This window comes from Cellulophaga baltica, assembly GCF_900102165.1.
Lineage (GTDB): Bacteria > Bacteroidota > Bacteroidia > Flavobacteriales > Flavobacteriaceae > Cellulophaga > Cellulophaga baltica.
Genome location: NZ_FNBD01000001.1, coordinates 352,057 through 398,420, shown reverse-complemented (window position 1 = coordinate 398,420; position 46,364 = coordinate 352,057). Strand labels below are relative to the sequence as shown.

Genomic DNA, 46,364 nt, shown 5'->3' with positions numbered 1-46,364 from the left:
TAGTGTTGTGGTTTGATTAAAGATTAGAAGACACGATATTAGTTGGTCTGTTACCTTCTGATATTTAAGAGTTTAAAGAAAAATATCATGATAAAAAATGCCCCTTTTAAGTAGTGATAAGGCTTAATTGGGGCGTTTTTTTGTTTTAAAACAATTCTAATTGCATTGGTGGTGGGGGCTTGGGTACTTCAGCTCTTCCCCAGAAATTTAAAATATTGCCAAACTGCTTATCTGTAATACGTAAAACACTCACTTTTCCAAATGGTGGTAATAGTGAGTTTATTCGTTTTTCATGAACATCTGCACTTTCGCTACTTGCGCAATGTCTTGTGTAAACTGAATATTGCATCATGTCAAATCCGTCTTTTAGAAGATTTTTTCTAAAACCAGCCGCATTTTTTCTATCCTTTGCTGTTTCAGTAGGTAGGTCAAAAAAAACAAATAGCCACATAATTCGGTAACCGTTTAGTTCCACAATTTGGCATACTTAATTTTTTTACGCACTCCAGTATAACATTGTTGTAAAGAACTGGCCGTTTTTTGTAATGCAACCATTAATGGGCTTTTTTCTTCTTTGAAATAAACAGTGCGAGTAAGAATATTTAAAAGATCAGCTTTTATAAGTGTATTTAGTTCTTGCTCATCATATTTTTGAATCAGATTATATACACATTCATCGACTATTGGTCTATAGGGCTCCATAATATCATCAGCAAGTGCAAAAGCATTGTATTTGTTTTTATGGTGTATTCCTAAAGTGTTTAATAAGCCGCTGCCAGATAATGCTCTGGCAGTGGCTGCACGTAATATGGCATAACCGTAATTTAGAAAATTGTTGGGGTAATCACCAAAACGTTCTCTTTTAAATCCAGATTCAAAAAATGATTTCCAATAAAAGCTTGCAGCAACACCTTCCATATTAGAAGTATCACCACTTAAAACTTTTGACGATAGAAATTCGAACTTATTTTTGTTCTTAGTTATTTGTTCTAGTAAAATCCCTTGATTTTTTATTTTTTCTTGTACAGTTTGTTGCCAGAGTTTTTTCTTTAATGGGGCACTTGCTTCAATTTGAAAGGCAAAAAGTTGTTGTTGAATATGATGACTATTTAAGTTTAAAAACATGCCATTTGGTAAGTGTACTTTATTGCATAAAATAACCCCTGAATTATTTTCAATTAAATAATTTAATGCAGGTATAGTAATGTATGTTTCCGGATGATCTATAACTAGGAAACCAATATCTTCTATTGGTATTGAGGCCTTTCGATCTGCTGTATCTATGCAAAGCTGTAAATTTTTACAGGTAATTACAGCTTTCTTCTCAATTAAAATAGATCGTTTAATCATTTTTAAAATTTTAAAAAGAAGAAGTTTTCATTATATTTTTTTTAGAAATAATAATCGTTTTCTTTTTTAATTGCCCCTTTTCGTTAAGTCTTCTATAAAATTAACGGTAATCATTTTTCAATAATGTTTTCTATGAATAGTATAATAATAGTCAAGGTAATTAACATGGTAACCATACACCCACTATTTTTGGCCTTGGAAAATGTTTTGAGGTATGTTAAGCCAGGAATTCCAGTTCTAATTGAATATCCTTTTGAACTTACACTTCCTCTTTTGGTTCTAACGCTAGGAGTAATACCGGATTTGCTGATATTAATTCCTAATCCTTTACTTAGTTTGACTCTTTTATTAAATCTGAATGCCATAGTTTATTCCTTTAAAATAAAATCTCGTATCACTTTTTCCATATTAGAAGGTAAATCAGCTTGTTTAATGTCAAAGTTCTTAACGTTCATTTCTTTAAGCCATTTATTCCAATATGCTCTAATTACATCTTCTTCATAGGGATTTTTATCATCTGGATTAATACCTAAAACCAATACCTCTATATTGGACAGATTTTCATTTGCTGTTATAAAACCAAAATCTTGTTGTTCATATTTCTCTTTCCAACCGGATTTATTAAAACCAAAACCCTTAATGTCTTTTGGCGTTAAATATGTGGTTCTATTTCTCTCTTTCATTTTAGTGCCTTTATGGTAGATATATCCATCGGTTAAAACTATTAGAATATTTCTGTAACCATCAATTATGCAATAATCGTTAACCTTATTCTTAAAAAAACGCCAAGTATCAGAACCAACATAGTGGTCATCTTTAATGGCAGCTTCATAAATAAGTGTTGAAATACTATCGTATTTTTTGCAGGTTTCTAAAATTTCTTTTTTAGTCGCTACATCTTTGTTGAAGACAATTTTAAGTGCACTAAGCTTCTCGTTCAAATTTTTATCGGATGGTTCAGGATCAATAAATACTTGAATCTTATCATCTATCTTAATCATTCTTTTATTCATGATGTGGGCTTCAAAATTCTCTGCAATGGATTTTAAATACCCAACATCTCTCATATAGAATTCCATTGCTGGCGCAGGATATTTCTCTGGATTTATCCTGTCAGACAAATCCAAGAGTACACTAATATTTAGATTATCATTTGCAGAAACCTTTGGGAATTCATGGTTATGAATAATTTTATCAGACTTAGGATAATCTTTACAAGAGACCATAACAAAAGACAAGAGCATTAATAGTATTAGGGACTGGAAATACTTTTTCATTTTATTAGTTTACTAGTTTATATAAACGCCCTTCATAACTTTCACCCGCTATATCATGGTCTTCTAGGTGTTTTTTTTCTTCTGAAGCGCACTGTGACAATAACTGATCTCTCCTTTTTAAGGCATCAAAATTATCTGCAATGGCAAGAAACCAACCTTTTACATATTCCGCATGATAAGTGAGATAGTGTTTATTGGAAAATACAAAACCATCTATAGTTCGTTGTAGATCGTTTATTTTACCTTCAATTCCTGAAATTTCCTCTTTTATTGGGTTCAGCTTTTCTGTTTGAACTATTATTTCTTTTTCACTGTTTTTTATTTTCTCTCTTTTAGATCTAATAAATGATTTAATTTTATCGAAGTTGTCATATTCCTTCATAATAAAATCAAATACCAACCCCCAAATAATATAGACCACGAACCCTGCAAAAATAATACCCCAAAATTCAGCTTTCGTAAAAGCTATTTGTACATTAAAATCAGGTGAATTCAGTGTTTTCTCAATATCATAAATCTTCTTTTCAATTTGATAAGCAAGTATGGCGTCAAAAATAAAGGTAACTATAAACAAGGTTGCTATCTTGGCATAAGAAAGCCAGTTTTTATGTTTTTGAAACATATGTATTAAATACCCCAATCCCATAAAGGCAAAAGGGATGGTGCCAACAAACACACCTTCTAACCAACCATCATTTATTGCTTTTGTTAAGGCATTGGCATCAAAAATTGCATTGGTAAGTTGCTCAGTATTAAATGTTTTAAAAAAGGCAGAATAGGAGGCTGAGATATAGAAAACTAACAAGTAAAATGTAATAGGAATCAAAACAATCAAACCAAGGTAAAATTGCGCCTTTGGCTTCTTATCAACATCCTCTACATATTTTTCTGGATTATGTTTTACATCCGCTATTTCGCTTTTGAAAATTGAAATCTTACTTTCTAAAGCAGCAATACCTTCCTCGATAATGCCCTTTACTGTTTTTCTTTTCTTCAATTCAATTTCGTACTTACTTCTTTCCTGTACATAAGGTTCTTTTAATTCCTTCTGTAGCTTTTCATCTTCTCTGCATTTACCCTTATAATCCATATATACATCTTGCAAACAAGCTTTGAAAATCATATGATTACCCTCAGCCTGTTTTGAAGAGCCATAGCCGCTTTCAAAAAATGAAAGTTTTATATTTTTAACGTCTTCCTCTATCGATTTTTCTATTTCCTGAGGATTACTTTTTTTTATGGAGAATATATTTTTTAAAGTACTCATATCATTCTTGCATTTTGGTAATTAATTCTTTTAAGGAGATTTTTTCTTTTGCATTTTCCAAAAGAAACTCACAGATATCATCAATGTTCTCTTCTAAAAACTCAAATTTCCTGCAGTATTTTTTTAAGGCATTTGTTTCATCTTCCGTGACTATACCATCTGCCCAGATCATCAGAGCTAAATCATATAGATATTCAATTTTCTCATCTAAGGATTCAGGAACTACAGACTCCTGTGAAGGGTTTAATAAAATCTCATTTAATTGATCTTTACTAAGCCCTCTTTCTTCCGCAAAATTGTAAAGCATCTTTAATTCGAGAACATCGAAATTGTCATCTGCAAAAGCCATTAGATATAACCTCAAAAAGTGACTTTTTAATTCGGTTGATATATTCATTTTAACATCTATTTAATTTTCACAAGCGATATTATCGTTGTCTCTATCTAAATTGGAATAACAATCTTTATCAGTTTCATATGTTGATTGGGCTTCTGCTTGCGTAGCGAAGTCTGAACATTTTTTAGATTCACAAGTAGATTCCGAAGAACAGGAGAGACCTATCAATGCAGCCAGTAAAATGAGAAAAATACCTAAACAACCTTTTTTGTTATTTCCTTTAAAAATTTTATTTGATCGGCCTTTGTTTACAAAATGACCTTGAACATAGGTTCCGTCTTTCTTATAATATCCTTTTCGGTAACTCATTTTAATCGGAATTAAAATTTCTTTATGATAAGTCTATTACTTCTGCATTAGAGGCATCTCTTTTTACAGCATCAATACCATCTTTGCAACTCTGTTTTGCATTATACATCTCGCTCGTCGCTATAACCTCTCCATTACCTTTGGATCTTAGATTGGAGTAAAATTTACCGTTTGAACTTTTTTTGATTTCAAATTTTGGATTAGCCATGATTTATATATTTTATTGATTAATTATTCAAACCTAAACTCTTTGAAAGACAAAACCTTACAGATTTCCGTAATGCAAAAAAAAAAGAACTGTTGTTAACAGTTCTTTTTGAGTGACAATTTTAAGGGGTATTTTCTAATCTTCCCAACCACATAAGGTTCTACCCAATTCTTTTGCTTTGGTTAGTGTTACTTCATAGGTTTTTGTAGAACAATTAGATAGTCCTCTACATGCTTTTTTGTAATGGTACTTTTTACTACTTTTTCCTTTACAGATGTAGACGTTACTTCCAATAATATTTATAGAAAAAAGTGTCAAGAATGTTGCTGTGATTGCAAAAAACGGGCATAGTATACCACCCACAGCGGATTAAAGTGAGCATAGTGCGGCGGGTGAAAGTGAACCACCTGCAGCGGATGAAAGTGAACCACTAAAAATCGATTCTATTTGTAAAGCTTTAAATATCTTTTTTATAAAAAGATATTATGGCCAACAAACAAATAAATATGCGAAAAATAAAACAGATTTTCAAACTTTACAGTGAAGGAGTCAGCAAGCGTCAAATAAGCCTACAATTGGGGTTATCTCGAAATACCATCACTAAATATATAGATTTTTTTAAGCGGTACCAACTGACCAGCTACGAAGTGTCCGCTATGACACTTGAGGAGCTGAACAGGCTTTTTAAAACGGATCAAAAAGGCAAGAGTGGGCAACTATTAACCCTAGAAAAGTATTTCCCCTATTTTGACAAAGAACTGCGCAAAACAGGGGTAACCAAAGAGCTACTCTGGCAAGAGTACCTCACCAAACATCCAGATGGCTACAAACTTTCCCAGTTTAGGTATTGGTACAGGGAATGGGTCAAAGAAGTCTCTCCGGTTATGCATTTTACACATAAAGCTGGCGATAAACTTTTCATCGATTTTACGGGCAAGAAGCTTTCCATAGTAGATCGCTACACAGGCGAGATACAAGATTTAGAGGTCTTTGTATGTGTATTGGGAAGTAGTCAATACACATATGTTGAGGCGTGTGAGAGTCAAAAAAAAGAAGACTTTATCGCTTGTATAGAAAACGCGCTTTGGTTTTATGGCGGTGTTCCACAGGCTTTAGTGCCCGATAATTTGAGGGCAGCAGTAACCAAAAGCAGTCGTTATGAACCTAAAGTAAATGAAACTTTTGTAGATTTTGCTGAGCATTATGAAACGGCAGTACTTCCAACCAGAGCCTACAGACCCAGGGACAAGGCCATTGTTGAAAACGCTGTACGCATCATATATACACGTGTATTTGCGCTATTACGCAACCAAACCTTCCATACCAAGTCTGAACTTAACAAAGCTATATTGGAACTGCTACACTCACATAATAACATGTCTTTTAGAGGACGTGAATATTCCCGCTATTCGTTATTTGAAGAGATTGAAAAACATCAGCTTAAACCATTGCCAGCTAAACGCTATGAGATTAAACGCTACGCTAATGCAACGGTCCATAAAAACAGCCATATTTATTTTAGCAAGGACAAACACTATTATAGTCTGCCCTATCAGCATATAGGCAAGCGTGTCAAAGTGGTTTATTCAGATAGCGCAGTAGAGATTTACCATCAGCAGGAACTGCTTACTGTACATCCAAGAACCAAGAAAAAATATGGATATAGCACCATAAAGGAGCACATGCCTTCACACCACCGCTTTATCAGCGAGTGGAGCAGCGAAAAATTTATTACCTGGGCTAATCAAATAGGTGGTCATTGCAAGACACTGATCATTAATATACTAGAAAAGAAACAACACCCAGAGCGATCCTATAAATCGTGCCTGGGCATATTGCACCTCACAAAAAAGGTAGGCAATACACGGCTGGACAATGCTTGCAAACGCGCCTTGGATTATGGTGCACATAACTACAATATTATAGAGCGTATCCTTAAAAACGGCTGGGACACTTTAGATGAAGACATTGAAGACCAACCTGAGGTCCCAAATCACAATAACATTAGAGGAAGCCATTATTACAAATAAATTAAAACCAAAAAACAATGAATAAACAGACATTGGAACACATGAAACAACTAAGGCTATACGATATGTACAGAGCCTTTAACAGCAGTTTATCGCCACAAAGTACAAACTATACCAGTGATGAACTTGTAGCATATCTCATCCAAAGCGAATGGGATGACCGCCAAGATCGAAAAATAGAGCGGTTACCAAAAGCGGCACGTTTTAGATATAGTGCTGTTATGGAAGCTATCGATTTTGATGCTTCAAGACAGCTAGATAAAAATCAAATACAACGCTTTGCCAGCTGTGATTTTATAAAGCACAAACAGAATATACTTGTTACGGGAAGTACAGGTGCTGGAAAAAGTTATATGGCATCAGCTATTGGTCATCAAGCATGTTCATTGGGATATAAAGTAATGTATTTTAACACGAACAAACTTTTTACTATGCTTAAAACCTCAAAAGCAGATGGGTCTTATCTAAAACAAATCAATAAACTAGAAAAGCAGGATCTGCTTATTATAGATGACTTTGGACTTAAAGCTTTAGATGCCATAAATAGGCATTCTTTTATGGAAATTATCGAAGACAGACATGGCGAGCACAGTATAATTATAGCCTCCCAATTACCAGTGGAAGCATGGCATGAAATTATAGGGGAACAAACCATTGCAGATGCCATTTTGGACCGTCTTGTTCATAATGCACACAGAATAGATATTAAAGGAGAGTCTATGCGTAAAAAAATGAAAAATAAATACTAAATTTAACCACAAATGAATCGATTTTGAGCACTTACTTTGCTATGCTCACTTTCATCCGCCGCAAGTGGTTCACTTTGCCCGCCCTATCCACTGTGATAAGTAGTTTATTCACTCTTTAATTTTTAAGGGTTTCTAGTATGATTTGTTTTCTAAATATATGTCATGTTATTACCCAGATAAACATATTATTCTAATGTTTTGTGTCTTTTGATGATGTAGGGTCATTACCTGGTTTAACCGTGTCAGAGTCTCTTATTCTACCATCTAAACCGTGTATTCTAACTTCTCCGCCGCCAGAATTAGAAGATAATTCTTTTGCCCTTTTTTCGGCTTCTTTTTGTGTGTTAGTATATCCACTAACTTTTTCTCCTCCCTCTTTTTGAATTCTCCATTTATCTTTGTTTTTATCTTTTGAAACATGATAATTTGCCATAATATTTAATTTTGTTGATTATTTAATATAGATTCAATTTTTACATCCATTTTTAGCACATGTAATACTTTCTGATGTAGTTACCCAATGACTTGGATTTTCTGTTGTATTGAACCCACAACCTGTTTTCCCTCCTTTTGTTCCTATATGAACTTCATCTGTTGGTGTATGCTTAACTGCCATAATATTTAGTTTTTAATTAATACTTACTCAAACCTAAACCTATTAAAACACAATCCCTTACAGATATCTGTAAGGGATTGAAAATATTTTCAATTTAAATCAGTCCATCTCGGGTGAGTATGGCAATAAGTTGGGTTGTATTTTTTGCTCCAAAATCATCAAACAGTTTGCTGACTCTTTTATCTATGGTACTTTCGCTACTGGGTGTAATGTTATTTATTTTAAATTTAATTGCGATTTCCTTTTTACTTAAACCATCTGCGAGTTCTTTCAAAATAGAGAGGTCGAATTCATCTAGAACAAATACATTATTATTAGAAACCATGTTTATTATGGGTGATACATATGTGTTATTTTGGTATACCAGGTATATGGCTTCTGCAAGTTCATCTAGACTATGACGCCCCTTGCAGACATACCCATCGATTTTTTGTTTTTCAAATAGGGTTTTTATTTTTGAGGGATTATCTTCCATAGAATTTACAATTATCTTTATGGATGGCTGAATAGTTTTTATAGCATTAATAAGCTCTATGCCTGACCTGAGTTTACGATCTACATGATTTTCTTTAAATAAAATGTCTGTAATTAATAGTTCAAAAGGATCATTATTAGTTTGTGCTACTTTAATCCTATTATATGCTTTGTCACAATAAAGTTCTTCTTGTATTTCAGAAATATGAAGTTTGTTAGAAAGGGCATTTACTATACCATTATTGGTGTCTTGAAAATCTTCTGCAATAAGTATTTTTTTAAACATAAGATGAAACTTTTTAATTTGGAGTTTTGATTTCGACTTTGAAGCCTTTTCCTTTTTCAGTTTCAAATATAATTGTTCCGCCAATCGCTCGAATACGCTTTTCTGTATTTCGAAGTCCATTTTTAGTATTCATTTCCATTTCTGAAGCTCCTATACCATTATCAGAATAATTGATTTTGAATCTGTTAAACGCTTCCTTGAATGAAAGAGTAACAACAGTGGCTTGACTATGTTTTGACATGTTTATCATTAATTCTCGAAGTACTTTGTGCAAGGTTGTCTTGGTTAGTTCATTCATTTTAGACCATTCCATTTCTTTGCTTCCTAAAATAAATAATTTAGTATTTTTAGGGGTGTGTGAATGAAGCATTTCTAAAAGATTATTCTTAAAATTAACTCCAGTTTCTACTTCATTAATTTCTCTCGAAAAATCTCTACTCTGATTATAAAGTCCTTCTAGTGAATCAAGTAATACAGATTTTTTTGCATCATTTTGAACTAATATCATTGCGTGATTGAGCCTTCCGCCAAAATCATCATGAAGCTTTCTGGAAAGCTCCGCTTCGGTTTCATAAGTAGCTTCTAATTTTGCAGTTCTATTTTGTTGTTTTAAACGTTTTGAACGTTGCACAAAAAAGAGGGTTACTAATCCTGATAGTAATAAGAGCATTCCCCCAATAGCGTAAGATCTTATTTTTTGATTTCGTTGTTGAACTGCTTCCAATTTTTGCACTGTATTCTCTTTCTCCAAACGCAAATTAGTTTCTTGTGTTACCTTATCGTCATATTTGTATTTGGCAAATTGTGTTTTAACTTTTAGTTCTTGATTATATAAACTGTCTTGTAAAAGAACATAGCGATCTTTCAGTTTTATATTGTTCGGTTCTATGGTCATTATATGCTTGATAGCATCTTTTTCAGCCCGAGGATTTTTTAAAACTTTAGATAGTTGGATTACTGAATCAAGATAGGAAATTGCTTTTCTTGGATTGTTTTTGGAGTAAAACTCTCCTAAATGGGTGTAACTAGCAATTTGACCTCGTGTATCATTATTTTTAACTCTAATATATAAGGCATCTAAAAGCTTTACATTGTTTTTATTTTCACCTGATAACCATTCCGCATACGCCAAATTATCTAATACCCTAGAATACTCTGTAGGCGTATTTAAAAGTAATGAATCGGTGATTATATTAGAAAAAAGATCTATAGCTTTTTTATATTGTCTATCGTCAATATATGTGGCTCCTAGGTTATTCTTATATGTTAGTACATTTTTTTTATACTTGGCAATTTCGATTGCCATTAAGTAATATGTTATAGCATCTTTATTATTTAGTAATTTTCTATGGTTTAAAGCTAATGCGTTATATGCAGATGAAATTAGTGAGCTATCTTTTTTTTTATTTAAAAAATGAAAAGCTTCAGTTATAGTTTCTTTGCTTCCAAAAAAATCTCCTTGATTCTTTTGTATCAATCCCATGTTTAAAATGGTTTCCGCTACCCAGTTGCTATCATTAATTTGCTGAAATTGATTTTTAGAGTAGTTATAATTAACAAAAGCACTATCTGAATTTTGCTCTATATGATTGAAATAATAGGCTTTTAAATAATACAGTTTTCCTAAATTATATTCGAAATTTTGATGTTTGGATTTTTTAATAATAGAATTACTAAAGTATATTAGACTGTCATATTCTTGTAAAGAATAATGAAGAAAGACTTTTTGATAAATATTTTTTTTTAATATCGTGTCATTATAATTTTTATCAGCAAGTTTAAATACTTTATTTATCGCTTGCCTTTTCTCTTTTAAAGAAATACCCTTCTTTATAGATTTTTCATAATATAATAAAATACTGTCTTTCTCTTTTGATACTTGAAAAGATTTGTCTTTTGCATTATTTGTACAAGAACAACTTAAAATAATTATAAATATGATGAGAAGTTTGTTCAAAATATATTTTTAATCTAAATATATTTAAAAAAAAGAGTCATACAGCATTGTATGACTCTAATTAGATATTTTTAATGTTAATTTCCATCTTCTTCTTCTGGCGGTGGTGGAGGTGTTATAACATCTCCATCATCACCCTCAGTAGCCATAGTTTCATAAAGAGAATCATTCTGAGATGCAAAATCATTGGTGCATGAAAATAAAAAGGTATTTAAAACGATTGCCAGGACGGCTATAAAAACTTTTTTCATAATTTAAAATTTTTGAGATTAAACAAAGAGGTTGCTGTCCGTGCTTTCGCTCGAAAGATTTTTAGGCACAACAACCCGTTGAAATTTTAGGATTACTCTTTTGTTTTTGAGAAGTAGAAATTGTAATGCAGTAGCTTTTAACTACTTCTCAACCGGCTAATTGCCAACCACATTACAGATTTCCGTACGAATGATTTTTGTACATTAACTATGTTAGCTTTACACAGCGGTAAATCATTCTTGGGACAAATTTATAGCAGTGTAATGCTTATATTTATTTAGAATTCCAATAATTCCAATAGTTCTAAGGAATTCTTAACCAATTCCAATAATTATAATCAAGTGGTTGAAATGAAGACATCAGAAACTTATAAAGAGGAAATACTTGAAAAGTATAAAAGAGAAAAAGGGGGATTGATGAAAGGATTTCTTACTAAGCCAACTAGAAGACAAATCAGAGAAGCGTGTTTATGGTTATTAGATAGAAGAAAATCTCAAAATGATGGATACATTTTGAACAGGTACTTCCAATTTGAAGAAGGCGCAAGTAAATTTCAGAGAATCCAAAAAATTGATGCAGATAAATTCCTACCAGTAGTAAACTTTTTAAAGGAGAATACTCAGAATACAAGTATTGAAAATTTAGAACTTATAAGTTGGCTGATTGATTTTCAACCTAGGCCTTTACAGGAATATTTAAGAAAGGAAAAGCCATTGCCTAATTCGGAAATTGGAATTAAAAAAGGTGCATATAATGTTGAAGATGGAGATGAGGACTTAACACCTGAGACTTCTGGTTTAATTGATGAAGGAGATAAAGGAAAAAGTAAATGGGGGACAAGACAAATAACAATTACTATAAGCATGGTTTTTGGAGTTATTCTATTCTTTATTATTATTAATAAAAAGCATGTTGCTAGTAATGAAACTCGTTGTATGACATGGGCTAAAACCCATTATGAAGAAGTATCCTGTGCGACAAAACCTTATTCCAAATATGGAACTGATGTTGTACCTTATGAAGAAGTGAAAATTAAAAATTTTAAGAAAATCGAGGTAAACATGGCGACTGATTTTTTTGCTCCAGTGACTAAGAAACCTTTAATATGGTATACTAAGAATAAGAATGGAGAAACAGAATATTTTACAAGCCCAGGTCTTCATCCAATAACAGGTAAAACTTTAGATGAGATTACCCCTTATATCATTCAAAAATATGTGCCTTTGCATTCGAATAAAAAAGAGTCATTTGTAAATTAAAAACAGGAGGAACCGATAAGTTTGAGTCAAATCATACCAAAACACAGCAATCAAAATGTTAAAAATGTTAAAGTTTTTAGGCGGTGAGTAAAGTGGTGAGTAGCGAAAATTAACTTCTTGAAAGGTCAATAAAATGGGCGATTTTTAGCCAAAGTTCGAAACCCGTCCGGACCGCCAACAGATCCTCAACATATAGTTGAGGATTTTTTTTGTTTTATAGTTAAGGAAAACAAGGGTCTTTCTTGGGTTTTAAGACCTAAGTATTTGGTAACCGCAACATGTTTATCTTTTAAATTTCCCTGATGGTTAATGATGCAATTTTTACAAAAGGACATCTTAACTTGCTTTTGGTAGTGTAAAATAAAAACTAGTTCCTACATTAATGGTGCTTTCTGCCCAAATGCTACCATTATTTTTTTCTATCATTTCCTTACACAATACAAGGCCTAAGCCTGTTCCTTTTTCATTATTGGTTCCGTAGGTCGTAAATGTCTCTTTGGTGCTGAAAATCTTGTCTAAAGCCTCCTTAGTTAGTCCTACTCCGGTATCTTTTATATAGAACTCCCAATGGTTTAGTTTATCTATAGCTCCAAAGGTGATTTTCCCATGCTCAGGGGTGAACTTTAAGGCATTACTTGTTAAGTTTCGGATGACGATACTGATTTGGTTTTTGCCAGACCAAGTCAATGCACTTTCCGTTACCTTGTTTTCAAAAGAGATCGATTTTTTTTCTGCCATTTTTGATAATAGCGCATTATTTTGATTTATTAAATCGCTTATATTGGTATGTTCCGGTTCCGTAATAATGTCATTCATTTGGGTTTGACCCCAGGAGAGCAAATTATTTAAGGTAAAAGCAATACTATCTATACTCTCTCCCATGGTAGGAGCGAGTTCAATAAATTCAGCATCACTAATTTGCTTGTTGGTGAACAAATCAAACATCGATTTGAAAGAATTTATAGGGCCGCGTAAATCATGTGCAATTATGGCAAACAATTTGGTCTTTGTATGATTGGAGTTTACCAAATGCCTTTCCTTGTTTTGTAGTTGCTTTGTTTTTATGGTTAACTTTCTATTTAAAATATTTTGAGTCCTGTTGTTTCTTTTAAGAATATAGATAATAATAGAAAAAGCGATGATGACTAAAAGTGCTCCATAAAAATACAATCGTTGTTTTGCGGCTACTTTCTCATTCTCTAAGATATAGCGTTCTTTTTCTTGATCGAACTCAAGATTGGATTTTAATATTTTTAATTCTTTCTGGTTGTTCTTCTCGTTAATGGTGTCAGAAATAGCTTTATATGCTTCTAAATATTCCAATGCAGCTAATGCCTGATTTGTTTCTTTTTTTAATTCATAAAGTGTTTTTAAAATTTCATCACGCTCATCTAGTACATTTAAATCGGTACTCAAGGTCAATGCCTTTAAGGCGTAAGCTTCCGTTTTTTTGTAATCTCTAAGTTGTAGGTAGGTTTTAGACATGCCGTTGTATAAAGATATTTTATATCTAGTTTGGGCAATGTCTTGATGAATAACTTCACTTTTTTGAAACCACTTTAAAGCTTTAGAGGCTTTATCTTGTTTAAGAAAAATGTTAGCTTTTAATTCATAGGCATAGGTTAGCCAATCTTGTAATTCTAATTTTTCTAAAAGGGGTAGTCCTTCATCAATTTTCTCAGAAGCCTTTTCTAGCTCATTATTGTCAATGTACGTTGCTGCTAAGTTTATTAAGGTTACCGCTGTTAATCTTTCATTGCCCGTCCGTTTATTTAACTCCATAGCCTTGGTTAAAAAATGAATACATTGCTTATATTCGTTTTGTAAGCTATAAATCACCGTAATGTTGATGTATAAGATGGCTAAAGTGGCTTCGTCATTATGTTGTTTGGCTATTTCAATTCCGCCAAGATATTCTTTGAGCCCTTTTGCGTATTCGTCATTATAGGTGTAAGCTGTTGCTAAGCTACTTTTTGAGAGTAGGGTTACATCAATGTACCTATTTGCCTCTGCAATAGCTTTTGCTTTACTATAATTTTCTATTGCAAGTTCTTTTTTGCCTGTTTCAGAATAATAATTTCCTAAGATAATATATCCTTTCGCCTCGCCTTTCGCAAAGTTAATGGTCTTACTAAGTTCAATAGTTTCGTTGGCTAAACTATTCAAACTGTCTAAATTGTAAAAACCATATGCTTTGCCATAGGTGTACAACGAATTGATGTAAAGCGTATCTTTTTGGTAGTTCGGTTTTAATTTAAAAGAGGCTATTTTTTGATATAAACTGTCTTTTATGGTTTTTTGGCTATATGCGGTATATAGATTAAAAAACATAACACAGCATAGTACAATAACACTATCCCGTATTTTTATGGGTCTTATTTTTAGCATAAAAGTAGGTTTTTAGGCGAGTTGGGCTCACATTAAAGGTCAAAGGTATTCTAGGGTTTGCTAGCGTCTTTGCGTTTGTAGCCGAAACGTAAGTATCAGGCGTTGAATACACAATTATTGTCGATTGGCAAACTGATTTTTTGCTACTTTCATCGATTGCAACATTTTTAATTGTCTTTTTAATGCTGATTATTAAGTACTTATGTGCTTTGATGTGGCTGCAATAAGAAGTAAGAGATTTTTGGTTTTACTCATGAGTTGTACGTTCTAGAGGATTAAAACGTCAATTATAGGGTGTGATGGTGTAGGTCTGTAGTGAGGGTTTTAATTCTTAATTCTTTTCATTTTTTTGCTAACTGTATTAACTGCCATTTTATAAGTTATAGGGATAATACATTAAATTTATACAACACGAATAATTAACTAATGAATAACAAAAGCAATGAAGGAGTATAGGTTAGGCTATGTATTGGCTAGAATAGTAATAGGAGTAAGTATGTTTGGTCATGGTTTGGTAAGACTCCCAAAATTGGAAGGGTTCAAAAATTTCATGGTTAAAAATTTTGAGAGCTCCATGGTTCCAGAATTTTTGGTCACACCTTTTGCGTATGCGCTGCCCATCTTAGAGTTTGCGGTAGGTATTTTACTTATTATAGGATTGTTTACAAGGCAAGCATTGGTATTGGGAGCAATTCTAATGATTATGTTAGTTTTTGGAAGTACTATGATTGAAAATTGGGGGATTATAGATTCCCAATTGATACACTCGCTTATATTTATTGGGCTATTGCTCGGTATTAATTATAATTACTGGTCTTTAGATTCTAAACTATACAAATAAAGGCCATACTTAAGAATATAGAAAGTTCCCCCCGGATTCATGTATTCAAAAGCAGGCCTAAATCAATTATTAGGTAATTTCTTATTGGTTTATTCTTTCGAGAACAAAAGTATTTGACTTAAAACTTATTTCCTTGCGGAAAACCGCAGTGGAGTAAGTTTTTTTTAGTTTAGGTGCTTATCGTTAACAATTTTGCAGATAGAGAATTCATATTTAAAGCATTTTTACCAGCTTTTTGGGGCTATTTAATTCTTCTACAACTAATTTGTAGGGTTTTACAACATAAATGGCGGTTGCCACCATAGCAATATTAGATTTGTCTGATAATAATCAACCATACATTTATTAAGATGAAAAAATTACTAGTACTAGCAGCCTTTATATGTTTTGGCACAAGCTACGGGCAAGAAGGTTTAAAATTTGGAATTCAAGGTGGTTTACCTCTTGAGAATTTTAATGATCAAGTGGGGGTCGTTTTGGGGGCAGATTTCGGTCATATGTGGGCTATGAGTGAAACTGTTGATTTAGGAGTAATGACCGGGTATATACATGGCTTTCCAGAAAAATTTGGAACAGAGGATGTTAGCATTACCTTACCGAGTATCCAATTTTTACCAGTGGCAGCATCATTGCGCATCTGGGGGTCTAATTCTTTTTCTTTCGGCGGAGATATAGGTACAGCCATAGGTTTAAATGATGGTAATGACGGAGGTTTTTATTACAGACCTCAAATAGGTTTTTTAATGGGGCCTAGTACGGAATTAAACTTTTCGTATACCGGAATACAATTAGATGAAGCCGCATGGAATACGGTAACTCTTGGTATTTTATATACAATACAATTAAAAAGGCCTTACTAAGTTATAGGCTTTTAAGGTTAGAAACTTGTAATCAAAAGAAGTAAATACGCTAAAGGGTAATTGTTAAAAGCGTCAATTTTGATTCCAAATTCTTACAGGTTTAGAAATATAATATTGTTATTGTAGTTTCTAAGTCTTAAATTTACCTTAATAAGAGTACCATTTAACATGCTTTGTGCAGGCTCCTATTTACATGATACAGAAATAAGAGCTTCATTTTTAAAAGTGTAACACGGTTAAAGATACTTCCTATTTTCTATTTTTTAAATTAAATTCAGTAACCGTGAGCTTTAATTTTCAGAATCCTGATCCAGAATTGTTTGATTTTGCACTAATGGCAACCTCACTTTTAAACTGTTCTGCTGCGGCAATAAGTCTTACGGATGGTAAAATTATTCAGGTAAAATCTAGCCACGGGAAAAGAGGATTTGAAAGTTCTTTCTATCAAAATATTCTATTAAATACAACCGACGATATCCTCATAGAATCTAATTTAAGAGCAGCTGATGCCGCAAATGTTTTTGACTTCTATTTAGGAATTCCCCTTAAAACAAAAGACCAAAATTCTTTTGGAGTCTTAAGTTTGTGGCATGAGTCGAATATAGAACTTAAAGAGTCGCAATTAAATGCGCTAAAGGCTTTAGTTCGGCAAATTGAAAATAAGCTCATTCCAGAAAATCAATTTCAATCGTTACTTGTATCAGAAGATGCATTTTATGAAAGCTGTTTAAAAAAGAATAAGGTAGGACTTTGGGAGCTTAATGTAAATACATCTGAGTTTAAGCTCAATGATGTGTCCATGAATATCTTGGGGTACGGTAAGAACGATTTTAAAGATTTTAGTTTTAAGACGTTCCTGAAAATTATTTACAAAGATTACGTTCAAGAGTCAATTTCCTTTTTAAATCAAATTAAAAATAAAGAAATTGAAGACTACACTCATGAAATTAGGGTACGCCATAAAAAAGGGTATTGGAGTTGGACGACAATTATTGGGAAGGTAACCAAGTGGAGTACTAACGGAAGCCCTGAGATTGTTGCGGGTACCATGTTAGATATCCATGATTTTAAAACCGTAGAGTTTCAACTTAATTCTATTATTGACAATATAGATTGTGTTGCATTCCGACATATTTTTTTCTCCGATGGGACCCAAGAAATTGTTCATTTAACGAAAGGGACTGAAAAATTGTGGGGCTTAACTGTCCAGGAAGTTTATGCTAATTTTGATCCAGTTTGGAACTTACTACTTGAGGAAGAAAAACCACGTCTTAAAGCTATTTTAGATACTTCTATTATAACTCTTGAGAAATGGGAAGCCGAATGGAGAATTCAGCATCCTGATGGCAGCATCCGTTGGCATAAAGGCCAAGGTGTTCCTATTAAAAATAAAAATGGCAGTGTTAGCATTGATACCGTAATTATAGATATTACAGATCAAAAAAGTAAAAAAGAGGAACTTAGTAATTTAAATAAAAAATTAAATCAAGCCCAAGAAATTGCGGGACTCGGGTATTGGGAATTTGATCTAATTAAGGGAACTTCCTACTGGTCAGACAAGGTATATAATATTTTGGGTTTAGGTAAAGATTCTATATTGTCATCTTTTGAGTCTTTGAAAACTTTATTGTTTGAGGAAGATATTTCTTTATTAGAAGAAAAAAGAAAAAAGTCTATTGCTACAGGTGAAGAATATATACTGGAAAATAGGGTAAAACGACCAGATGGTTCTATTATTTGGATACGACAAAAAGGGACTTATGTGAAAAATGAAGATGGAGTACCCGTTTTTTACGAAGGCACTATTCAAGATATTACCGAAAGTAAATTAGTTTCTCTAAGCCTAGAGGATACTATTCAACGCTATAATTTAGTAACGAAGGCAACTTCTGATGCTATTTGGGATTTGGACTTTAAAACAGGAGAAATTTTTAGAGGTGAGAATTATGTAAAGCTTTTTGGCTATTCTAAAGAAAACATGTCAAGCAAGGATACTAATATTTGGGAACGGCATATACATCCGGAAGATCATGATAGGGTGGTTAATTCTTTTAATTCATCTATTGAAAAAGGAGATTACTTTTGGGAAGAACAGTATCGTTTTCTTAATGAGGATAAGGACTATTCCAATGTAGTAGATAGAGCCTTCATTGTTCGGAACGAATATGGAGAAGCTTTAAGAATGGTGGGTTCCATGCAAGATGTCACGGAAAAACTTCAAGCTATTGAAGATATTAAAAGATCTAATGAACGTTTTGTAAAAGTATCTGAAGCTACTAATGATGGGATTTGGGATTGGGACCTAGTTAATGACGTTGTATTTCATGGCCCTGGATATGCAGAATTATTTGGTTATCCTAAAAATGAAGGAAGGGCAGATCCAGCAATTTGGATAAGTAGGATTCATCCGGAAGATAAACCTAAAGTTCTTGAGCTTGTAAATAATTTAGTAGAATTTAAAACGCAAGAATATTTTAATTGTGAATATCGATACTTAAAAAGTAATGGGGAGTATGCCCATGTAAGTGATAGGGGTAGTGTCATGAAAAATGATCAGGGAGATGTGATCCGTATTGTTGGCGCCGCACAAGATATCACAGATAGGGTACAATATACTGCCCAAATTAAGAATGCTAATGAGCGTTTTGAAAAAATTGCTGAAGCAACACAAGATGCTATTTGGGATTGGGATTTGGTAAATAATTCCCTGTATCAAGGTAAAGGCTATCAAACCTTATTTGGCTATGACCCGTCTGAAGGTGATGTAACCTTCGAATTTTGGAGAACTAAAGTGCACCCAGAAGATTTAAAACATGCTCTAGCCAGTACAGAAAATCTCTTAAAAGAAAATACAGGTACCTACTTTAAATCTGAATACCGATATTTAAAATCTGATGGTACATATGCCTATGTAATAGATCGGGGTAGTGTGATGCGAAATGATGATGGAGAAGTAGTCCGTATGGTAGGTGCTATGCAAGATGTAACGGATAATAGAAATTATCAAGAGTCATTACGAAAACTAAATCTAAATTTAGAAAAGCAAGCAGATGAATTGCTGCGGTATAATGAAGAATTAGAGCAGTTTGCTTATGTGGTTTCTCATGATCTTCAGGAACCGCTACGTATGATTTCTAGTTTTTTAATGTTACTAGAAAAAAAATACAATCATGTTATTGAGGATGAAGGAAAGAAATACATCCATTTTGCGGTAGATGGCGCTAAAAGAATGCGACAAATAATTCTAGATTTACTGGACTTTTCTAGGGTAGGCAAATCAGAAGAGGAATTAGTAGCTTTAGATTTAAATGAAATTTTAGCAGAAGTAACTTCAATTTTTCAGCAAGAAATTATAGCTAAGGAGGCTACTTTGATTATACCAGAACTACCAACGATTAAAAGTTATAGTTTATTAATACTACAGCTTTTTCAGAATCTTATAGGGAATGCTATAAAATATCAAAAGGAGGGAGTTAAACCTGTCATTGAGGTTACCTATGAAGAGTTACCTAATCATCATAAATTTTCTGTATCGGATAATGGAATAGGGATAGATTCTGAGTATTTTGATAAAATATTCGTTATATTTCAACGCTTGCACGGCAGAAACCAATACAACGGTACCGGGATTGGTTTGGCGCTAGTGAAAAAAATTATTGAAAATTTAAAAGGTAAGATTTGGGTAACAAGTAAAAAGGGTGAAGGCTCTACCTTTTATTTCACTATTAAAAAAGAAAATTAATTAATCCTCCTATGAAAAGTATTACCATATTATTAGTAGAAGATAATGAGGGCGACGTTTTATTAACAACGGAAGCGCTAGAGAGTTGTAAAATCACTAACACCCTAAAAGTTGTTAATGATGGCAAGGAAGCATTAGATTTTGTATTCAAAAAAGGGCCATTTGCTACGGAGAAAACACCAGATTTAATTTTACTGGATGTGAACCTTCCGAAGAAAAACGGACACGAAGTTTTGCAAATTTTAAAAGCAGACAGTACCTATAAACATATCCCAGTTGTGATGCTAACCACATCTTCATCAACCTTAGATATTAAAAAAGCCTATTCACATTACGTGAATTGCTATATAACCAAACCTGTTGAGCCTACAGATTTTTTATCTGCAGTAGCGCAAATAGAAAATTTCTGGATCAACATTGTGAAATTGCCATAATAATTATTTATGATTAAAGATAAATCAAACTATTCTATTCTAATTATTGAGGATAATCCTGGAGATCTTTTTATTTTTCAGGAGTATTTAAGAGATCAAATTTTGAATCCTACTATTGTTTCTGCGCATAGTTTTGAGGAGGCTTCAAAGATTTTGAAGGACGATACTCAAAAATTTGATATTGTATTTTTAGATTTGTCCTTGCCCGATAAAAAAGGCGCAACCTTAATACATGAAATACTTAAAATAGGTAAAAAGGTTCCAATTGTAGTGTTAACGGGCTATTCAGATATTCAATTTAGTATTGAGTCTTTACATTTAGGAGTTTCAGATTATTTAATTAAAGATGAACTTACGGCCTTAGCACTTTATAAAAGTTTACGTTATAATATTGAGCGTGGTAAGTACCTAGTGCAGTTAGAACAGTCAGAGAAAAGATATATAGATTTATTTCATTTAAGTCCACAACCTATGTGGATTTATGATATAGACACCTTAAAATTCTTAGACGTCAATGATGCAGCAACGAAGCATTATGGCTATTCCTATGAAGAATTTTTAGACATGACCATTTTGGAGATACGACCAAAAGAGGAAATACCGACTTTGAATAAAGTGTTGCAGTCTATGCCACTAAATCATAGTGGGAAAATCAAGGGTTTTTATAAGCATCAAAAGAAAGACGGTACGGTTATAGAAGTAGAAATTACCAGTAATCTTGTCTCACGTGTAGGAAAAACAGTTCGGATAATTTTAGCCAATGATGTTACCGATCGGGTACAGTATATAAAAGCGATTATAGATCAGAACGAAAAATTAAAAGAAATTGCATGGGTGCAATCTCATGTGGTAAGGGCGCCTTTAGCTAGGCTAATGGGGCTTGTTAAGATTTTGGATGGTGGTAATGATGTTCCTGAAAAAGATAAGAACTTCATTTACAAAGAGCTGCTAAATTCTGCAGATGAGTTAGATGATATTATAAGAGATATTTCTGATAAAGCTTCTAAAATAGAAATTAATAATACGGATTATGACTTTGGAGATATTACTGGTAGATGATGATCCTGTAGGACAGTATCTACATAACAACATCCTTACGAAATGCGATTTTCCAAAACAACTACTGTTTGAAAATGGGGCACTAGCATTGGATTATATTCTTGAAAAGAAAGACGAAGACATTTTGTTTTTAATCTTTTTAGATATAAATATGCCCGTAATGAATGGTTGGGAGTTGCTAGATGCATTGCATAAAATGTCTATTACCGCCATCTATAAAGTGGTTATATTGACCTCTTCCATTGATTCTTCTGATCGAGGTAAAGCAGATGATTATCCGCAAGTGTTCAAGTTTGTAGAGAAGCCATTATCCGTAACGTGTATAGATGCCATCAAAGAGAATACAGATTTGGCATCCTACTTTTAAATTTATTACAATAGTAAATGACAGCAGCGATAAAGAATAAAATAATAGCCGTGTGTACGGATAAAATTGAAAAAAAAGGCAGCAATGTAGGACTCTCTTTTTATGCGTTTTTTGCCAATAAAAATGACCAACCAGAACTCTTGCTAGAAGTAGCCCAATGGTGGATTATGGAACATAAATTAGATCATTTTGAAAAAGCGGTAAAAATTAAAGCTCTGGTTGAGGCCATACAACCCTCTAATTAATTGTAATTTTATTTTACGTCTTTATTGTTGACTAAGCCTTTGGTAAATTCATTTAAGGTTTCTACTTTTTCTTCAAAATCGCCCTTAATTGTTTTTCTGAATTCATTTAAGTTTTTAACTAAATCATCAATATTATCAGGAATAACATCCTCAAAAAATTGACGTAATCTTTTGGCTGTCGTCGGCGATTTTCCATTCGTAGAGATCGCAACTTTTACATTTCCTTTTGTAACAATACCGCCCATGTAAAAATCACAAAAAGGAGGATTATCTGCTACATTCACTAAAATGTTTTGTGCTCTACAATCATGATAGACTTGTTCATTCACTGGTATATTATCTGTAGTAGCAACCACCATATGTTTGTGTGCTAAGTATTTGGTATCATAATGATCAAGATGCATTTTTATATTGAACTTCTCCGCAAGCGCAATAGTCTCTTCTCTAAACATAGGAGAAACCATTTCTACATTGGCATCAGGACTAGATTTTAATAAGAAACTAAGCTTTTCTAACGCTACATTTCCCCCACCTACAATAAGAATATTCAGATTAGAGACTTTTAAAAAAATAGGGTATAGGTTGTTGCGTTCCATGATGGTAAATTTAATAGCTTTGAATTAGTTATTTGTTTTACTATTGAATAACTAATTCAAAGATACTATTTTCAACGGCTTCTATTGCCTCTAATACTTGGTTTCCTGGCTTAGTCTTTATTTTCATTGTTCTGTGCTTCTAAGTTTAAAGACATCGCATCTATATGATTGTCAGAGTGAGACTTCACTTTTTTTAATACCTTTAAAAGAGTAGGAGTGTAAGAAATAGCAAGCAAAGAAACGCCAGAAATTAGAATAGTGAAAGGATTGACAAATAATTCGCTAAAAGAAAATACACCAATAATTAATAGTGTAGAAAAAGGTAGAGAACATGCAAGCACATTTACGGCAAAATCGATATCAAATGTTGGTTTTGTTTGTTTGTCTTTATCTTCTAAACTGGCTATGGCACTCATATGGGCAAAGGGCCAAAAACTACAAGAACTTTGAGGGAAGACTATTATAAAAAGAATCATACTTGAGGCTAGTACAGGAAATGCTAAGACAACCACGGCTGAAATTAGAAATGTTACTCCGGCTCTTCTGGCTAATAAGGTAAGGATTAATGAAAATTCGCTTGCGTTTATTCTAACAGCCATTCCTATGAATAATAATACCAGAGGGGCCATGATAGTACTTAAACTGGTTATAGTGTTTCCAAGAAAATCTGGAAGACTAGAAAGGTTTAAACCAAATGCTAATAATAGTAGCGCTATAATCATGACAAGATTAATAGGCTCGTTTAATAGCGATAAAACCAAGCCTTTTAGCTTATTTTTCATGGAGGTTTTGGCATCCTTAATGCTTCTTATGTTGTACCAATGCATCGCTAGCATGTATAACATGATTAACACAAATATTTTATTACCAACGTCGGCTAGGGCAGATAAAGCCAAATAATCATCCCCTAAATAAACAACAATGAAAGGAAAACAGGATAGTCCAGGAGCTAATGATGGTAATAATAACATCATAGTTCTTTTCCTAGCATTGTCTTTAGTAGGTAGCGTTTTACTAATGTAATATTTAGAAGCAAGTAGCATAAGTAGGTTAAAGCTAAGTGCTAAAATAGGAAATATTAAAAGCGAGCTTTCTAATTTAATTTTTAGTAAAGCGACAAAAATTACCGCAGGTAGAGCAACGCTTAAGATTAACACCTTTATTCCTTTCAAATCACTCTTTGCGACTTTTTTTTGTAAAAAAACGCCGATGCCAATTATGAGCAAGAGTTCCAGTGTTTTTTGAAATGCAATATTCATATACAAGGATTTTAAAAAATTGATAGTTTGTTTTTTGAATACTAAAAGAGAATAGGCCCTAAAGAGCACGTGTTACTTGAATCAAGGCAATGCAAGTAACAACAGGCTCCCGGGCCAATTTACTAACTTAGATAAGCACTTTTTCTAAGGCTGCAGTAAATAATTTCATTTCGTCCATCGTGCCCATACTAACACGACACCAATTCTTATCAAAGAACTCAAATGCACGAACGCCAACTTTCTGTGCCGTCATTTTTTCTAAAAACTCTTTACCATCCATTTCGATGGGGAATATGATAAAACTTGTAGAAGAAGGAACATATTTGAAACCCATTCTGTCTAAGTTTTTATAGACATATTCTCTACATTCTTTATTTAATTTTCTTGATTTGTTTTGAAAGGCCAGATCATCCATGCTGGCAGTAGCTGCATAGATAGAAGGAAAAGAAATCCCCATTCCGCCTCTCGTAATTTTTTGAATGATACCCAATGTTTCCGGCAAAGCAACGGCATATCCTACACGTAAACCTGCCATGCCATGAATCTTTGAGAATGTTCTGGCTATAATTACATTTTTTCCTTCATTAATTAGGGAAATCATGCTTTTTTGTGCACTATCTTCTAAAAAGCCTAAGTAGGCTTCATCTACAAAAATAGGAACCTTATCTGCCACTCTTTTACAGAAATCTACCAATTCGGTATGGTCTGTCATACTTCCTGTAGGGTTGTTGGGATTACAGATATATACCAATTTTGTTTCAGCATCTATTGCAGCCTCCATTGCCGCTAAATCATGCGACCAATCAGATTTTAAAGGAATAGCTTTCCAAGTTGCTCCAGTGGCCTCAGCCACTTTAATAAGTGACATGTAAGATGGGTCTGCCGATACAATATTTCCTCCATTTTGGAAGAATACCATCGCTGTTTTTTCTAACAGATCAGAGGATCCAGGACCCATCATTATATTTTCTTGCTTTACCCCTTCTTGTAGGGCAATTTTATCCATTAAATCAAACAATTCTGTCCAAGCATATCTGTTTCCTCTGAACGCATTTTCTCCTACGGCTGCAATAGCTTTAGAGGAAGGGCCGTAAGGGTTTTCATTTGCATTTAGTTTTGCAGCAAGCTCCAGGGGTAGTGTTGCGTTAAGGGGTAGAAACTCTTTGAAAAAAGGAGTGTACGGTAAATTGCCTTGAGAATCTAATTTTAAAGGTTCTGATGAAAATGCTCCATAGGATAAATAGGGAGCTGCTACAACTCCTGCCGCTGTGAGAACACCTCTTTTGAGCCAATCTCTTCTGTTTACTGTTGTTTTCATATTACGTGCTTATTAAGTTAAAAAATTAATTCTGTTCTACGGGCTCAGCATTAGATCCTAAGCCCCCTTCTGCTATAAGAGTACCATCTATGGTGTTTAGGTAAATACTTATGTGAGCATCTAAGGTTAAAATGGAATCATAAAATGTAGTATCGCTGATAACATAAAATTTGCTATCACTTAATTCTCCCGTATCACCGGAAACGGTTCCAAGATCTTCTAAAGTTGTTATTTCGCTGCCTATAGCTCCTTCTAAAATTAGGGCAGGGTAGATTTCTGCTGTTTCGGTATTGTAAACAGAAATTTGTACTAAAGTTTGTTCTAGACTGTTTTTCCAGAAAACAACTCGTCCGTATACATTGGTGCCAGAAGGATCTGTAGCATCTATGGTATATGCGATATAGGAAGTGAGTGTCCCGCCTCCATCTGCAGCGGTTGTAATTGCTTCGAGTTTATCAGATTCGCAAGAAGTGATGATTAGTAAGAAAAATAGGATACTTATTTGTTTTATATAGGTCTTCATCGTGATATCTTTTTTAATTGATTAGAAAGAAAAGCTTAGTCTGCCAAAATAATAGGAGCCATTAGAGCCTTGTTGGTAGTTAGAATACAAATAGAACCCTCTATTTGCGGCGATAAGAATATCTGGATAATTATTAAAAATATTATTTCCACCAACTGTTAAACTTATATGTTCAGTTGCTTTATAAGTTATTCCTATATCTGTAATAAATTCGCTAGAAAAAGTTTGATCGTCATAAAGGCCAGCGTCATTCAGTGTATTGTCTAAGGTGGTAACCTCGCCAAAGAAACTACCTCTTAACATGCTAGACCATTTTCCTAGGCTGTAGGTTGCAGAACCAATTAAAGTAGTGTTTGGTGTGCCCGTTTCAAATTGACCAATACTGGATCTATTTACATATTTTCCTTCTACATCTGCATCAGAAAGTACGGTGTTTAAATCAGGAACATTAGAATTTTCAAAAGTGTTTTCTCTGAAAACTCCTGATACCATTAGCCCTAACATGCCATCTCCGATACGGTCATTGTAATTAGCTACAATTTCGATTCCTTTTGTTTTAACGTCACCACCGTTAATTCTAAACGCAGCAAGTCCTGACCCTATAATTGGTTCTAAAACAGGAGCGTCACTAGCATCAAACTCACTGGTTTCAAAAATTCGATCTTTAATATCAATAGCATAGGCATCAACGGTAAGTTCTAGTTTATTGAATAATTTTGTAGTAAAACCAATGCTTAGGTTGGTAGACTTTTCTTCGGTAAGCTTAGGAATACCTAAAGCTTTAGCTGCAGTACTTGTATTTGGATATAAAGTGCCATCAAATGGGTCTAGACCAACGAAAAAGGTATAGGTATGGGAGTAATTTAATTCCTGCAATGAAGGCGCTCTAAAACCAGAACTAAAAGAACCTCTAATAGCAAAATTATCAAAGATGGAATATCTAGTAGCAAATTTCCCTGTAAATACGCCTCCAAAATCGGAATAATTTTCTGTTCTAAATGCAGTACTTACAAACCATTTTTTGGTAACATCTAATTCCATATCTAGATAAGCAGCAGTTACAGAACGGTATGCATCACTTTCATTACCTGGTGCAAAACCTCTAAAACATTGGCAGTTTGGACTGTATACTTTATTAAAAGATTGGCTTACCCCAGCATATTCTAGTATTACGGGGTCTCCATTAACATCAACAATTGGTTCAGAATTAAGATCCTCTAACGGAAATCCATCAGGACCAATTAACGCCTCGTTATCTTCTGTAGCAGTATATATTCCTGCATCACCAGCTTCATAACTTTCTGCTTGCCCTGCCAGAATTTTATAATTTTCTACCCTTAATTCTGTACCAATAGCGATATTGAATCCAGAAAGAATATCATCGTAATATCTTGAAATATCAAAGTTCATTGTATTTTGATAAAAACTGTGTGTACCAAGGTTCATGGCGGTAGGAGATGCAGATTGTAAACTCGCGTTAAAAGTGTTGAACATATCATAGGTCATTTTATTACGCCCATAGGTATTACTAAAATCAAAATCAAAATCACCTAGTTTTCCTTCAATACCACTTGTAAAACCTATGTTTGTTTGGGTGGTTTCTATTTGTGGTCTAAATCCGTTAGGGTATAAATCAAAATTTGCCCTATCTGCTTGAGCAGGTCTTCTAAAAAAGCAACTAAATGCATCTGTGTATTTGTATCCAAAATCTCCGAAAGAGTAGAATTCTGTTTCTCCAGAAATAGGGAGCGCCATGTTGTATGAAATAACACCTAGTTTAGACCCTGCTGATCCTGCATAGGTAGAAAAATCTTTTGAGGTTAATCCACGAGCAGCCATTAAACCTGCATCCGTAGTAAGATCAGAAGCTAATGCTGTATTGCCTGAAGCCTGTGCCGCTATCAATTCAGGATTGGTGATAATTATATTTCCTTGAGTATCGGTTCTTTGGTTGTTTAAGTAAGCTTCACCGTATGGTGTAGCATCACTAATATTAGGTCTAATTGTTTTTTCTGCTTGTCTATAGGTTCCTGTTAAATTTAGATATCCGCCATTTTCAAAGCCTATACCGTAGTTGGTAGATAGTTGGTAATTTAAACCGTCTGCTTCAGTATCAGAAAGTAAAGCCTGACTTTCTTCACTCACATCAGTGTCGCTCAAATCTGGAGCTTTGTTTGGATACCCACCCATAGTTAAGCTACCACTAAATTTATTGGTTCCTTTTTTTAATACGACATTCATTACTCCAGCAATGGCATCAGATCCGTATTGAGCAGAGGCCCCATCTCTTAGAATTTCTACACGATCAATGGACTCAGGAGCAATAAAACTCATGTCTACAGCATTTGCCGGACTGCCGGTTTGCGATGCCGCTAACAGTGCAGAGGTATGTCTCCTTTTTCCATTAATTAATACCAACATTTGGTTTGGTGCCAAACCTCTTAATGTAGGAGGGTCAACAGAAGAAGATAAATCTCCCCCTTGAGATTTAAAAGCACTGAAAGAGGGTGCCGATGCTACTAACATTTCGGCCAAACCTAATTGTGGCATATTAATACTTTGTGTAGCAATACTAATGACGTCTACAGGAGAAGCGGTTTCTAGTTTTGTTCTGGCCTGTCCTCTAGAACCAACTACCACCATGCCTGCTAATTGTTGTGCAGATGCATCAAGTTGTACAGATATATAGGTTCTGTTATTTATTTTAATTTCTTTGGAGGCAAAGCCTAGTGAGGAAAATAATAGAATTCCGGTGGGTGGTGCTATGATGCTAAATTCTCCATCGAAATTTGAAATAGCTCCTTTTGAGGTGCCTTTGATAATAACATTAGCTCCGGATAGGGGTTCGCCTAAATCATCAATGATTTTGCCTTTGATGTCAATATCTTGGGCGTTTACTACTAGTAGCGTATTACATAGGAGTAGTGATAGAAAGAATTTCTTCATTTTCAGAGGGTTTTTGGTTATTAACATAATACCCTGAATACGCTCCTTTTTATTCTCGTGATTAAAAGGGGTATAGGAAATAGGTATTATTAAATTCTAAAAAAGAAAAGTTCCGGAAACTTTACTGTGTAATAAAAAGTGTATTTTTTATTAGCTCAATATTAATTATTGTTATTGATAAATAAAAATCAGTAAAAGAGCTAAAACAGTGAATTTAATTTATTGTTTTTGCTAAAAACCAACAAATAATTAATTTTTATGCTTAAATCTATTGATTTTTTAGATTTTCTATTTTTTCTCCCTATAAAATTGATTCATTGATATTTTGGGGTTCATATTCATTTTTAGGATATTAAAAATTTTAAGGTGTCTTGCTTATTGATATGATAATGGATAGTGGTGTTATTTGAATTATAATTATTGTTTTTATATAATCTTTAATTTATTTTCATGTATATATTGATATGTTTGATTTTACTTCAATAATTTTAACACATTTCCTGTAAGTTCGTTTATAGATATAATTATTTTTTAACCCCAAACACACTATTAAAATGAAGGATAAATTAGATACCGTAGATTATACATTATTGAAAATTTTATCTGAATGTGCTCAAATGCCTTTTACAGAGGTGGCCAAGAAAGCAAAAATTTCACCGGGAACTGTTCATATGAGGATTAAGAAAATGAAGGATTTAGAAATTATAAAGGGGGCAACATTGAGTATTGATTATGCTAAAATGGATTGGAATTTAACGATGTTTCTTGGTGTTTTTTTAAAAGAAATAGGACTTTACAAATTGGTGATCGAACAATTGAAGAGAATTCCGGAAGTGGTTCAAGTAAATCATACCACAGGGAAGTATGACATTTTTGTGAAGATGCATGCTAGAGATTCTGAGCACTATAGAAATGTGTACCAAAATGCAATACTTACTATTAGTGGAATTAGTGCTATAGAAACTTTTATATCTATTGAGGAAAATGTGAATCGGCATATTAGCTTCTGCACAGAATAGAGCGTTGCTTTACTAATAGATTTGAACTGACAATTATCATATTTTTTCATTTCTAACAATAGTAGGTTTGTAGAAAATACAATACCCATGTGCACTTTAGTTCAGAAATATAACGTTCCCGGTCCTAGATATACAAGTTACCCCACAGTTCCTTATTGGGATATAACTAATTTCTCAGGTAAAAAATGGGAGTCTACCTTAATTCAGAGTTTTGATGAGAGCAACAGCACCGAAGGCATTAGTTTGTATATACATTTACCTTTTTGTGAAAGTATGTGTACTTTTTGTGGCTGTCATAAACGCATTACTAAACGTCATGAAGTAGAAGTACCATATTTAAAAACAGTTCTTAAGGAGTGGCAATTGTATTGTAATTTATTTTCTGAAAAGCCAAAAGTAAAGGAACTTCATTTGGGAGGAGGTACACCCACCTTTTTCGCTCCAGAAAATCTGGAATACCTGATTAAAGGTATTTTTAAAATAGCAGATAAGGCAGATGGGTATGAATTTAGTTTTGAAGGACACCCTAATAATACAACCAAGGAACATTTACAGGCTTTATATAATGTTGGTTTTAGAAGAGTAAGTTTTGGTGTACAGGATTATAATGAAAAAGTGCAGAAAGCTATACATAGAGTACAACCTTTTGAAAATGTAAAAAAAGTTACGGAAGCTGCTCGAGAAATTGGCTATACCTCTATTGGGCATGACATTATTTTTGGTTTGCCGCATCAAACTATAGTAGATGTAGAAGAAACCATTTTGAAAACAAAATCATTAATGCCAGACCGTTTGGCTTTCTATAGCTATGCACATGTGCCATGGTTAAAAGGAAATGGTCAGCGCGGGTATAGTGATGCTGATTTGCCTACGGCAGAAGAAAAACGCATGCAATACGAAACGGGTAAAAAACGCTTAGCGGAGGTAGGCTATGAAGAAATTGGTATGGATCATTTTGCTTTGAAAACAGATAGTCTATATAAAGCAATGATTAGTGGTGAGCTCCATAGAAATTTTATGGGCTATACCGCATCAAAAACGCAACTAATGGTAGGTTTAGGAGCCTCTAGTATTAGTGACAGTTGGTATAGTTTTGCTCAAAATGTTAAAAGCTTGGAAGAATATGAACACTTAGTAGCGAATGCAATTATTCCTATTTATAGAGGTCATATTTTAACGGATGAAGACACCATAATTAGAAAACATATTCTAAATTTAATGTGCAAATTCGAAACCGTTTTTACAGCAAAAGAGATTCAGGATTTAGAGCTTCGTATCTCCTTTGATAAATTAGCTGAAATGCAAGCAGATGATTTATTACAAATGGATGCCGGTAAAATTACTGTGCTTGAAAAAGGAAGGCCATTTATTAGAAATATCTGTATGGCTTTTGATATGCATTTACAACGAAAAGCGCCTGAGACTAGGCTCTTTTCTATGACCATATAAATTTAACCTCTTAAGTATAAACTATGAAAAATATTATTGTACCAGTAGACTTTTCGATACAATCGGAAAACGCTTTAAAGGCAGCTGTTTCATTAGCTAAGAAACACAATTCTAAAATTTTTGCACTGCATATGTTAGAGTTGAACCAGGCCTATATCACGGGAGCAGAAGGTGCTCATCCTGAGCAAACCGTATTCTTATTAAAATTAGCTGAAAAACGTTTCTCAGATTTTTTAAATAAGCCTTATTTAAAAGATGTTGAGGTAAAGCCAATTATAAAGCATTTTAAAGTATTTAGTGAAGTAAATGAAGTAGCGGAAGCAAATGACGCAGATATGATCATTATGGGTTCTCATGGTACTGATGGTATCATGGAAATCTTTGTAGGATCTAATACCGAAAAGGTTGTTCGTAATTCAGAAGTTCCTGTGCTAGTTGTAAAACATAGATTGGATGATTTTACACCTAAAACGATGGTATTTGCTTGCGATCTAAAAGAAGAAAATATTAATGCTTACCAACGTGCAAAATATATAGCAGATCAGTTTTCTGTAACGCTTCATATTGTATATATCAATACGCCTGGAGATAACTTCTTGAGTACGGAAGATATCACTGCTAAAATAGATAAGTTCTCCAGTCTTGTGGGGCCAGACTTTATTGATGTGAAAATATATAATGATTACACTGTAGAGATGGGTGTGATTAATTATGCAGAATCTCAAGGCATAGATATTATAGGGATACCTACCCATGGTAGAAAAGGGATATCTCACTTCTTCATGGGAAGCATAGGAGAAGATGTTGCAAACCACTCAACTATACCAGTGGTAACATTTAAAATTTAATTAAGTTGATTTGTTTGTCAAACCTAAAAAGGAGCACTTTGCATAGTGCTCCTTTTTTATTTAGGTCTATTTTCAAACATTTTCATATACAGCATACTATTCATTTGGCGTGCTCTATTTTTGGTAATAAAAGCAGTGTCTCCTGTAAATAATTCATCAATAGTTTCAAACCAAAGGTTAAGCCATAACCCAAAATGCTCTGGCGTAACGCCATGGTTCATTTTTTTATCCACCTCATTATGTGCCTTTATTGGGTTACCATGATATTTTCGTTTTAAAAAGAACTGTGTCTCCCAGAAATCTGTTAAAAGCTCTAAATGGGCTTCCCAATCTGTAATCATGCCATTAAATATGGGTCCAAGTATTTTGTCTATTCTCACTTTTGTGTAAAAACTGCGTACCAATATACTTACATCAGCCCTATTTTCTATTTCTTTCTGTTGCATTTTTTGGTAGATTTTTAAAGTGCGTATTTAGTTGTGGCATTCCATTGTGGAAGATACTACTTCTGTTACTGGCTTTGGTGATACGTAAGGAATGCCTAGGCCCAATCCTCTTAAGATGAATAAAGCACCAATGAGGACTACAAAAACAGGAATTAATTTTTGGATGCGTTGTTTTGCGGTACCTTTTAGTAGCGCACTAAAATAAATGGCTGTGGTCATCAAAGGGATAGTGCCAGCGCCAAATAAAACCATATATAGGGCGCCTTCTAAAGGGCTACCCATGGCAATTGCCCCAAACAGTCCCATATAAACTAATCCGCAAGGAAGAAACCCGTTTAAAAATCCAATAGTAATAAAAGTATCTGCTGTTTTTTTCTTTAGTTCTTTACCCAGACGATTCTTTACTTTTCCAATAATACGATATACGGGTTTAGAAACGTTGTATTTGCTAATGAATTTATGCGGTAACAGCACTATAGTAATCATGAGAATACCGATGGCTATAGATAGTTTTTGTTGCATGCCAAAGACAAACAAACCTTTGCCAAGTAAACCAAAAATTAATCCTAATGTTCCATAAGCTAATAATCGTCCTATATGGTAAATGAATATTTGCGAGAATTTTTTAAAAGTATTTGTTCTATCAACAGGAAGCATAAAAGCAATGGGTCCGCACATGCCTACGCAGTGAAAACTACCCATAAGGCCTAATATGATTGCTGATATAAACATTTAGTAGGTTATTTTTTCTTTGTGAAGATATTCTTCGTTTTGATATTTCCAAGAAATTTTAATGTCCCAGCGACCTTCCAATAAACGTTTGTCAGGTACGAGCAAATGTGAGTCGGATAGACTTATTGGAAAGTCAAAATCCAGGTGTTTATTAGAAGGTCTGTAAAGGGACACTGTACCTTTAATTTCTTTGTTGTTTAAATTTTCAGGAAAGCTTATTTCTAGGCCTTCAGCAGTTTTCTGTAGGCTTATTTTTTTTGAATTATGGTTTGCATTTTTAACCGCATCTATTTCTTTCTGATAGCCAATTTCTTCTTGGTAGTATTCTTCAGTAACCAAATCATGATTTGCTTTATCATCCATGTTCATACGAATGACAAAAAATAAGATAAAGCTTATGAAGCAAACAAAAGCAATAACAACACCTGTTCCCCAATTAATTTTCATGATATTTTTTATTTGCGTTAAGTACTACTTAGTTTTTAGTTAGAATTCTTTTTTTTACTAGCGGTTCTTGATGCTATTTATGTTTGGTTACCGGCATTAAAAACACTCGAACTAATATTTTATTTTTTAAATGGATGCCTTTCTAAAAGTTGGTTTTTAGAATACCACTAATTGCTTTTCCGTCTCAAATTTTTGAAATTACCCTCAACCATTTTACTTATAGCTCCTTGGAGCTAAAAACGCTGTTGTTGTAGTTTCAATCAAATCATCACCACTGTATACGGCAATTTTTATTCTTTCTTTATCACTTTTAATGGCGCTATTATTAATCTCGATAAACAGTGTTCCTTCGGCTAAATTTTGTGCAGGAACGATAAAATCTTCATGACGCACTAACTTAATAGTACCCTTGTGAGAAATAAGCTCAAAATGAACATCATCAATATCTTTATTGGTTTTGTTTAGTAACTTATAAGTATACACATTGCTAATGATATTTCCTTCCTTGTGTTCATATAGTTGCCCTGGTAACCTTAGAATATTAGCTTCTATGTCGTTTCTTAAAAATAGCATCCCAATTAGAACTCCAGTAAGGATCACTAAAATGGCCGTATATCCTTTTAGTCTAGGAGTAAACTTGAACTTTTCTTTTTTAACAATCTCATCTTCACTAGCATAACGTATTAACCCTTTTGGAAGATTTACCTTTTCCATAATGGTATCACATTCATCAATACAAGCCGTACAGTTTACGCATTCTAATTGCGTACCATTACGAATATCGATCCCGGTAGGGCAAACATTTACACATTGAAAACAATCAATACAATCCCCATTTCCTAAGGCTTCACGATCTTCATTCTTTCGCCATTTTTTACGACCGTTTTCATTTTCACCACGTTTATGATCATAGGCGACTACAATAGATTTATTGTCTAATAACACGCCTTGCATTCTGCCGTAAGGGCAAGCAATAATACACACTTGCTCTCTAAACCAAGCAAACACAAAATAGAATACTGCGGTAAATATCAATAAAGATATCATGGTGCTCACATGTTGCCCAGGACCATCCGTTACATATTGTATCAGCCGGTCGCTACCAATTAAATAAGCTAAAAATACATTGGCAATTAAGAACGATATAATAAAAAAGATTATCCATTTTAAAACACGTTTTTTTATTTTCTCAGCGTTCCATTCTTGGCGATCTAATTTAATCTGTGCGCCACGATCTCCATCAATCCAAAATTCAATTCTGCGGAAAACCATTTCTAAAAAAATGGTTTGTGGACACATCCATCCACAAAAAATACGACCAAAGGCAACGGTGAATAAGGCAATAAAGATGACGCCAATAATCATGGAGATTACAAACAGGTGAAAATCTTGCGGCCAAAACGGAAATCCAAAAATATTAAAGCGTCTTTCTAAAACATTAAACATTAAAAATTGATTTCCATTTATTTTCACAAATGGGGAAGCAACTAAAAATGCTAAAAGAAAATAACTTACATATTTACGGTACTGGTAAAATTTACCACTTGGTTTTTTTGGAAAAACCCAAGCTCTCTTACCATCTTCATTAATGGTACCTATAGAATCTCTGAAATTATCACTGTCTTGAGCCATCTTTATTTTATTTAAAGCGTTTAATCAATTGTTTAATTCATTACTACGCTGGTTGAGTCTGTAACTTGCTCTTGTATTTCAGTGGCTGGAGCAGGCGCAGAAGCATTAGGATCAACCCAAATATCACCTTCTGCGGCTTTTGGATTAGCGGGTGTTTTCCCATTTATTTCGGTTAAAACATAACTAGCTACCTGTGCTATTTCTAATGGTTTCAGTGTTTGTTTCCATGCAATCATACCTTTACCGTCTCTACCGCCTTCAGATATGGTATGGAAAACATTTTTAATACCGCCACCTAAAATCCAATTTTGATCGGTTAGGTTAGGACCAATACCACCGCCACCATCTACCATATGACAGGCGACACAGTTTGATTCAAATATTTTTTTACCAGCAGAAAGATCAGAAGATTCCGCTAATAACTCTACAGAATCTTCATCAACTAAATCCTTAGCTGTTTTTTTATATTCCTCTATTTCTAATTTAGCAGTAGCAACTTCTTGCTCATATTCTGTAATCTGTGTGTAATCATTAAAGACATGAAAGCGTAACAGATACACAATTGCGAAGACAATACTTGCATAAAAAAGATACACCCACCATGGCGGTAACTTGTTGTCTAGTTCTCTAATGCCATCATAATTATGATCTAATATAATTTCAGTTTCGGCCTCCATTGGTTTGGAGCCTAACATTTTTTTGTACGTTTCTTTACCCCATTTCCATTCCCACTTCTCTGCTTTAGAGACCAAGTAACGTTCTTTTGCTTCTTCTGAAAGCGTTTGAAACATCACATTTTCAATAGAGCTTAAGATAAGCTCTATGGCAATAAGGATAATAAGCACCAATACCATAAAGAATTGGGTAATTGGGTACGCTATTATTGCGGGTTGTTTTCCAGAGTCTATAAAATATTCCATCAATCCGAAGATGAGGAAGAATAGTGCCGGGACTCTTATCCACCAAAGTAATTTATTTTTCATAATACTTAGTTTTATTGGTTGTCTTTTTCTAATGGTAATTCACTCACTTCACGTATGTATTCTTTTGAGGCGGTAAAAACCCACGCAAAAAGCACGACAAAAAAGATGAAGAAGATTAATAATGAGATGATAGGGTAGATAGCTACACCATCAATAGTTTCCATGTAGCCTTTTACGAATTTGAACATGATTTCTTTTAGTTTAGGAGAAAATTAAGAGATAAGTAATTCATATTAATTACCTCTTAATCGTCAATTTTATTATTCTGAGTCAGGGATTAACTCACCTGTTTCTTTTATTTTTATATCGGTACCTAAGCGCTGTAAATAAGCAATAAGGGAAACAATCTCACGGTCTTTCATTTCAATGAATTCTTGACCATTTTCTTGAGCATATTTCTTATCTGCTTCATATGTTTTTGCAAAGTCGGGATCAGCATATAAATTCTTCTCTATTTTACTTGCTTGCTCGTCCATATTCTTATTGGCATTCGCGATTTCATCTTCAGTATAAGGAACCCCTAGGGTGACCATGACTTCCATCTTATCTTTAATATCGCTACGGTCGTGCTTGTCTCTAATTAACCATGAATAAGATGGCATAATGGATCCTGAAGAGGTACTTTGTGGATCATACATATGGTTTAAGTGCCAGTTGTCTGAATACTTGCCTCCTACACGTAATAAATCTGGACCCGTACGTTTACTTCCCCATAAGAATGGGTGATCATATACAAACTCTCCCGCTTTGGCATATTCTCCATAACGTTCTACCTCACTTCTAAAAGGTCTTACCATTTGTGAGTGACAACCAACGCAGCCTTCTCTGATGTATAAATCACGACCTTCTAATTCTAACGGGGTATATGGTTTTACACTCGTTATTGTTGGGATATTAGATTTTACTAAAATGGTAGGTACAATTTGTACGACACCTCCTATTAAGATAGCTACAGTTGCTAAGATGGTTAATTGTACAGGCTTACGTTCTAACCAGGTATGGAAACCTTCTCCAGCTGTTCTTCTTTTAGATACTTTGGTTAATGCAGCAGCTTCAGCTAATTCATCTTCAACATCTGTACCTGCTTTAATGGTCAGTACCACATTATATATCATAACACATGCACCAATAATATACATGGTACCACCAATGGCACGCATCCAATACATAGGCATAATCTCTGTTACTGTTTCTAAGAAGTTACCGTACACTAGCGTTCCGTTCGGGTTAAACTCTTTCCACATCAAGGCTTGTGTAAACCCAGCTACGTACATTGGTAAGGTGTAAAGGATAATCCCTAAAGTACCAATCCAAAAGTGAAAATTAGCTAGGCCAATAGACGCTAATCTAGTTTTGAACATTTTTGGAACTAACCAATAGATCATTCCGAAAGTTAAGAATCCGTTCCATGCTAATGCACCAACGTGTACGTGCGCAATAATCCAATCACTAAAGTGGGCAATGGCATTCACATTCTTAAGAGAAAGCATTGGGCCTTCAAAGGTTGCCATACCGTACCCGGTAATTGCAACGACCATGAATTTAAGGGTAGGATCTGTTCTAACTTTATCCCAAGCTCCTCTTAGCGTTAATAGACCGTTGATCATACCACCCCAAGATGGTGCCAGAAGCATTATAGAGAATGCTACGCCTAAATTTTGTGCCCATTCTGGTAGTGCTGTATATAATAAATGGTGTGGTCCTGCCCAGATATAAATAAAGATCAAAGACCAGAAGTGAACTATAGATAGTTTGTAAGAATAGACGGGTCTGTTGGCAGCTTTAGGAACAAAGTAATACATTAATCCTAAAAACGGCGTTGTTAAGAAAAATGCTACCGCGTTATGACCGTACCACCACTGTACTAATGCATCTTGTACCCCTGCATAAGCAGAATAACTTTTAAAAGCACTTACAGGTAAGGCCAAACTATTAAAAATATGAAGTACCGCTACAGTTACGAAAGTGGCTAAATAAAACCAGATAGCAACATATAAGTGGCGTTGTCTTCTTTTGATCATGGTTCCAATAAGGTTAGCTCCAAAAGCAACCCAAACTACCGCAATGGCAATATCTATTGGCCATTCTAATTCCGCATATTCTTTTGAAGAACTATAACCTAATGGTAATGTTATGGCGGCAGCTACAATAATTAATTGCCATCCCCAGAAATTAAAATTACTCAAAAAGTCACTGTACATACGTGCTTTTAGCAAGCGTTGGGTAGAGTAGTAGACCCCAGCAAAAATGGCGTTTCCAACGAATGCGAAAATAACAGCATTGGTATGTAGTGGTCTTAAACGACCAAAACTCAACCATGAAATACCATCAGTTACATTGGGAAAAATAAACATAAAGGCCAAAAGTAGCCCTACTGACATACCTACAATTCCCCAGAACATGGTTGCGTAGAGGAATTTTTTAACGACTTTGTTGTCGTAATAAAACTGCTGTAATTCCATAATTAATTGTTTAAACTTTTATTTAGTTGGATCGATTCTTTAGTTTCTTTGGGTGCTTTTTTTACTAGTTCGTCTTCAAAAAGCATACGTACCGATGGGGTATAGGAATCGTCATATTGACCACTCTTTACCGAGACGATAAACGCGATAAAAAAGACAATAGCTACTAAGATGCTAATTGCTAATAAAATGTAAATGACACTCATACCTACCTGAATTCGGGTGTAAAACTACGGGGTTGATAATGCCTATAAAATGACATTTATCAGGTTTTACTATTTATTTTAATTTTTTGCCTAATATATTGGTGGCAATAGTTGTAAAGGCTACAATACTAATAGAACTTAAGGGCATTAAGATGGCGGCAATAACGGGTTCTAATTGTCCTGTAATCGCAAAATAAAGTCCTACGGCATTGTACGCCAATGATAATACGAAACTCCATTTTATAATTTTCATAGCCTTCTTAGAAGCTAGTATGTAGCTGTATAGCTCTTCAAATTTGGTAGCATCTAAAATACCATCGCAAGCAGGAGAAAATATTGTCACATTTTCAGAGATAGCAATACCCACATTGCTTTGTGCTAAGGCGCCGGCATCATTAAGGCCATCACCTACCATCATTACTTTTTTACCTTGCTCTTGCAGTGATTTTATAAATTGTAATTTATTTTCAGGTTTTTGATTAAAATACAATGGCGTTAATTTAGGAAGTAATGCCTCTAGGCGCTTTTTCTCTCCTTCATTATCACCCGAAAGTATGGCCAATTGTATCGATTGACTCATTGCTTCAAATAATTTTGAAACCCCTTCTCTATATTGATTTTTAAAAATAAAGCAGCCTTTGTAAGCAGCATTACTGCTGATATGTACTGCCGTATTTTCTATTTCATTTTGGTTTTCTCTACCTACAAAACTGGCGGAACCTACCTTTATCTTACTATTATTGCTTGCGCCGATAATGCCTTTGCCTACATGTTCTTCAAATTCGTCAAGGGTAATAATATTTTGAGCAGAAAGCAGGTCGTATAAACTACGACTCAAAGGATGATTAGATGCTCTTAAGGTATTTTTTAATAACGATTCCTCTTCTTCTGTGAGTTCTAAGCCTTCGTAGGTTGCCGTACTTTTTTTAGCGGTTGTAATGGTTCCTGTTTTGTCAAAAATAGCGGTATCTATTTGCGCCAACTGCTCAATAGTTTGTGTATCCTTCAAGTAAAACTTGTTCCGACCAAAAATACGTAATATGTTTCCTAGGGTAAAAGGCGATGCTAGTGCTATAGCACAAGGGCAAGCAATAATAAGCACTGCCGTAAACACATTCAGCGCTTTACTGCTATCATGAAATAACCAAAAGGCAGTAGCGGTAAAGGCAATACTTAAAACAAAAATGGTAAACCGTTTTCCAATGCTATCGGTAATGGTTTGAAATTTACTGGTTTTGTCTTCTTGGAAGACGGCATTACTCCATAATTGTGTGAGATAACTTTGGGAAACAGTTTTTAAGGCTTCCATTTCAATCGCACCGTGTAATTGTTTTCCACCTGCAAAAATCTTATCTCCTGAATTCTTGTATACCGGTTCAGATTCTCCAGTTACAAAACTATAGTCAATTTTGCCATTTCCGGTTATTAAAATGCCATCTACAGGAATTAGTTCTTCATTTCTGAGCAGTAAACGATCCCCTTTTTTAATCGTATGGATCTGCGTTGTTTCTTCTTTACCATTGGGTAAAATTTTAGTGACCGCAATGGGGAAATAAGATTTATAGTCGCGTTCAAAAGAAAGAAAGGAATAGGTTTTTTGTTGAAAAAATTTCCCAAGAAGTAAGAAGAAAACGAGTCCGGTTAAGCTATCAAAAAAGCCTGGTCCCCAATCAAAAATTATTTCAAGGGTGCTACGTACAAACAGCACCAAAATACCCAAAGCAATAGGGACATCTATATTTAATAATTTAGACCGTAAGCCTTTATAAGCAGATATGAAATAATCTTTTCCAGCATAAAATACGACCGGTAAAGAAAAACTAAACATAAGCCATCTAAAAAGGCCTTCATATTGGTTCAGCCAAAAATCGCCACCGTTGGTTTTATTACTCGATAAATCAAAATATTCTGGAAAGGATAGAAACATAACGTTTCCAAAGGCGAAACCTGCGATGCCTAGCTTGTAAAGTAAACTCCGATCTATGGTTTTCTTTTTATTATCATAATCATCTAAAGAGATATACGGTTCATATCCAATATGTGCTAAGAGTAGAACAACAGCTTTTAAGGATGATTTTTCCGTGGAATAAGTAATCCGAAGCATTTTTTTGGGGAAATCTACTTGAGAATTGCTAACGCCAGGATTGAGCTTATTTAAATTTTCAAGTACCCAAATACAAGAGCTACAATGAATATTAGGGATGTATAGGTTTACTATTTGAAGTTGATTGTCTGTAAATTCCGTTAGTCTTTCAACAATAGTCTCCGTATCGAGAAAATCATATTTTCCTTCAATTGCTTTTGGAGTGCTGCCAGCAGCAGACTGTAGATCATAATAATAGGACAGATCATTACTAGAAAATATTTCATAAACGGTTTTACAACCATTACAGCAAAATGTTTTTTCATCGAAAAACAGTGGCGTTGCAGTGCAATCATCACCACAGTGATAACAATCATTTGTACTCATAGTCATTTGCTTTATACCTAGTGCAAAGATGGAAAGTGACGACTACTTAAAATATGACTTTTATCATGTTTATAGATCTAACGAAGTATTAATTTTGTGGCGTTAGGTAATTACGGTACTATGGTAGACGAAGCAGAAGTAAGGTGTGAGCAATGTGCAATTAGACAATTTAATGCGCTAAGGGCTATGAGTAAAGAAGAATTAAAAAAGGTTTCTGATTCTAAAAGCATTAAGAGGGTAAAAAAAGGAGAAACTATTTTTAAAGAGGGCGAAAAACTCAATGGTGTCTTTTGTATCCGTAATGGTGTGGCAAAATTATCTAAGCTTAGTTCTAATGGAAAAGACCAAATTGTAAAATTGGCCACCAAGGGAAACCTTCTAGGTCAGCGTTCTGTAATCTCAGAAGAATCAGCAAATTTAAGTGCTATAGCCGTGAATGATACTCAGGTATGTTTTATACCAAAAGAAGGGATCATGAATACCTTAAACACAAATCCTAATTTTGCCGTTGAGGTCTTACGTCATATGGCTCATGATTTAAAAGAGGCAGATGATGTGATTATTAATATGTCTCAGAAATCTGTAAAACAACGTATAGCGGAGGCTTTCTTATACATGCAAAATAGTTTCGGAGTAGATCATGAAGGCTTTATGAGTATTGCCCTTTCTAGAGAAGAAATTGCCAATATTGTGGGGACGGCTACGGAGTCTTGTATTCGGGTCATATCAGAATTTAAAAAAGATAAATTGATTAAAACATCAGGCAAAAAAATAGCCATTATCAATGAGGCAGCTCTGAGAGCTTTAATGGAAAAATAGTGCGCGATGCCATTATTTTCTTTTGGAAGTGTTTTAATCCTAAGCTGATAATTATCATATTTTAAACGCTCTCCTTATTTTAGTTTTACATCAAGATAAAAACAACCAAATGAAAAATATTCTTCTCCCTACAGATTTTTCCAGCAACGCGTGGAATGCAATTACGTATGCTATTGAATTGTATAAAGATGAGCCCTGTACTTTTTATTTGTTGAATACCTATACTCCTGCGATTTCAAATAGTAGGTTTATGGCGAGTACACTATTAGATGAAGCTTTAGTAGTCGAAGATTATTCTAAAGAGGGATTAAAAGTGGTTTTATCTAAAATTCTGAATAAGTATTCAAACCCATTGCATACCTATAAAATGGTCTCTTCTTTTAGTTTGTTGACAGACCAAGTAAAAGAAATGGTAGATGAGTTTGATATTGATGTGGTTATATTAGGAACCAAAGGTGCTTCTGGTGTATCAGAAGTATTTATGGGGAGTAATGCGGTGAAGGTAATCAAAGCCGTAAAAAATTGTCCTGTCTTAGCGATACCAGAATATTTCGAATTTGAAACGCCTACAGAGATTGCTTTTGCCACGGATTTTAATAGGTTCTATTCACAATCAGAATTGGAGCCAATTGTAAGTTTAGCCAAGACATTTAATTCTGTTATCCGAATTGTACATGTGCAACATGAGATAAAGGCACTCACAGAACTACAACAGTTTAATTTAAACATGCTTCGTAAATACTTCAAAGAAGTAGAGCACTTTGTACATACCGTATCAGAAGTTAATTCTGTATCTAAAACTTTAGAAGTATTTTCTGATGAATTAGATATTCACCTTTTAGCAATGTTAAATTACCAACATAGTTACATGGAAAAACTTACAAGAGAATCTGTCGTGAAGCAATTAGCTTTTCATTCTCAAATTCCGCTTTTAGTAATTCCAGAATTGGGGATGAATAATCCGTCTAAGCATAAACAAGAACACGCTAAAAAAAATCTTTCATTGACTTAAAATAATACTTAAATTATTTTAGCCAAAAACGTTCCTCCTGAGGGACGTTTTTACTTTTCTGGATGGTGAACGGACTAAAGTCTAGTTTAGCAAATACGTACCAAATAGTAGCCGATAGTGCAGGGGTTAAATCGGCATTGTCCCATAAAACTCCAGCGCCATAACTCGTTCCGTGATTGGTAGTGTACGGGATGCCTTTTGCATTGCCGTTTAAATTACTACTGATAAATGATTTTTCAATCTCGGCAAGCAGCATTTGTGATTCAGTAGTTTTTTTCGCTGTAGAAAAAGCTACCGCCATTTGAGCAGTACCTTCTAACCAGATGACATCTTTATCTTCATCAAAACAATATCCCGTAATAGTGTTTAAAGAAATAGTTGCCGTTTGTGTTGTCCTGTATCGCGCTGCATTTTCCAAGACATTAGTATTATAATCTTCCAAAATACCATAACCCAAGGTGTGTAAATCTAAGGCATAATTATAGGTTGGATTTTCCGGCCAAGCGACAAGCACATTATCAGTAGTATCCCAACGGTTGGTATTCAGGTATTCTAAAATGTTCTTGTGAAATGTATCATACCCTTTAACCGCATTGAAAGCTGTGATGACTCCTTCGGTGATTTTATGAATTCTGGAGCCATCGGTATCATATCCGCCCCAAAGGCCTCCATCACTGTCTTGTAAAGAAATAATCCATTTGGTAAGCGCCGCTGCCATTACCTTGTATTTCTGATTGTTGGCATAATGGTGGTAGTTATTGATGGCAATTAAGAGCCAAGCATTATCACCCAACCAAGTTCTACGGGCATTTTCACCTTGCTTATTTCTAAATTGATAAAAGCCCCCTTTTTCATGTTCTAATTCTGTAGTTACTCTGGCATCAAAATAATCGAGTGTTCTTTCTGCCTTTTCAAAATCGTTCTGTGCGGTAAATAATAAAATGGCTAAAGCATTGTCATAAAGCGATACGGAATTTGAATATTCACTACTTTCAAAAAGACCATTGTCTTCTTGCATGGTACTCACCCAAAGAATAGCTTGATGTGTTGCTGCATCATTGGTAGATTCAGGAGTAGCTTCTGTCGGAACTAAAACAATAGTAGGGACTGTAGCTTGTGCTATGATTTCTTCCGTTTCTTTGTTGCAGCTATTAAACATAAAGATTAAAATTATGAAACTATATTTTCGGAAACACATAAGCTTGGGTAGGTTTGATAGCAAAAGTACTGTATAACAAAAGTTTGGGCTATGAATACACGCTTAGTGACTTTTAATTTCGTTAAAAAATATGGCTCCTGTTGTTTAACTTTTTTAATGACTTTTTAACTAGTGAACATACCAAACCCTGAAAGAAATGTTCTAGGCCTAATTAATAGCTTTTTATAGCGCCATCATAAAAATTTGTTACAAGACTTTTATTAAAGGTTGAAACCCGTCAGAATCCTTAATTTTGATAAAAATTAGGATCATGAATCTTCCAAATACAGATCAAAAAAGAATTGTGGTTATTGGTGGTGGTTTTGCAGGAATATCTTTAGTTAAAAAGCTAAAAGATTTAGAGGCACAAATTGTCATGATAGACCGTCATAATTATCATACATTTCAGCCTTTATTATATCAGGTATCAACAAGCGGCCTTGAGCCAGATTCTATCGCTTATCCTATACGAAAAATTTTAAAAGAGCTCGATAATTTTTATTTCCGCTTGGCGGAAGTAGAAAAAATAGATCCTGTAAGAAAAGAAGTAGTTACGAGTATTGGTGTAATTTCTTTTGATTATCTCATAATCGCAACAGGAACAAAAACAAATTATTTTAATAATGAGACTATCGCAAGTAATGCGATGCCGATGAAAACGGTGCCTCAGGCCTTGAATATCCGAAGCTTAATTTTACAGAATTTTGAGAAAGCAGATGACACTCTGGACGAGGCAGAACGTAAAGCACTGCTCAATTTTTGTATCGTTGGAGCGGGACCAACGGGGGTGGAGTTGGCAGGTGCTTTAGCAGAGTTAAAACAAAATGTATTTCCTAAAGATTATAAGCATTTAGATATTAAAGAAATGCAAATTCATTTGTTTGAAGGCGGGCCAAGAGTGCTTCCTCCAATGAGTGAGACAGCATCTAAAAAAGCAACGGAGTTTCTTAATAAGTTAGGCGTACACATTCATTTGAATACGATAGTAACTAATTATGATGGTGAAACGGTATCGCTCAAGGATGGAACCAGCATGCAGTCTAAAAACTTTATATGGTCGGCAGGTGTAACCGGAGCGGCTATTGCTGGTTTTGACGCCAACAGTTTAATGGAGCGACTAAACAGGTATAAAGTAAATAACTACAATCAAATAGAAGGTTATGATGCCATTTTTGCCATAGGAGATATTGCTTATATGGAGACAGAAGATTTTCCTAAAGGGCACCCGCAAGTAGCACAACCCGCTATTCAGCAGGGAGAAAATTTAGCTAAGAATTTACGAAATCTTTTAGCGAATAAGCCATTGAAGGCTTTTAAATATAATGATAAGGGTACGATGGCTACCGTGGGGAGAAATAAGGCGGTAGTAGATTTAGAAAAACTAAAATTTGGCGGCTTCCTAGCGTGGTTTATTTGGATGTTTGTGCACTTAATGGCACTGGTAGGTTTTAGAAACCGAGTGATTGTATTTTTTAACTGGGCATACAATTATATAAACTACGATAAAGCAGCGCGTTTAATCGTACGCCCGTATACTACAAAAGACTAAAAAAGTCTAACAAGTTGTAATATCTAGAAAACCTTTTCTATATTTGCAGAGTTGTGTTGTGCTTTGTAAAAAGTACAAGTTGT

At 34.1% G+C, this 46,364-nt stretch carries 45 protein-coding genes; 16 read left to right on the top strand and 29 right to left on the bottom strand.

Annotated features, from left to right (window positions below; genetic code table 11):
- Positions 1-145: 145 nt before the first annotated feature.
- From cas2 to BLQ19_RS01730, 8 genes are all read right to left on the bottom strand, one after another.
- Positions 146-451 carry a CRISPR-associated endonuclease Cas2 gene (cas2, locus tag BLQ19_RS01765; protein ID WP_074537207.1) on the bottom strand — a complete coding sequence of 102 codons (306 nt, stop codon included), beginning with the start codon at positions 449-451 and terminating at the stop codon, positions 146-148.
- A 14-nt stretch (positions 452-465) separates the two neighbouring features.
- The gene (gene cas1, locus BLQ19_RS01760; RefSeq protein ID WP_074537206.1) at positions 466-1,350 is read right to left on the bottom strand and encodes a type II CRISPR-associated endonuclease Cas1; all 885 of its coding nucleotides are present in this window, start codon (positions 1,348-1,350) and stop codon (positions 466-468) included.
- Between the two features lie 110 nt (positions 1,351-1,460).
- Complete coding sequence (locus BLQ19_RS01755) at positions 1,461-1,715, bottom strand: DUF4236 domain-containing protein (protein WP_074537205.1); 255 nt, start codon at positions 1,713-1,715, stop codon at positions 1,461-1,463.
- A 3-nt stretch (positions 1,716-1,718) separates the two neighbouring features.
- Positions 1,719-2,627 carry a hypothetical protein gene (locus BLQ19_RS01750; RefSeq protein ID WP_074537204.1) on the bottom strand — a complete coding sequence of 303 codons (909 nt, stop codon included), beginning with the start codon at positions 2,625-2,627 and terminating at the stop codon, positions 1,719-1,721.
- A gap of 4 nt (positions 2,628-2,631) precedes the next feature.
- Positions 2,632-3,894, bottom strand: coding sequence for a hypothetical protein (locus BLQ19_RS01745; protein WP_074537203.1), 1,263 nt, complete (start codon positions 3,892-3,894; stop codon positions 2,632-2,634).
- A gap of 1 nt (position 3,895) precedes the next feature.
- On the bottom strand, positions 3,896-4,291 hold the full coding sequence (locus BLQ19_RS01740) for a hypothetical protein (RefSeq protein ID WP_074537202.1): 396 nt from the start codon (positions 4,289-4,291) through the stop codon (positions 3,896-3,898).
- A gap of 12 nt (positions 4,292-4,303) precedes the next feature.
- Positions 4,304-4,600, bottom strand: a complete 297-nt coding sequence (locus BLQ19_RS01735) for an excalibur calcium-binding domain-containing protein (protein ID WP_083332160.1) — start codon at positions 4,598-4,600, stop codon at positions 4,304-4,306.
- A gap of 22 nt (positions 4,601-4,622) precedes the next feature.
- Positions 4,623-4,808, bottom strand: a complete 186-nt coding sequence (locus BLQ19_RS01730) for a YegP family protein (RefSeq protein ID WP_074537201.1) — start codon at positions 4,806-4,808, stop codon at positions 4,623-4,625.
- Positions 4,809-5,293: 485 nt separating this feature from the next.
- Here BLQ19_RS01730 and istA point away from each other — a divergent pair, with 485 nt between their 5' ends.
- On the top strand, positions 5,294-6,838 hold the full coding sequence (gene istA / locus BLQ19_RS01720; RefSeq protein ID WP_074537200.1) for an IS21 family transposase: 1,545 nt from the start codon (positions 5,294-5,296) through the stop codon (positions 6,836-6,838).
- 17 nt (positions 6,839-6,855) lie between these two features.
- The gene (gene istB, locus BLQ19_RS01715; protein WP_074537199.1) at positions 6,856-7,587 is read left to right on the top strand and encodes an IS21-like element helper ATPase IstB; all 732 of its coding nucleotides are present in this window, start codon (positions 6,856-6,858) and stop codon (positions 7,585-7,587) included.
- 190 nt (positions 7,588-7,777) lie between these two features.
- Here istB and BLQ19_RS01710 read toward each other — a convergent pair whose 3' ends face one another.
- The 5 genes from BLQ19_RS01710 to BLQ19_RS21145 all read right to left on the bottom strand — a co-directional run bounded on the left by BLQ19_RS01710 (position 7,778) and on the right by BLQ19_RS21145 (position 11,171).
- Positions 7,778-8,020 carry a DUF2188 domain-containing protein gene (locus BLQ19_RS01710; RefSeq protein WP_074537198.1) on the bottom strand — a complete coding sequence of 81 codons (243 nt, stop codon included), beginning with the start codon at positions 8,018-8,020 and terminating at the stop codon, positions 7,778-7,780.
- 33 nt (positions 8,021-8,053) lie between these two features.
- Positions 8,054-8,203 (bottom strand): hypothetical protein, encoded by a 150-nt coding sequence (locus BLQ19_RS21150; RefSeq protein WP_175444387.1) that lies wholly within the window; start codon positions 8,201-8,203, stop codon positions 8,054-8,056.
- Positions 8,204-8,297: 94 nt separating this feature from the next.
- Positions 8,298-8,963 (bottom strand): response regulator transcription factor, encoded by a 666-nt coding sequence (locus BLQ19_RS01705; protein WP_074537362.1) that lies wholly within the window; start codon positions 8,961-8,963, stop codon positions 8,298-8,300.
- Between the two features lie 13 nt (positions 8,964-8,976).
- Positions 8,977-10,920 (bottom strand): tetratricopeptide repeat-containing sensor histidine kinase, encoded by a 1,944-nt coding sequence (locus BLQ19_RS01700; RefSeq protein ID WP_074537197.1) that lies wholly within the window; start codon positions 10,918-10,920, stop codon positions 8,977-8,979.
- 77 nt (positions 10,921-10,997) lie between these two features.
- Complete coding sequence (locus BLQ19_RS21145) at positions 10,998-11,171, bottom strand: hypothetical protein (protein WP_175444386.1); 174 nt, start codon at positions 11,169-11,171, stop codon at positions 10,998-11,000.
- 351 nt (positions 11,172-11,522) lie between these two features.
- On the opposite strand from BLQ19_RS21145, the gene BLQ19_RS01695 reads away from it, so the two are divergent.
- On the top strand, positions 11,523-12,431 hold the full coding sequence (locus tag BLQ19_RS01695) for a hypothetical protein (RefSeq protein WP_074537196.1): 909 nt from the start codon (positions 11,523-11,525) through the stop codon (positions 12,429-12,431).
- A 336-nt stretch (positions 12,432-12,767) separates the two neighbouring features.
- Here the strand turns inward: BLQ19_RS01695 and BLQ19_RS01690 are convergent, their stop codons facing one another.
- On the bottom strand, positions 12,768-14,819 hold the full coding sequence (locus BLQ19_RS01690; protein ID WP_083332159.1) for a tetratricopeptide repeat-containing sensor histidine kinase: 2,052 nt from the start codon (positions 14,817-14,819) through the stop codon (positions 12,768-12,770).
- A 442-nt stretch (positions 14,820-15,261) separates the two neighbouring features.
- On the opposite strand from BLQ19_RS01690, the gene BLQ19_RS01685 reads away from it, so the two are divergent.
- The 7 genes from BLQ19_RS01685 (at position 15,262) to BLQ19_RS01655 (ending at position 22,367) form a co-directional block, all read left to right on the top strand.
- Entirely contained in the window at positions 15,262-15,660 is a 399-nt protein-coding gene (locus tag BLQ19_RS01685; RefSeq protein ID WP_074537194.1) for a DoxX family protein, read from the top strand.
- A 350-nt stretch (positions 15,661-16,010) separates the two neighbouring features.
- Positions 16,011-16,520, top strand: a complete 510-nt coding sequence (locus BLQ19_RS01680; RefSeq protein ID WP_074537193.1) for a hypothetical protein — start codon at positions 16,011-16,013, stop codon at positions 16,518-16,520.
- Between the two features lie 283 nt (positions 16,521-16,803).
- Complete coding sequence (locus BLQ19_RS01675) at positions 16,804-20,262, top strand: PAS domain-containing protein (RefSeq protein ID WP_074537192.1); 3,459 nt, start codon at positions 16,804-16,806, stop codon at positions 20,260-20,262.
- A gap of 11 nt (positions 20,263-20,273) precedes the next feature.
- A complete protein-coding gene (locus BLQ19_RS01670; RefSeq protein ID WP_025616018.1) occupies positions 20,274-20,696 on the top strand; it encodes a response regulator in 423 nt (140 codons plus the stop codon).
- Positions 20,697-20,705: 9 nt separating this feature from the next.
- Positions 20,706-21,755, top strand: a complete 1,050-nt coding sequence (locus BLQ19_RS01665; RefSeq protein ID WP_029447209.1) for a response regulator — start codon at positions 20,706-20,708, stop codon at positions 21,753-21,755.
- Positions 21,727-22,122, top strand: coding sequence for a response regulator (locus tag BLQ19_RS01660; protein WP_025616016.1), 396 nt, complete (start codon positions 21,727-21,729; stop codon positions 22,120-22,122). Before BLQ19_RS01665 ends, BLQ19_RS01660 begins: the two co-directional genes overlap by 29 nt.
- A 17-nt stretch (positions 22,123-22,139) precedes the next feature.
- Positions 22,140-22,367, top strand: a complete 228-nt coding sequence (locus tag BLQ19_RS01655; protein WP_024481972.1) for a DUF6500 family protein — start codon at positions 22,140-22,142, stop codon at positions 22,365-22,367.
- A gap of 8 nt (positions 22,368-22,375) precedes the next feature.
- On the opposite strand, the gene BLQ19_RS01650 is transcribed toward BLQ19_RS01655, so the two are convergent.
- The 5 genes from BLQ19_RS01650 to BLQ19_RS01630 form a co-directional block, all read right to left on the bottom strand.
- Positions 22,376-22,963, bottom strand: coding sequence for a precorrin-2 dehydrogenase/sirohydrochlorin ferrochelatase family protein (locus tag BLQ19_RS01650; protein ID WP_074537191.1), 588 nt, complete (start codon positions 22,961-22,963; stop codon positions 22,376-22,378).
- Positions 22,964-23,073: 110 nt separating this feature from the next.
- Entirely contained in the window at positions 23,074-24,222 is a 1,149-nt protein-coding gene (locus BLQ19_RS01645; RefSeq protein WP_074537190.1) for an AEC family transporter, read from the bottom strand.
- A 127-nt stretch (positions 24,223-24,349) separates the two neighbouring features.
- Positions 24,350-25,540, bottom strand: coding sequence for a pyridoxal phosphate-dependent aminotransferase (locus BLQ19_RS01640; protein WP_074537189.1), 1,191 nt, complete (start codon positions 25,538-25,540; stop codon positions 24,350-24,352).
- Between the two features lie 25 nt (positions 25,541-25,565).
- Positions 25,566-26,063, bottom strand: a complete 498-nt coding sequence (locus BLQ19_RS01635) for a hypothetical protein (RefSeq protein ID WP_025616015.1) — start codon at positions 26,061-26,063, stop codon at positions 25,566-25,568.
- Between the two features lie 21 nt (positions 26,064-26,084).
- Entirely contained in the window at positions 26,085-29,009 is a 2,925-nt protein-coding gene (locus tag BLQ19_RS01630; protein ID WP_206538072.1) for a TonB-dependent receptor, read from the bottom strand.
- Positions 29,010-29,563: 554 nt separating this feature from the next.
- On the opposite strand from BLQ19_RS01630, the gene BLQ19_RS01625 reads away from it, so the two are divergent.
- From BLQ19_RS01625 to BLQ19_RS01615, 3 genes are all read left to right on the top strand, one after another.
- Positions 29,564-30,028, top strand: coding sequence for an Lrp/AsnC family transcriptional regulator (locus tag BLQ19_RS01625; protein ID WP_029665109.1), 465 nt, complete (start codon positions 29,564-29,566; stop codon positions 30,026-30,028).
- An 87-nt stretch (positions 30,029-30,115) separates the two neighbouring features.
- Positions 30,116-31,477 (top strand): oxygen-independent coproporphyrinogen III oxidase, encoded by a 1,362-nt coding sequence (gene hemN, locus BLQ19_RS01620; RefSeq protein WP_074537188.1) that lies wholly within the window; start codon positions 30,116-30,118, stop codon positions 31,475-31,477.
- A gap of 23 nt (positions 31,478-31,500) precedes the next feature.
- Positions 31,501-32,325: a universal stress protein gene (locus BLQ19_RS01615; protein WP_024481964.1), complete on the top strand. Its 825-nt coding sequence runs from the start codon at positions 31,501-31,503 to the stop codon at positions 32,323-32,325.
- 56 nt (positions 32,326-32,381) lie between these two features.
- On the opposite strand, the gene BLQ19_RS01610 is transcribed toward BLQ19_RS01615, so the two are convergent.
- The 9 genes from BLQ19_RS01610 to BLQ19_RS01570 form a co-directional block, all read right to left on the bottom strand.
- Positions 32,382-32,771, bottom strand: a complete 390-nt coding sequence (locus BLQ19_RS01610; protein ID WP_074537187.1) for a group III truncated hemoglobin — start codon at positions 32,769-32,771, stop codon at positions 32,382-32,384.
- Between the two features lie 27 nt (positions 32,772-32,798).
- Complete coding sequence (locus BLQ19_RS01605) at positions 32,799-33,503, bottom strand: sulfite exporter TauE/SafE family protein (RefSeq protein WP_034664953.1); 705 nt, start codon at positions 33,501-33,503, stop codon at positions 32,799-32,801.
- A complete protein-coding gene (locus BLQ19_RS01600; RefSeq protein ID WP_074537186.1) occupies positions 33,504-33,950 on the bottom strand; it encodes a FixH family protein in 447 nt (148 codons plus the stop codon). It abuts the gene before it with no gap.
- Positions 33,951-34,163: 213 nt separating this feature from the next.
- Positions 34,164-35,582, bottom strand: a complete 1,419-nt coding sequence (gene ccoG / locus BLQ19_RS01595) for a cytochrome c oxidase accessory protein CcoG (protein WP_034664949.1) — start codon at positions 35,580-35,582, stop codon at positions 34,164-34,166.
- Positions 35,583-35,614: 32 nt separating this feature from the next.
- Positions 35,615-36,565 carry a cbb3-type cytochrome c oxidase N-terminal domain-containing protein gene (locus tag BLQ19_RS01590; RefSeq protein ID WP_074537185.1) on the bottom strand — a complete coding sequence of 317 codons (951 nt, stop codon included), beginning with the start codon at positions 36,563-36,565 and terminating at the stop codon, positions 35,615-35,617.
- Between the two features lie 11 nt (positions 36,566-36,576).
- On the bottom strand, positions 36,577-36,753 hold the full coding sequence (locus tag BLQ19_RS01585) for a cytochrome c oxidase subunit IV (protein WP_034664943.1): 177 nt from the start codon (positions 36,751-36,753) through the stop codon (positions 36,577-36,579).
- A 72-nt stretch (positions 36,754-36,825) separates the two neighbouring features.
- Positions 36,826-39,027 carry a cytochrome-c oxidase, cbb3-type subunit I gene (gene ccoN, locus BLQ19_RS01580; protein ID WP_034664940.1) on the bottom strand — a complete coding sequence of 734 codons (2,202 nt, stop codon included), beginning with the start codon at positions 39,025-39,027 and terminating at the stop codon, positions 36,826-36,828.
- A 2-nt stretch (positions 39,028-39,029) separates the two neighbouring features.
- The gene (gene ccoS / locus BLQ19_RS01575) at positions 39,030-39,233 is read right to left on the bottom strand and encodes a cbb3-type cytochrome oxidase assembly protein CcoS (protein WP_025616007.1); all 204 of its coding nucleotides are present in this window, start codon (positions 39,231-39,233) and stop codon (positions 39,030-39,032) included.
- A gap of 73 nt (positions 39,234-39,306) precedes the next feature.
- Positions 39,307-41,703: a heavy metal translocating P-type ATPase gene (locus BLQ19_RS01570; RefSeq protein WP_074537184.1), complete on the bottom strand. Its 2,397-nt coding sequence runs from the start codon at positions 41,701-41,703 to the stop codon at positions 39,307-39,309.
- 120 nt (positions 41,704-41,823) lie between these two features.
- On the opposite strand from BLQ19_RS01570, the gene BLQ19_RS01565 reads away from it, so the two are divergent.
- Entirely contained in the window at positions 41,824-42,522 is a 699-nt protein-coding gene (locus BLQ19_RS01565) for a Crp/Fnr family transcriptional regulator (protein WP_074537361.1), read from the top strand.
- Between the two features lie 109 nt (positions 42,523-42,631).
- Positions 42,632-43,534 (top strand): universal stress protein, encoded by a 903-nt coding sequence (locus BLQ19_RS01560; RefSeq protein WP_074537183.1) that lies wholly within the window; start codon positions 42,632-42,634, stop codon positions 43,532-43,534.
- 13 nt (positions 43,535-43,547) lie between these two features.
- Here the strand turns inward: BLQ19_RS01560 and BLQ19_RS01555 are convergent, their stop codons facing one another.
- Positions 43,548-44,693 (bottom strand): hypothetical protein, encoded by a 1,146-nt coding sequence (locus BLQ19_RS01555; RefSeq protein WP_074537182.1) that lies wholly within the window; start codon positions 44,691-44,693, stop codon positions 43,548-43,550.
- A 310-nt stretch (positions 44,694-45,003) separates the two neighbouring features.
- Here BLQ19_RS01555 and BLQ19_RS01550 point away from each other — a divergent pair, with 310 nt between their 5' ends.
- Entirely contained in the window at positions 45,004-46,281 is a 1,278-nt protein-coding gene (locus BLQ19_RS01550; protein WP_074537181.1) for an NAD(P)/FAD-dependent oxidoreductase, read from the top strand.
- The last annotated feature ends 83 nt before the right edge of the window (positions 46,282-46,364 follow it).

Excerpts from the sequence above, each read along its gene's own strand:
- BLQ19_RS01665 (WP_029447209.1), top strand. The coding sequence starts at position 20,706 with ATGATTAAAGATAAATCAAACTATTCTATTCTAATTATTGAGGATAAT.
- BLQ19_RS01590 (WP_074537185.1), bottom strand. The coding sequence starts at position 36,565 with ATGAAAAATAAATTACTTTGGTGGATAAGAGTCCCGGCACTATTCTTC.
- BLQ19_RS01645 (WP_074537190.1), bottom strand. The coding sequence starts at position 24,222 with ATGAATATTGCATTTCAAAAAACACTGGAACTCTTGCTCATAATTGGC.
- istA (WP_074537200.1), top strand. The coding sequence starts at position 5,294 with ATGGCCAACAAACAAATAAATATGCGAAAAATAAAACAGATTTTCAAA.
- BLQ19_RS01610 (WP_074537187.1), bottom strand. The coding sequence starts at position 32,771 with ATGCAACAGAAAGAAATAGAAAATAGGGCTGATGTAAGTATATTGGTA.
- BLQ19_RS01660 (WP_025616016.1), top strand. The coding sequence starts at position 21,727 with ATGACTTTGGAGATATTACTGGTAGATGATGATCCTGTAGGACAGTAT.
- ccoG (WP_034664949.1), bottom strand. The coding sequence starts at position 35,582 with ATGGCTCAAGACAGTGATAATTTCAGAGATTCTATAGGTACCATTAAT.
- BLQ19_RS01670 (WP_025616018.1), top strand. The coding sequence starts at position 20,274 with ATGAAAAGTATTACCATATTATTAGTAGAAGATAATGAGGGCGACGTT.
- ccoN (WP_034664940.1), bottom strand. The coding sequence starts at position 39,027 with ATGGAATTACAGCAGTTTTATTACGACAACAAAGTCGTTAAAAAATTC.
- ccoS (WP_025616007.1), bottom strand. The coding sequence starts at position 39,233 with ATGAGTGTCATTTACATTTTATTAGCAATTAGCATCTTAGTAGCTATT.
- BLQ19_RS01750 (WP_074537204.1), bottom strand. The coding sequence starts at position 2,627 with ATGAAAAAGTATTTCCAGTCCCTAATACTATTAATGCTCTTGTCTTTT.
- BLQ19_RS01555 (WP_074537182.1), bottom strand. The coding sequence starts at position 44,693 with ATGTTTAATAGCTGCAACAAAGAAACGGAAGAAATCATAGCACAAGCT.
- cas1 (WP_074537206.1), bottom strand. The coding sequence starts at position 1,350 with ATGATTAAACGATCTATTTTAATTGAGAAGAAAGCTGTAATTACCTGT.
- BLQ19_RS01735 (WP_083332160.1), bottom strand. The coding sequence starts at position 4,600 with ATGAGTTACCGAAAAGGATATTATAAGAAAGACGGAACCTATGTTCAA.
- BLQ19_RS01630 (WP_206538072.1), bottom strand. The coding sequence starts at position 29,009 with ATGAAGAAATTCTTTCTATCACTACTCCTATGTAATACGCTACTAGTA.
- BLQ19_RS01625 (WP_029665109.1), top strand. The coding sequence starts at position 29,564 with ATGAAGGATAAATTAGATACCGTAGATTATACATTATTGAAAATTTTA.
- BLQ19_RS01650 (WP_074537191.1), bottom strand. The coding sequence starts at position 22,963 with ATGGAACGCAACAACCTATACCCTATTTTTTTAAAAGTCTCTAATCTG.
- BLQ19_RS01600 (WP_074537186.1), bottom strand. The coding sequence starts at position 33,950 with ATGAAAATTAATTGGGGAACAGGTGTTGTTATTGCTTTTGTTTGCTTC.
- BLQ19_RS01755 (WP_074537205.1), bottom strand. The coding sequence starts at position 1,715 with ATGGCATTCAGATTTAATAAAAGAGTCAAACTAAGTAAAGGATTAGGA.
- BLQ19_RS01710 (WP_074537198.1), bottom strand. The coding sequence starts at position 8,020 with ATGGCAAATTATCATGTTTCAAAAGATAAAAACAAAGATAAATGGAGA.
- BLQ19_RS01585 (WP_034664943.1), bottom strand. The coding sequence starts at position 36,753 with ATGTTCAAATTCGTAAAAGGCTACATGGAAACTATTGATGGTGTAGCT.
- BLQ19_RS01680 (WP_074537193.1), top strand. The coding sequence starts at position 16,011 with ATGAAAAAATTACTAGTACTAGCAGCCTTTATATGTTTTGGCACAAGC.
- hemN (WP_074537188.1), top strand. The coding sequence starts at position 30,116 with ATGTGCACTTTAGTTCAGAAATATAACGTTCCCGGTCCTAGATATACA.
- BLQ19_RS01640 (WP_074537189.1), bottom strand. The coding sequence starts at position 25,540 with ATGAAAACAACAGTAAACAGAAGAGATTGGCTCAAAAGAGGTGTTCTC.
- BLQ19_RS01740 (WP_074537202.1), bottom strand. The coding sequence starts at position 4,291 with ATGAATATATCAACCGAATTAAAAAGTCACTTTTTGAGGTTATATCTA.
- BLQ19_RS21145 (WP_175444386.1), bottom strand. The coding sequence starts at position 11,171 with ATGAAAAAAGTTTTTATAGCCGTCCTGGCAATCGTTTTAAATACCTTT.
- BLQ19_RS01695 (WP_074537196.1), top strand. The coding sequence starts at position 11,523 with ATGAAGACATCAGAAACTTATAAAGAGGAAATACTTGAAAAGTATAAA.
- BLQ19_RS01605 (WP_034664953.1), bottom strand. The coding sequence starts at position 33,503 with ATGTTTATATCAGCAATCATATTAGGCCTTATGGGTAGTTTTCACTGC.
- BLQ19_RS01560 (WP_074537183.1), top strand. The coding sequence starts at position 42,632 with ATGAAAAATATTCTTCTCCCTACAGATTTTTCCAGCAACGCGTGGAAT.
- BLQ19_RS01570 (WP_074537184.1), bottom strand. The coding sequence starts at position 41,703 with ATGAGTACAAATGATTGTTATCACTGTGGTGATGATTGCACTGCAACG.
- BLQ19_RS01705 (WP_074537362.1), bottom strand. The coding sequence starts at position 8,963 with ATGTTTAAAAAAATACTTATTGCAGAAGATTTTCAAGACACCAATAAT.
- BLQ19_RS21150 (WP_175444387.1), bottom strand. The coding sequence starts at position 8,203 with ATGGCAGTTAAGCATACACCAACAGATGAAGTTCATATAGGAACAAAA.
- BLQ19_RS01550 (WP_074537181.1), top strand. The coding sequence starts at position 45,004 with ATGAATCTTCCAAATACAGATCAAAAAAGAATTGTGGTTATTGGTGGT.
- BLQ19_RS01615 (WP_024481964.1), top strand. The coding sequence starts at position 31,501 with ATGAAAAATATTATTGTACCAGTAGACTTTTCGATACAATCGGAAAAC.
- istB (WP_074537199.1), top strand. The coding sequence starts at position 6,856 with ATGAATAAACAGACATTGGAACACATGAAACAACTAAGGCTATACGAT.
- BLQ19_RS01690 (WP_083332159.1), bottom strand. The coding sequence starts at position 14,819 with ATGCTAAAAATAAGACCCATAAAAATACGGGATAGTGTTATTGTACTA.
- BLQ19_RS01745 (WP_074537203.1), bottom strand. The coding sequence starts at position 3,894 with ATGAGTACTTTAAAAAATATATTCTCCATAAAAAAAAGTAATCCTCAG.
- BLQ19_RS01685 (WP_074537194.1), top strand. The coding sequence starts at position 15,262 with ATGAAGGAGTATAGGTTAGGCTATGTATTGGCTAGAATAGTAATAGGA.
- BLQ19_RS01730 (WP_074537201.1), bottom strand. The coding sequence starts at position 4,808 with ATGGCTAATCCAAAATTTGAAATCAAAAAAAGTTCAAACGGTAAATTT.
- BLQ19_RS01655 (WP_024481972.1), top strand. The coding sequence starts at position 22,140 with ATGACAGCAGCGATAAAGAATAAAATAATAGCCGTGTGTACGGATAAA.
- BLQ19_RS01565 (WP_074537361.1), top strand. The coding sequence starts at position 41,824 with ATGGTAGACGAAGCAGAAGTAAGGTGTGAGCAATGTGCAATTAGACAA.
- BLQ19_RS01635 (WP_025616015.1), bottom strand. The coding sequence starts at position 26,063 with ATGAAGACCTATATAAAACAAATAAGTATCCTATTTTTCTTACTAATC.
- cas2 (WP_074537207.1), bottom strand. The coding sequence starts at position 451 with ATGTGGCTATTTGTTTTTTTTGACCTACCTACTGAAACAGCAAAGGAT.